We start from the raw sequence: 50,909 nt of genomic DNA, 5'->3' as shown, positions 1-50,909 counted from the left end.
CGGTCCCATTCCGAACCCGGAAGCTAAGCCCTCCAGCGCCGATGGTACTGCACTCGATAGGGTGTGGGAGAGTAGGACACCGCCGACAATACTCAACGGGAAACGCCCCACAGTCATAGACTGTGGGGCGTTTCTGCTATTCCAGGGCACCACACCACCCCTGAACGGAGAAATGCCCCGACGCCTGCAGCGCCGGGGCATTGTGCTGTCCGCACCCGTTTCGAAGACCGGCGGGGATCAGCCGCCGCGACGACGGAGCAGTTCGAAGCACAGCACCGATGCCGCGCTGGCGACGTTGAGCGACTCCACACCACCCCGCATCGGGATGGCGATCCGCTGCGCGATGCGGGTGCTCACCTCTTCGGACAGGCCGGCCGTCTCGCTGCCGAGCACGAACACGCCGCGCGCCCCGAAGTCCGCATCGAACACGCTCTCGGCCCCGTTGGCCTCCAACGCGTACAGCGGGTATCCGGCGTCGGTCAGCATTTCCGCGGCGTCGTCGGCGGTGGCGCAGCGCAGCACCGGGGCGTGGAACGCGACGCCCGCGGAGGCCTTGATGACCAGCGGATCGAGCCCGGCGACTCCCTTGTGCGGGACGACGATCCCGTCGATGCCCGCCGCGGTCGCGGTGCGCAGGATCATGCCGACGTTCGCGGGAGTGGTGAGCCCGTCCAGCAGCAGCACCTGCTGCGGCGCGGTGGCCGGGTCGTCGAGCGCGTCGGCCAGGGGGCGCATCTTGCGGGCCACCACATCGGCGAGCACGCCCTGGTCGTGGCGGCCGTTGCCGGCGAGCACCTTCACCCGGTGGGCGCTGGCGCGCTGCACCTTCACGGCGCGGTCGGCCGCGGCCTCCTTGATGTCGTTGATCGCCGGGCCGCCGATCCCCTCGGCGATGATCACCTTGTCCACGCGCAGGTCCAGGTCGGACAGCGCCTCCATGACCGGTTTGCGGCCGTAGACGGTAACGAAGCGATCTTTGGGTGAGGCAGTGCTGGTCACGGGGTTCAGTGTCACACGGGCTGCGGCGAGGGCTCTGAGCCGCCCGGTCGTGTGCCAGTATCGCGGTCATGCCCGATCGCCTCTCCGCCCTCGACGCCTCGTTCCTGTACCTGGAGGACCACACGACGCCGATGCACGTGGGCGGGGTGGCAGTGTTCCGCCGGCCCCGGAGCGGATTCGAGTACGACAACGTGCTGGCGATGATCGACCGCAGGCTGGCGCTGGTGCCGCGCTACCGGCAGAAGGTCCGGCAGATCCCGGGCAAGCTCGCCCGCCCGGTGTGGGTGGACGATCAGGACTTCGACATCACCTACCACGTGCGCCGGTCCGCGCTGCCGAAGCCGGGCACGGACGAGCAGCTGCACGACCTGGTGGCGCGGTTGATGTCGCGCAAGCTCGACCCGACGCGGCCGCTGTGGGAGCTGTACCTGGTGGAGGGCTTGTCGCGCAGCAGGGTCGCGGTGATCACGAAGACGCACCAGGCGATGGTCGACGGCGGCGGTGCCATCGACATCGGCCAGGTGATCTTCGACATGGCGGCGGCCCCGGACGGCCCGGAGGTCGAGGACCTCTGGATGCCGCGTCCGGAGCCCAGCCCCGCCCAGCTGGTGCTGGAGGCGGCCACGGAAGCCGTGCAGCGACCAGGGGCGGTCGTGGAGAACGCGCGCTCCGCGCTGGGCGACGCCACGGCGACGGTGCGGAAGGTGACGGGGGCGCTCGGCGGTCTCGCGTCGGCGGTGCGCGCCGCGGCGCTGCCCGCGCCCGGCGGACCGTTGAACGGGCCCACGTCCACGCAGCGCCGGTTCGCGGTGGCCAGCGCCCGACTCGACGACTTCCGCGCGATCCGGCAGACCCACGGCGGCACCGTCAACGACGTGGTGCTGGCGGTGGTCGCGGGGGCGCTGCGGAGCTGGTTGCTGTCCCGCGGCGAAGTGGTGTCGGGTTCGACGACGCTGCGCGCGATGGTGCCGGTGTCGGTGCGCGGCGACGTCGCCGGCGACGGGTCGGATCCGGTGTCCGCCTCGGCCACGAACCGGGTCGCGGCGTACCTGGTGGATCTGCCGGTGGGCGAGTCGAGCCCGGTGTTGCGGCTGCACCACATCAGCCATGCTTTGCGGGCGCACGCCGAGTCGGGTCAGTCCGTCGCGGCGGAGGCGCTGGTGGGGGTGTCGGGTTTCGCGCCGCCGACGCTGCACGCGTTGGGGGCGCGGGTGGCCAACGGGTTCTCGGACCGGTTGTTCAACGTGCTGGTGACGAACGTGCCCGGCCCGCAGGTCCCGCTGTTCGCGGCGGGCGCGAAGATGACGGAGATGTTCCCGGTGGTGCCGCTGGCGAAGAACCAGTCGTTGGCCATCGGGGTCACCTCCTACGACGGAGGGGTGTACTTCGGCCTGAACGGAGACCGGGACGCCATGTCCGACGTGGACGTGCTCGCGGCGATGATCGGGGAGTCAGTGGAAGAGATGATCGGGACGGTCGACGGATGAGGGTTTACCTGCCCGCCACGGTGCGCATGGCGCGCGGCCTGGTGGAGGACAAGCAGCTGCAGCCGCTCAGCGGTACCGGGTTCGCGTTGACCCCCGCGCTGCGGGAGTCCTACGCCACGGGGGACACCGAGGAGCTGGAGTACGCCGCGATGCGGGAGGCCGCGCGGGCGTCGCTGCGGCTGATCGCCTCGGAGCGAGCGGACGACGAGAAGGCGGAGCTGCGCCGCGTGGTGGTCTCCGTCGATGTGGAGGACGCGACGCTGCGCCCGGACTTGGACCACGCCGTGGTCCGGCTCTCCGGCCCGGTTCCGTGGAAGAAGGTCGCCGCGGTGCACGTGGATTCGCCGGAGGCGGAGGACGCGGTGCGGGCGGCGGCGGAAGTGATCGACTCGGCGGATCTCGGTGATCCGGACGCGGAGTTCGTGCTGGGCGAGGCCGAGGACCACGAGCTGTCCTGGTACGCCCCGCAAGAGGTGCCGTTCCTGCTGGAACTGATGTGACCCGTCGGCCGGGGCGCGCGAGTGCGCCCCGGCCCACGGCCCGCGCAGCGGAAGCTCAGCGGCTTCCTCGTCGCGGGATCGATCTCCCGGGTAGCAGAGACCTAACCGGTGAAATCGTTGCTCAGCCGGGGGGCTGCAGGCCCGGCATCTCGAAATCGCGGACCTGGGAGGCGTCGGGCTCGGTGACGTTCACCGGCTTGCCCCAGTCGGAGTAGGTCAGTGTGGTGCTCGATTCGCCGATCTGCGTGCCCATGACGTTCATCGGCGGCGTGATCTGCTCGACCTTCATCGGCCGTCCCTGCTCGTCGGCCCACACGGTCTGCTTGATCTCGGTGATGCCGCCCTTGAGCAGCATCTCGTAGCTCTGCTTGGCGAGGCCTTCGGAGGAGGCGATGACCTGGTTGAGGTCGGTGACGACCTCGTAGCGGTTCGCCTGCTTCCCGTCGACGGTGTCGGGTCCGGCCGCGGTGAACTGCGAACCTTCGGGCAGCAGCTTGCGGAAATCGGACGCCTCGGACAGCGCCGCCGTCTGCGCGCCGCCGACGGCCGCGGCCGGGCTGTCCTTGCCGATCCGCGCCCACGGCTTGGCCGGGTCGCCGCCGAGGGCGTTGACCTGCGGGTTGTTCATGTAGGTGTATTCGGGGGTCAGGACGATCTCCCCGGTGGTCCCCGTGCAGCTCATCGCGGACTTGGCGGCGTCGACGTCGCAGTCGGACTTGATGCCGCCGGAGCCGCCGAGGTCGGCCTCGATGCTCAGCTTGTACGAGTTGTTCTCCGACATGGTCTGCGAGGCCGCGGCGACCAGCGAGGTCAGGTCGTCGTAGACACCGCCCTGCTGGGCCCCGGATTCGCTGGACCCCGCCTCACCGGAACCGGCCTGGTCCTGGCCGAGGGCACAGCCCCCCAAAGTCGCGGTCAACGCGACGGTGCACACTGCGATGCTCGTGCGGCGCACGGTGTTCCTTCCCCCTGTGGATCAGTACCGGGAGGAAGCTAGCAGCACGCCTCACCCGGCGCGGGGGGTTCGGGAAAGTTCGTCAGCGCGGTGGTTGCGCCTGCGGCAACGGGCCGTCGGGGAACGCGCCCACTTCCTCGGTGGGCGGGGCGTCGACGTCGACGGGCGAGCCCCAGTCGCGGTAGGTGGAGGTCAGCGAGACCTGGCCTGCCTGCGCGACCTTCTGCGAGGCGGCGAACTTCACGGGCAGCCCCCGTTCGTCGATCCACAGCTCGTAGCCGATCTCGCCGCGCCCGGAGTCCACGGCTCGCTGCAACCGCGCGCGCTGCTCGGGCGCCGGTGCCGCCGCGGCGGCGGGGGAGGTGAGCACGCGCAGGCTGTAGCGGGTGGCGGGTGTGCCGTCGACCTGGTCCGGCGCGCTGCTCTCGATCTTGGTGGCGGATTCGACCCCGGCGAACGTCGCCCGCGGATCCGTCGAGTCCTGCACCTGGCCGAGCGCGGGCGCGAGCAGCTTCGAGGCGAAGTCGGTGCCGTCGGCACCCAGCCGCAGCCACGGTTTGCCCGGTTCCGGGCGCAGCAGCGGCGACTTGAGGTAGCCGACGTCGTCGATCACGGCGAGGTCGACGGGCTGCGGGGGTTGCCCGGCGGGCCTGGTCGTGCCCCGCAATGCCACGTCGGCGTGGTCGTCGGCGTAGCGGACGCGGCCCTCACCGGCGAGTTCGCCGGCGAAACCGAGGTCGCCGCGCACGGTGCTGAGCACGCTCCCGTGCTCGTCGATGCGCCGCAGCACGTCGTTGAGCAGCGGCTCGGCCGACGGCCGCAGGTCCGGCCGGGCCGCGGCGGGAGCGGAGGGCTGCGGCGCGGGTGCCGGGGCGCAGCCCGCCGAGCCGAACAGGCAGAGCAGACCGGCGGTCAGGGCCGCCGTGGTCGAGCGCGCCAGTGCGCTGTGCGTCGGGGCGGTGCGGATTCGGGCGCTGACTCGGGGCATGGTCGAGCCTCTCGTCGGGGGGACGGCGTCGCCGGTCCCGACGCTAGCAACGTTGCGCGCGGGGCACAGGCACCGTTCGCGTCGCCGAGGTTTCCGGCGGCTTTCGAAATTCCTCGGGATTCCCGTTCTGCGGCAACGCCTTCCCGGAACGCGTGCGCCGCGGGGGACGGGAGGTTTTCCCACCCGGCCGAGTGGGTCAGGCGTCGTCGCGGCCCGCGCGGGAGCGCAGCAGCCTGCGCAGCGAGTGCAGCTGCTCGACGCTGCCGCCTTCGGTCACGTAGGTGTCGAGGTTGCACTCCGGGTCGTCGCCCCCGCCCAGGTGCCCGCAGTTCGGCGGGCACTCCTCGGCGGCCTCGGCGAACCCGGTGAACGCGCTGATCAGGTCGTCGGCGGTGACGTGGGCGAGCCCGAACGAGCGGATGCCCGGCGTGTCCACCACCCAGCCACCACCGGGCAGCGGCAGCGCCACCGCGGAGGTCGAGGTGTGCCGCCCCTTGCCGACGCCGCTGACCACCCCGGTGGCGCGGTCCGCGTGCGGCACCAGCGTGTTCACCAGCGTCGACTTGCCCACTCCGGAGTGCCCGACCAGCGCGCAGACCCGGCCGCTGAGCTGTTCGAGCAGGTTCTCGTGCAGGGCGTGCATGTTGGTGACGACGATCGGCAGCCCCAGCGCCGAGTAGGTGTCGAGCACCTCGTCCGGGGCGGCCAGGTCGGACTTCGTCAAGCAGAGCACGGGCGTGAGCCCGCCCGCGTAGGCGGCGACGAGGCACCGATCGATGAGCCCGGTCCGCGGCGGCGGGTCGGCCAGCGCGGCGACGATGACGAGCCGTTCCGCGTTGGCGACCACGATCCGCTCGTACGGGTCGGTGTCGTCTGCGGTGCGGCGCAGCACGCTGGTGCGGTCGACGACGCGCACGATCCGAGCCAGCGTGTCCGGGCGGCCCGAGGTGTCCCCGACCAGCTCCACGGCGTCGCCCACCACCACCGGGGTGCGTCCCAGTTCGCGGGCGCGCATCGCGGTGACCAGGCGTTCCGGGTCGCCGTCGAGCGCGCAGGTCCACCGGCCGCGGTCGACGGCGACGACCATCGCGGCGGCGGCGTCGGCGTGCTCCGGCCGGAGCTTGCTGCGCGGTCGGCTGCCCCGCCCGGGGCGCACCCGCACATCGGATTCGTCCAGGTCTCGCCAGCCGCGGCGGCCCATCAGGCCACCGGCTCCAGCATCGACGCCCACATCCCCGGGAAGTCGGGGATCGTCTTGCCGGTCGTCGCGACGTCCTCCACTTCGACCCCGTGGACCCGCAGCCCGAGGATGGCGCCCGCCGTCGCCATCCGGTGGTCGGCGTAGGTGTGCCAGGTTCCGCCGTGCAGCGGCCGGGGGCGGACGAGCAGGCCGTCCGCGGTCTGCTCGACGTCGCCGCCGAGGCCGGTGATCTCCCGCTCCAGTGCCGCCAGCCGGTCCGTTTCGTGCCCGCGCAGGTGCGCGATGCCGCGCAGCCGCGACGGCCCGGTGGCCAGCGCGGCGAGCGCGGCCACCGTCGGGGTGAGCTCGCCGACGTCGTGCAGGTCGATGTCCACCGGTTCCAGCCGCGACGGCCCGGTGACGGTGAGCCCGGCGGGGGAGAGCGCGACCTCCGCGCCCATGGTGGTCAGGATGTCGCGAATTCCGTCGCCCGCCTGCGTCGTCGCCGCCGGCCAGCCGGGCACCGTCACCGCACCGGCGGTGGCCGCCGCCGCCGCGAGGAACGGCGTGGCGTTGGACAGGTCCGGTTCGATCTCGGTGTCCAGCGCGCGGATCGGGCCGGGGGAGACGTGCCAGGTGTTCGGCTGCGCGTCGTCGACGTCGACCCCGGCGGCGCGCAGCATCGCGACCGTCATGTCGATGTGCGGCAGCGACGGGACCGGCGGGCCCTCGTGCACCACGGTCACGCCCTGCTCGGAGCGCGCCGCCGACAGCAGCAGGCCCGAGACGAACTGGGACGACGCGGAGGCGTCGATGGTGACCCGGCCGCCCTTGAGCGTGCCGGTGCCGCGCAGCTCGAACGGCAGCGAATCACCGGTGATCTCGGTGCCCAGCGAGCGCAGCGCGTCCAGCACGGTGTCCAGCGGTCGCGTGCGCGCGTGCGGATCGCCGTCGAAGGACACGGGCCCGTCGGCGAGCGCCGCAACCGGCGGCACGAACCGCATCACGGTGCCCGCGAGGCCGCAGTCCACGGTGGCCGGGCCGCGCAGCGCGGCGGGCTCCACGAGCCACTCGCCGTCCGTTCCGTCGCGCACCTCGGTGCCCAGCGAGCGCAGCGCGGCGGCCATCAGCTCGGTGTCCCTGCTGCGCAGCGGCGCGCGCAGCGTGGAACGGCCGTCGGCGAGCGCGGCGAGCACCAGCGCCCGGTTCGTGATCGACTTCGAGCCGGGGACCGGGACCGTCGCGCGGACCGGACCTGCGGCGACCGGGGCTGGCCAGAGCTGCGTCATGCCCCAATGATCCCGCATTCGCCCCTGCTCAACTGGACGGGGCCGCCGCCCGAGGAGTTCGACGTCGTCGGTGGGTGCTGCAACGATGGGTACTCCGGCGCGGGACCGTTCCGCGGTGGCGGCGACAGCGGAGGTGACCAGGGCATGTGCGGCAGGTACGCCTCCACGAAGGATCCGGCGGCGCTGGCGGCGGAGTTCGCCGCCGCCGACGCCACCGGCGGCGAATCCCGCGGTGCCGACTACAACGTGGCGCCCACCAAGCAGGTGCCCGCCGTGGTGCGGCGCCACCCCAGGGGAGCCGACGGCGAACCGGACCCGCTGCGCAGCGAACGCGGTATCCGGCTGATGCGGTGGGGACTGGTGCCGAAGTGGGCGAAGGACCCGAAGGCCGGCAGCCGCATGATCAACGCGAAGGCGGAGACGGTCACGTCGAAGCCCGCGTTCCGCACCGCCGCGAAGTACCGCCGCTGCCTGCTGCCCGCCGACGGCTGGTACGAGTGGAAGCGCGACGGCGAGCGCAAGCAGCCCTACTTCATGACCTTCCCCGACGGTGCCAGCCTGGCCATGGCCGGGATCTGGGAGACCTGGCACGACCCGGCCGCACCCGAGGGCGCGCCGCCGCTGGTGACCTGCTCGGTGCTGACCACCGCGGCCATCGGGGCGCTCACCGAGGTGCACGACCGGATGCCGCTGGTGCTGCCCGCCGCGAGGTGGGACGACTGGCTCGACCCGGACCGCGCGGAGATCACCGGACTGCTCGGGCCGTCGCGGGAGGTCGTTGACGCCCTGGAGCTGCGGCCGGTCTCCTCGACGGTGAACAACGTGCGCAACAACGGGGCCGAGCTCATCGCGCGGCAGGACGACCAGGCCGGGCCGGTAGCGTTGGATCATGCTCAGGACGCGGGGTGAGGGCTGATGTGCGGTCGTTACGCGGTGCGGCGCGACCCGGCGGCGCTGGCCGCCGAGTTCGACGCGGTCGACCGCTCCGAGCGGCTGCTCGCGCCCGACTACAACGTCACGCCGACCAAGACGGTGCCGATCGTCGTCGAACGCGCCACCGGGACCGGCGTCGAACGCAGCGTGCGGCCGGTGCGCTGGGGGCTCGTGCCCACCTGGGCCAAGGACGCCACCAGCGGACCGCCGATGATCAACGCGCGGGCCGAGACGATCACGCAGAAGCCCGCCTACGCCGATTCCGCCGCGCGGCGGCGCTGCCTGATGCCCGCCACCGGCTGGTACGAGTGGAAGCCCGGTGACCGCCGCAGGCAGCCCTACCTGTGCGCGCACCGCGACGGCGCCAGCCTCGCCATGGCGGCCGTGTTCTCCGCCTGGTGGGCTCCCGACAGCACGTCGGCACCTCTGGTGACCTGCGCCGTTGTCACCACCGACGCGGTCGGTGAACTCGTGGGCGTGCACCACCGGATGCCGCTGGTGCTGCCGCGCGACGCGTGGGCGGACTGGCTCGATCCCGCGCGCACCGACGTGCGCGAACTGCTCGAACCGGACCCGGGGATGCTCGGTGAGCTCACGCTCAACACCGTGTCCAGCGATGTGAACAACATGCGCAACAACCGTCCTGACCTGCTGGAACCGGCCGATCCGCTGCCCGAACCCGCCGAACAAGGGGCGCTGTTCGACTCATGACGCGCGTTGAGCTCGACACTCCGCACGGGCCCGCACGGGCCGAACTGCACTGCGCCGAGGAGGGCCGTGCCGCGCTGCTGCTCGGCCACGGCGCCGGTGGTGGTGTCGCCGCGCCCGACCTGGTTGCGGTGACCCGCGCGGCCACCGACGCGGGCGTGCACGTCGCCCTGGTGGAGCAGCCCTACCGGGTCGCGGGGCGCAAGGCCCCGGCGCCGGCGCGCCAGCTCGACGCGGCGTGGCGGGCCGTCGCCGAAGACCTCGGCGAACGCTGGTTCGCGGACCTGCCGCTGCTGTTCGGCGGCCGGTCCTCCGGGGCCAGGGTCGCCTGCCGCACTGCGGAGGCCGGTGCCGCCGCCGCGGTGCTCTGCCTCGCGTTCCCGCTGCACCCGCCGGGCAAGCCGGAGAAGTCGCGGCTCGGCGAGCTCGACGCCGTCGAACCGCCCGTGCTGGTGGTCCAGGGCGAGCGGGACGCCTTCGGCAAGCCCGAGCCCGCGCACCGGCGCGAGGTGGTGCTCGTCGCAGGGGACCACTCGCTGAAGGCCGATGTGGACGCCGTGTCCCGCGCGGCGCAGGAGTGGCTCACCCGAGTCCTGCGCCTGCTGGACTGACCCGCCCCTGCGAGCAGGGGAACCTTCCTGTCATCGGTGCGAGGAAGGGAACCTCCCCGTCACTTCAGGAGGCGATGTCGGCGACGTGCGCGTCAAGCAGGCGGACCAGGTCGGCGGGGGCGAGTTCGATCTCCAGTCCGCGTCGCCCGGCGCTGCAGAAGATCGTGTCGAAGGCCTCCGCCGAGGCGTCCAGCACCACAGGCAGCCGCTTCTTCTGCCCGAGCGGTGAGATGCCGCCCGCGACGTATCCGGTGGCGCGCTCGGCGGCGCCCATGTCGGCCATCTTGGCCTTCTTGCCCCCGCACGCGGCGGCGAGCGATTTGAGGTCGAGCTGCCCGGTGACGGGAACCACGCCGACCGCCAAGGCGCCGTCGACGTCGGCGACGAGCGTCTTGAACACCCGTTCCGGCGGTTGCCCCAGCGCGTCGGCGGCCTCCAGCCCGTAGGACTCCGCTCGCGGATCGTGCTCGTACGCGTGCACCTGGTGGGTGACGCGCTGCCGGGTCAGCAGCGCGGTCGCCGGTGTGCCCTTGCCTGCCATGCCCCTGACTTTAGAAGCAGGAATATCGGCCGCACCCCCCACGTTGCACGGACCGTGACGGAGTTGACGAACACTTGCGTACTCGAACGGCAGCAGAACCTGCCCGAGCGCTCCGATGCAGGTGAGCGGGGCATCGGACGGGTATCCTCGAAGTGGGTCCATGCGCAGGACGGCATGGGTTCGTCGCCAGCAGCCACCTCTTCCTGGCGGCGGGAAAGGAACCCGGTGGCCAACACCCCGGACCAAGCCGGCACGGCGGACACCGCAGCGGCGGCCGTCGAGCAGGACCAGGTCGAGGAGACCGATCAGCAGCGCATGGCCCGTTTCGAGCGGGACGCGATGCCGCTGCTGGACCAGCTCTACGGTGCCGCGCTGCGGATGACCCGCAACGCGCCCGACGCCGAGGACCTCGTGCAGGAGACGTACTTGAAGGCCTACTCGGCGTTCAAGTCCTTCAAGCAGGGCACGAACCTGAAGGCGTGGCTGTACCGCATCCTCACCAACACCTACATCAACGGTTACCGCAAGCGGCAGCGCCAGCCGCAGCAGCAGCCGACCGATGAGATCGCCGACTGGCAGCTCGCGCAGGCCGAGAACCACACGTCGACCGGGTTGCGGTCGGCCGAGGTGGAGGCCTTGGACCGGCTGCCGGACTCGGACGTGAAGAACGCGCTGCAACAGCTCGCCGAAGAGTTCCGCATGGTCGTCTACTTGGCCGATGTGGAAGGCTTCGCGTACAAGGAGATCGCCGAGATCATGGGCACGCCCATCGGTACGGTGATGTCGCGCCTGCACCGCGGCCGTCGGCAGCTGCGCGACATGCTCACCGATGTGGCGCGTGACCGTGGTTTCCTCAGGGAGAAAAAGCAGGAGGTGAGCACCTCGTGACATGTGACGGGCATGACGAGGCGTCCTGCGAGGACGTGCTCGCCGAGGTGTGGCTGTTCCTGGACAACGAGTGCAACCAGATCCGCCGCGAAGCGCTGCAGGAGCACCTCGACGAATGCGGTAGCTGCCTGGAGCACTACGGCATCGAGGAGCATCTCAAGGAACTGCTGCACCGCAAGTGCGGCGGGGAGCACGCACCTTCGGATCTGAAGGAGCGGTTGCGCACGTCGATCCGCGACACGGTGCTGCGGCAGGCGGACGTGACCGTCGAACGCGGCCCGGAGGGCACGTCGGTCGAGGTGCGGGCCAAGAAGCGGACCTCACCCGCCGAGTAGCTCGGGCGCAATGACGAAGAGCCCCGGACCGATTGGTCCGGGGCTCTTGCCCGTGTGCGGCGCGCGGAGCGCGGCCGTCACGTCAGCTGCCGTTGGGGCGCTTGCCGTGGTTGGCCTTGTTCTTGCGCCGGTCCTTCTTCTTGCGGGAACGCTTTCCCATGTGGACCCCTCCCTCGCGTCGTCCCACCGCTGCGGCGCGCGGCCGCGGGCGGGGATTGTGGTCTCTTGCAGAGTTCTGGCTGTTTAGTCTCGCATGTGCACCACCTGGTGCCGTTGGGTGGCCCGGGACGTGGTTTCCTTGACGCGAGGGGCCCCGCAACGGGTCTGTCGCAAAGGGGAGACCGTGGCTGAGGAGATCCGCGCCGAGATGGTGGCCAACGTCCTGACCGTCTCGGTCGCCGAGGGCGACGCCGTCCACGACGGTGACGCGCTGGTCCTGCTCGAGTCGATGAAGATGGAGATCCCCGTACTGACCGAGGCCGCGGGCACGGTGAGTTCGGTGGCGGTGCGCGCCGGCGACGTCGTGCAGGAGGGCGACCTCATCGCGGTCGTCGATTCCTGACCGAAGGAGCGCATTGTCGACGCTGAGTGACCTGCTGGCCGAGCACACCGGTTTGTCCGGGGCCGCTGCCGACCACCTCCAACTGGTCGTGGCGGAATGGCAGTTGTTGTCGGACCTGTCGTTCGCCGACTTCCTGCTGTGGGTTCCGGTCGGCCCGGAAGGGGCCACCGAGGAGCGCTTCCTGTGCGTGGCGCAGGCGCGGCCGACCACGGCGCCCACCGCGCATCCGGAGGACGTGGTCTCCACCGAGGTCACCCCCGAAGAACATCCGCAGCTGCGGCGCGCGGCGCTGGAAGGGCGGATCTGCCGGGAAGAGGATCCGCGCTGGCACCTGGGGGTGCCGGTGCGCCGCGAGACGATCCCGGTGAAGCTGGAGCAGGAGATCGTCGCGGTGCTGAGCCGCGACACGAACCTGGCGGTGCCGCGGGTGCCGAGCCCGCTGGAGATCTCCTACCTGGGCAGTGCCGCCGACCTGTGCCAGATGGTCGCCGACGGCACGTTCCCCACCCCGGAGCCCGCTCCCGACGTGCACACGAGTCCGCGGGTCGGCGACGGTCTGGTCCGGGTGGACGCTTCGGGGACCGTGGTGTTCGCGAGTCCCAACGCGTTGTCGGCGTACCACCGGATGGGCCACGCCGCGGACCTGGTCGGGGTGCAGCTCGCGCCGCTGACCCGGTCGTTGCTGTCCGACCCGTTCGACGCGGACGAGGTGGCGCAGCGGGTGCGCCGCGCCGTCTCCGGTGAGCCGAGCATGCGGATGGAGGCGGAGGCGCGCGGCGCGACGGTGCTGTTCCGGGCGTTGCCGCTGCAGCCGCGCGGCCAGGTCGCGGGCGCGTTGGTGCTGGTCCGGGACGTCACCGAGGTCAAGCGCCGGGACCGGGCGTTGATGTCGAAGGACGCCACGATCCGCGAGATCCACCACCGGGTGAAGAACAACCTGCAGACGGTGGCGGCGCTGCTGCGGTTGCAGTCGCGGCGCACCGGGAACTCGGAGGCGCGGCTCGCGCTGGACGAGTCGGTGCGGCGGGTCACGTCGATCGCGCTGGTGCACGAGACGCTGTCGATGTCGGTGGACGAACGCGTCGACCTCGACGACGTCGTGGATCGGGTGATCCCGATGATGAGCGATGTCGCGGTGGCCGAGACCGGCGTGAAGGTGAGCCGGGAGGGCCGCTTCGGGGTGGTGTCCGCCGAGTTGGCGACGCCGCTGGTGATGGTGCTGACCGAGCTGGTGCAGAACGCGTTCGAGCACGCCTTCCCGGAAGGAACCGGGGGAGAGGTCGTCGTGCAGGCGGAGCGTTCGGCGCGCTGGCTGGACGTGGTCATCTCTGATGACGGTCAAGGCCTGCCGAAGGGTTTCTCCCTCGAGCGCGCCGAACGTCTCGGCCTGCAGATCGTGCGAACCCTCGTCGAGTCTGAGCTGCGGGGTTCGTTGAGCTTGCGCGGTCGGGGTCGGCAGCGCGGTACGGAAGCAGTGTTGCGCGTTCCGTTGAAGTACCGCCGCTGAAGCCCTGGCGCCGCAAGCGCGTCGATCGGGTCGGCAAGCCTTTACGGGGTGGCCTGCCTGGGGTCGGTCCGCTCGGTCAGTGCGCCTTGGGGGTGGCCGCTGGCCGGCATCGACGCTGATCGACCCCGGTTCTTGTCGGGGATGTGCTGTTGTTCGACGACCGCCGTGTCGGGTCGTCCGGGGGGTAGCGCGGGGTCGGCCGGAGTGCTTGTGGGCCGACCCACTACGCTGTCAGCAGGTCCGCTGCTCAGGCGTTGGTACGAGCCACCCGAGTGCGCGAGCTGCGACGCTTGAGGGCACGCCGCTCGTCCTCGCTCATGCCGCCCCAGACGCCGGCGTCCTGGCCGCTCTCCAGTGCCCACGCCAGGCACTCGGAGGCAACGGGACAACGCCGGCACACGGCTTTCGCCTCGGCGATCTGCAGCAGCGCAGGACCGCTGTTCCCGACGGGGAAGAACAGCTCCGGGTCCTCGTCACGGCAAACCGCATCGTGGCGCCAGTCCATGATTCCTTGCTCCTCGCTAGGCACGCACATGGCGCGCCGGTAGTTCGTTCGGGGTGTTTGTGAATGCTTTCACGGAGTCCGTGTGCTTGTGAATGCTTTCACGAACTGCCGTGATGTCAAGAGTTCGATCTCGTGCCGTGAGCCAACTCACCTGAAAGATCGACGGCTCTTGACCAGCGGTTTCGAATGATCGCTGGTCACGGACGGGGTCGTCGATCAGCGATCCTGGTCCGTTACGAGAAGGTTATACAGCGACCCGCAGCGCGTCCGGTACCGACACGAACTCGATCACCGAGCGCTCGCCAAGGTTGTCGCCGTCCACCTGCAGACGCAACGGCTCCTGACAGGCTACGTGGATGTAACCGACATCTGCACGTCGCAGCGCGTTTCTTCCGTGTGGTTTAGCTCTACCGCGGAGCATCTGCGCTATGTATCGCAACACAACGTAAGCATTCATGTCACTGAGCGAGAACACGCCCAGCCCGGTGTCGAACGTGGTGTCCGGGTTCATCCGCATCGGCCGCGAACCCAGGTACGTCCACGGGTCGGTGTTGGCCACGAACGCCGTGTGCAGACCGGTGGTGGGCGGCTCGTCGCCGATCCGCACGGTGATCTGCGGGGCCTGGCGCGACATGCGGAAGTAGCAGCTCAGGGCGGTGCGGGCGTAGAGCGCGGGGGTGACGTCGCGGCCCCGGCCGCGCAGCTGCTCGACCTCGGCGACCACGTCGGCGTCCCAGCCGACGCCGGCGTTGAAGGTGAACCAGCGGTCGTTGGCCTTGCCGAGCCCGACGAGTCTGCTGCTGTCCGCGGCGATGGCCTGCAGCAACCGGTGGGTGGCCTCGATCGGATCCTTGGGCAGGCCGAGGGCGCGGGCGAACACGTTCGCCGATCCGCCGGGCACCACGCCGAGCCTGGGCATCCGGTGCTCGGGCCGCGGCTCGCTGAGCATGCCGTTGACCACTTCGTTCACCGTGCCGTCGCCGCCGTGCGCGATGACCAGGTCGATGTCGTCGGCGACCGCGGCTCGGGCGGCGTCGGCGGCATGTCCCCGGTACCGGGTCTGCACGACCTCCAGTTTCACCACGTCGGCCAAGGCGTGGGCCAACACGTCCCGCCTGGCGGCGGTGGTCGAGGTCGCCTGCGGGTTGACGACAAGCACGGCGCGCACGACCTGCAGCCTAGGCGAGGTGGTCCCGCCGGTTCCTGCGGCCTCACCGCGCCGCGGCCCCGGCAGGGCGGTGCGGCGGTGGTCTCACCTGGATCGGATCTGGGTTCTCCTCCCGGCCGGAGGCACGGGACGGAGCGGGACGCCGTGATCCCCGTCGACGGGACCGGCGGCGGGCTGAGACACCGTGCGGGCGGCGCGTCGCGCTGCCGTCCCGCGTCGTGGTGCGCCTCGCCTGGCTCGGTCGTCGACCTGCGGCACCGGCTTCGCGAGGGCGCGCAACCCCGGAGCGCACCCGCGCGAGTCGCCGGCTCCGGCAGGGTGCGGAACGGATCGGTGGGACACCCCGTTGCCCACGATCGCCGCACCTGCCATGTGAGGATCTTCGCGCTCGTGCCCGGCCCGAGCCATGCGGCGTTCGGGCGGTATTACCCTGAAAAGTGCACACGCAGAGTCACGATCGGTGGTAGGGCCCGGTGTCCGGCGCCCGCCGCGAAATGTGACCTGCACCGCAGTCAGTCCGAGTCTGAAAGGCGATGCCGCCGTGCCGCCCTCCGCTCCTCCGCGCACCGTGCGCATCGCCGCCGCCCTCACGATCGCCGAGGCGGTGGCGGGTCTCGCCTTCGTCGTGGCGCTGCTGGTGCGCACCACCGCCACCGACCTCGGTGCGGTGAACACGCTGGACCGCACCGACACGTTCGCCGAGGCCGGGTACTTCGCGATCATCTCGCTGGCGGTGCTCGCCGCGGGCATCGGCATGTGGCAGGGCAGGCATTGGGCGCGCACGCCGGCGCTGCTGCTGCAGCTGATCCTGGTCGGGATCGCCTGGTACGCGATCGGGCCGTCGGAGCAGCCGCTGATCGGGTTCGCGATCGCGGTGCCGCCGGTGGCCGTGCTGTGGCTGATGTTCAACCGGCACGGCAGGCCGTGGTCGCTGTACGGGCGTCCCGGGCTCGGTGGCGGTCCCGGCGGGGACGGTTCCGGCGGGCGGTGACGCCGGCTTCCGGAGCCCGGCAGCCGGGCGCTGGTTCGGCTTGAGCGCCCTGGAGCCGCCGCACCGCGAGGATCTTTCCGCGGGAGCGGTTCCAGGGCGGCAGCGAACGGCTCAGGCGGACCCGAAGGTGCGCAGCGCGTCGCCGGTGAGGCGGTGCACCGTCCACTCGTCCATGCCGCCGGCACCGACGGACTCGTAGAACCGGATCGCGGGCGTGTTCCAGTCCAGCACCGACCACTCCAGCCGCGCGTAGCCGCGCGCCACGCACTCCTGCGCGAGCGTCCGCAGCAGCGCCTTGCCGAGCCCGGAGCCGCGCCGCTCGGGCAGCACGAACAGGTCCTCCAGGTAGATGCCGTGGCGGCCCTCCCACGTGGAGAAGTTCAGGAACCACAACGCGAAACCGGCGATCTCGCCGTCGTCCTCGGCCACGTGCCCGAACAGCGCGGGGGACTCGCCGAACAGCGCCCGGTGCAGGTCCGGCTCGGTGAGGTGGCATTCGTCGGGGGCCTTCTCGTACTCGGCGAGCGCGTGCACGAGCCGCACGACGGCGGGGACATCGGCTTCGGCGACCCGGCGGATGGCTTGCTGCGGCATGGTCTTCCTTCGTGATCAGCCCGCGGCGGCGGGCAGGTTGGAGCGTTCGAGCTGCGGGACGCCGCGTTCGTGGCCGAGCACGGTGATCCCGGCGGGGTCGAGGGCGAAGCGCACGCCTTCGGTGACGGGCAGTCCGAGCCAGCGCGCGATGAGCGCCCGGCCGAAGTGCCCGTGCCCGGCCAAAAGCACGTCCCCGCGGCCGAGTTCGGCGGTGACGCGGGCCAGCAGCGCGTCCGCGCGGGCCGTGACGTCGGCCGCGGATTCGCCACCGGGGCTGGGGTGGGTCCACACCGTCCACTCGGGCACGTGTTCGCGGATCTGCGGTGTGGTGCGGCCTTCGTAGTCGCCGTAGTCCCACTCGGCGAGCAGCGGTTCGACCTCCGGGGTGAACCCGGCGAGTTCGGCGGTGCGCCGCGCGCGGTCGCGCGGGCTGGCGAGGGCCGTCAGCGGTGCGGTGCCGCGCAGGTCGGCGAGGGTTCGGCCGGCGGCGGCTGCAAGTCGCTCGCCGCGCGGGGTGAGCGGGATGTCGGTGCGCCCCGTGTGCTTGCCGCTGCTGGACCATTCGGTCTCGCCGTGCCGCAGCAGGAAGACCTTGTGCTCTCCGGATTCCGCCACGTCCGAAGTCTAGGCGGGGTCGTGCGCGGTGCGTTGCGGCGGCCGGGCGGCGCTCGGGCGGGGGCGGCGCGGCGGGTTGTGCGGTTTTCCTTGGTCAGGGGTCTGCTTCGGTGTTCGCGGCAGGGGGAGCGGCCGTCGTTGCGGGTGGCATCGCGAACACGGTGGGTGAACGACGTTCACTTTATTTTGCAGCGTTTACGTAAACAGGGTTCACAACGCTGTGTGCACGATGCATCATCCCGCGTCATGAGTCTCTCGCGCCGACGCATGCTCGGCCTCACCGCGCTGCAGGCGGCTGCCGCCCTCGGCCTCACCACCGTGTCCACCCGCGGCGCGTCCGCCGCCGAACGGCCCTACGTGCCCGCCGTCGTCATCGGCTCCGGGTACGGCGCCGCCACCACCGCGCTGCGGCTCGGTTCGGCGGGCGTGCCGACGCTGATGCTCGAAATGGGCCGGTTGTGGGACACCGCGGGCGCCGACGGCAAGATCTTCCCCGACATGATCCAGCCGGATCACCGCAGCATGTGGTTCCGCACCCGCACCGAGGCGCCGCTGGCGAGCATCCTGTGGCTGGACCTGGTGAACCGCGACATCAAGCCGTACGCGGGCGTGCTGGACCGGATGCACTTCGACGAGATGGACGTCTACGTCGGCCGCGGCGTCGGCGGCGGCTCGCTGGTCAACGGCGGCATGGCCGTCACGCCCGAGCGGGACTACTTCGAGGAGATCCTGCCGCGCGTCGACGCCGAACAGATGTACCGGCGCTACTTCCCGCTGGCGAACCGGATGCTCGGCGTGAACTCCGTGGACCGGGACTGGTTCGAGCAGTGCGACTCCTACGGCTACGCGCGGCTGTCGCGCGCGCACGCCGACCGCGCCGGGTTGGGCACGACCTTCGTGCCCAACGTCTACGACTTCGACTACCTCCAGCGCGAAGAGGCCGGTGAGGTCCCGAAGTCCGCGCTGGGCTCGGAAGTGATCTACGGCAACAACTACGGCAAGCGCAGCCTCGACAAGAGCTACATCCCCGCCGCCATCGGCACCGGCAACGTCACGCTGCAGACCCTCACCCGGGTCCGCTCGTTCCGGCAGGAAGCGGACGGGACCTACGTGCTGACCACCGAGCGCATCGACGAGCTGGGCGAAGTGCGCGGCGTCGGCGAGGTCGCCTGCAAGCACCTGTTCCTCGGCGCGGGCAGCCTCGGCTCCACCGAACTGCTGCTGCGCGCTCGCGAGACCGGGGCGCTGCCGGAGCTCTCCGGGGAGCTCGGCGAGCAGTGGGGGCCCAACGGCAACGTGATGCTGGGCCGGGCGAACCACCCGTGGGACACCACCGGGCTGGTGCAGTCCGGGATGCCCGCGCTGGGCATCGACAACCGCGCCGACCCGGTGAACCCGGTGTTCGCCGAGATCGCGCCGGTGCCCGCGGGCATCGAGACCTGGGCGAGCCTGTACCTGGCGATCACCCGCACCCGGGAGCGCGGGCGCATCGAGTACGACGCGGCCACCGACTCGGCGCGGCTGCGGTGGCAGGAGTCGCAGGGGCAGCCGGGGATCGACCAGGCGAAGGCCGTGTTCGACCGGATCAACCGGGCCAACGGCACCTCCTACCGGCACGACCTGTTCGGCGACGCGCGCGCCTTCGAGAACCGGTTCACCTACCACCCGCTGGGCGGCAACGTCCTGGGTCGCGTGACCGACGACTTCGGGCGGGTGCGGGGGTATTCGAACCTGTACGTCACCGACGGATCGCTGATCCCCGGCTCGACCGGGGTGAACCCGTTCGTCACGATCACGGCGTTGGCCGAGCGCAACATCGAGCGGGTGCTCGCCGAGGACTTCTGATCGTCGCGTCCTGGGATCCGCCCGGGCGGATCCCAGGACGGTCGCGTCAGCTCACCGCGTCGCGCAGTTCGGCGTAGCGGCGCAGGCAGGCCTGGTAGTCGGGCAGCAGGCCGGCGTCGGCGGCTTCGGCCAGCGTCGGCGCGACGCGGTCCTTGTCGGACAGGACCGGCTCGCCGCCGAGGTGCTCCGCCCACGGCAGGCCGAGCTCCGGGTCGAGCGGGCTGATGCCGTGCTCGGCGGACGGCGTGAACGGGGTGGAGCACAGGTAGGTCATCACCGTGTCGTCCTCCAACGCGACGAACGCGTGCCCGAGCCCTTCGGCGAGGTAGAGCGCGCGGTACTCGGTGGAGTCCAGCCGCAGCGCCGTCCAGCGCCCGAACGTCGGCGAGCCGACCCGGACGTCGACCACCACGTCGATCATCGAACCCCGCGGGCAGTAGACGTACTTGCCCTGCCCCGGCGGCACGTCCGCGAAGTGCACGCCCCGGATCACGTCGCGCGCCGAGACGCTGTGGTTGGTCTGCGCCAGCCGCAGCGGGTGGCCGACGGCCTCGACGAACGCCGCTTCCTGGAACGGCGCCGCGAACAGCCCGCGGTGATCGGGGAAGGATTTCGGCGTGAACTCGTGCACGCCGTGGATGTCGAAGGAGCGAACCTGCACGATCAGCAGCCTAGGAGCCGGGGTGCGGGGCCGGTGACGGTGGCCCCGTGGCGCGGGTGACGGTCCGGCGGAAAATCCGGAAATCTTGCGTCGTTGAAAACTGCTCGCCGGAAAGTGCCGTTGTTACGCCGACCTGCTCGATCAAGTCTGTGACCCTGGTCGCTGACAGCGCGGGACCCGTGCTGGCAGACTGTTCGGACCGCAGCGTCCACCGGTTCGTTTTTCCGCACCAGGGAATTCGACGCCGGTCGTCCCGACGCCCGTCGCAGTTCCGGTACCGCCCGGAAGCCTGACGAGCGCGTCGCCGGGTGGCAGGTCGCCACCCTTTCGCTCCGGAGACCGGGATCGCCCGGTTTTCGCAGGCCATGGCAACAGGAGGGACGCCGTGACCACTGTGAACGATCACACTTCCGCTTCCGCGAACGGAACGGAACTCACCGACGACGAGATCTTCCGCGCGCACGAAGGCGGCAAGCTCGGAGTCGACGTGACCGCGCCGCTGGACAGCGCGCGTGACCTGTCGATCGCCTACACGCCCGGCGTGGCCAAGGTCAGCCGCGCCATCGCCGCCGACGAGACGCTCGCCGACCGCTACACCTGGACGCAGAACCTGGTGGCCGTGGTCAGCGACGGCACCGCCGTGCTCGGCCTCGGCGACATCGGCCCGCGCGCCTCGCTGCCGGTGATGGAGGGCAAGTCCGCGCTGTTCAAGACGTTCGCCGGGCTGAACTCGATCCCGCTGGTGCTCGACACCACCGACGTCGACGAGATCGTCGAGACGATGGTGCGGCTGCGCCCGTCGTTCGGCGCGGTGAACCTGGAGGACGTGGCGGCCCCGCGCTGCTTCGAACTCGAACGCCGCCTGATCGAGGCGCTGGACTGCCCCGTCATGCACGACGACCAGCACGGCACGGCCGTGGTCGTGCTGGCCGCGCTGCGCAACGCCGCCAAGATCGTGGGCCGGCCGATGGACTCGATGCGCGTGGTCATCTCCGGCGCGGGCGCGGCCGGGGTGGCCTGCGCGAAGATCCTGCACACCGCCGGGGTCGGCGAGATCGTCGTGCTCGACTCGCGCGGCGTCGTGCACGAGGGGCGCGACAACCTCACACCGATCAAGGAAGAGCTGCTCGGCTACACCAACCCGCGGGGGATCACCGGCGGGCTGGAGTCCGCGCTCGACGGCGCGGACGTGCTCATCGGTGTTTCCGCCGGTCAGATCCCGGAGGAGCTCGTCGCCACCATGGCCGACGACGCGATCGTGTTCGCGCTGTCGAACCCGGACCCCGAGGTGCACCCGGAGGTCGCGGGCAGGCACGCGGCGGTCGTGGCCACCGGGCGCAGCGACTTCCCGAACCAGATCAACAACGTGCTGGCGTTCCCCGGCATCTTCAAGGGCGCGCTGCAGGAGAATTCCCGGATGATCACCGACCGGATGAAGGTCGCCGCGGCCGAGGCCATCGCAGAGGTCGTCGCCGAGGAGCTCGCCGCCGACAAGATCGTGCCGAGCCCGCTGGACCCGCGGGTCGCACCCGCCGTGATCAGCGCCGTCGCCGCCGCCGCGCGGGCGGACGGGGTCGCCACCGCGTGAGCGGCCGGCTCGCCGCGCGGGCAGCTTGCAGCATTCGGACCACTGGGGCGCACCGTTCGCGGTGCGCCCCAGTGGTCTGTTCGCCGGGGCCCGTTCGCAGCGATCGCGTCACGAGGGCCGGTGCGCGCCGTCACACGTGCGGGTGGCTTCGACCGAAGGCCCACCAGCGGTTCGCATCCGAGCCGCTGCCGGTAAGGTCAGGACCGGAACTCGCTGTGGTGCCGATCACGTGCGGGATGGTCGGTCTTCGGTCGTGTGCCCGGCAAACGTGGCCGCTACGCAGGAGGGGTGCTGGTGACCGATCGGTACGACGGGACGTCCGCTTCCAGGGCGCGAAAAGCGGTGGACGCGGCAGGAGCCGGTGACGCGGGCACGATCGACGAGATCGCCGAATTACCGGACGCCCCCGCGATCCTGAGCTCAGCGGACGGCACGATCGTGCAGGTCACCGAGCAGGCGATCCGGATGGCAGGGGTCGTCGACGCGGCCGACCTGCTCGGCGCGCGGCTCGCGGAACTCGTGGTCCGCGACGGGCCGGTGTCCCGGCTGCGCGGCGCCGAGGACGTGGCGGTGCGGGTGCTGACCTGGCCGCACCCGAACGATGACGCGCTGCGCGTGACCGTGCTGACCGACGTGCGCGACCTGCTGCCGGACAACGGGAGCCGGGTCGGCGTGGAGGTCGTCGACGAACGCGCCCGGCTGATCGACGCGCAGCGCATCGCGAAGGTCGGCAGCTGGAGCGTCTACCCGGAGACCGGGCAGATGTACCACAGCCCGGTGCTCAAGGAGCTCTTCTACGCCAGCGGCACCGAGGACGTCTTCGACGGCGTGAACATGGTCGTGGCGGTGCGCCCGGACGACCAGCCGAAAGCCGACGACTTCGGGGTGCGGCTGCGCTCCGCGCCGGTGGGCAAGCTGGTCGAGGTCGAACTGCACGACCACACCGACCGGGTCTTCCTGTGCACCGGGCGCGTCGAACGCGACGCCGCCGACCGCATCGAACGCATCGAAGGCACCGTGCAGGACGTCACCGAGCAGCGGCTGCTGGAGCGGCAGTTGCGCGACGAGCGCCGCAAGCTGCACGACGCGCAGCGCGCCGCCCGCCTCGGCACCTGGGAATGGGACGCCACGACCGGCGCCACCCAGCTGTCCGAGATGATGCGCGAGATCTGCGGGCACCTGCCCGGAGATCCCACGACCTACGACGGCTACATCGAGGGCGTGCACCCCGAGGACCGCACCCGGGTCGATCAAGCGTGGCGAGGACTCGCGCGGCGGTTCGAGCCGGTCGAGATCGAACACCGCTTCATCCGGCGCGACGGCGCCGTGCGCACCCTGCGCGCGCACGGCGCGGCGATCCGCGACCCCGACGGCAGGCTGGTGCTGGTGGGCACCGCGCAGGACGTCACCGAGCAGCGCACCGCGCTGACCCGGATGGAGCGGTCCTCGCAGCGGTTCACCGACCTGGTGGCGGTCACCCCCGTCGGCATCGGCCTGTTCGACCAGGACGAGCACCTGGTGGACGCCAACGACGCGCTCTGCGACCTGCTCGGCTACCGGCTGGAGCAGTTGCGCGGCATGAGCGCCCGGCAGATGACGCACCCCGACGAGCGGGATTCGGGGCTGCGCGCGGCCTCCGACGAGAGCGCCTCGTCGCGCTCGGGACGCCGGAAGGTGCCGCAGCGGCTGCTGATCCGCTCCGACGGCGAACCGGTGTACTGCGAGCTGCACGTGGCGCTGTCCGTGCAGGACGACGGCACCCGGTTCTGGCTGGTGGTGTTCCAGGACATCACCGAACGCCGCCGCGCCGCGGAAGCGCTGCGCTACCAGGCCACCCACGACGACCTCACCGGGCTGCCGAACCGCGCTGCGGTGAAGCAGCTGCTGGGGCAGCTGCTCGGCCGCGCCGACTCCGCGGGGGTCGCGGTGCTGTTCTGCGACATCGACAACTTCAAGCGGGTAAACGATTCACTGGGCCACGACGCGGGCGACGAACTGCTGGTCGCGCTTGCCCGAAGACTGGAAGGCGGCCTGCCCGAAGGGTGCACGGCGGCCCGGTTGTCCGGCGACGAATTCCTCATCATCTGCTCCGACATCAGCGCCGTCGGCGGGCTCGACTCGCTCGCCACGCGGGTCGCGGGCCTGCTGCGCACGGCGGTGCCGGTGCACGGCCAGCTGATCCGCGTGTCGGCGTCGATCGGGGCCGCGGTGCCCAGCGGCGGCGGCTCCGGCGGGGAGGACCTGCTGCGGTTCGCCGACGCCGCGATGTTCGAGGCGAAGCGGCGCGGCGCGGGCAAGGTGTCGTTGGCCAGCCCCGCGCTCATGGCGTCCGCCGACCGGCAGCTGCACCTGGAGGGGCAGCTGCGGGAAGCGTTGAACAACGACGGCCTGACCCTGCACTACCAGCCCGTGGTCGCCTCCGACGGCACGGTGCTCACCGCCGAAGCCCTGGTGCGCTGGCCGCACCCCGACCGCGGGCTGCTGAGCCCCGACGCGTTCCTGCCGGTCGCCGAGCAGGGCGACCTGCTGCGCGAACTGGACCGCTGGGTGCTGCGCACCGCGCTGCGGGAAGCGTCGACGTGGCCGACCCCGAACGGGCGCCAAGTGGGCATCGCGGTGAACCTCGCCGGTCTGGTGCCGGGCGGCGCCGACTTCGTCGACGTCGTCGCCGACACCGTCGCCGAATGCGGGCTCGACTGGAACCGGGTGATCCTGGAACTCGTCGAGACAGCGCTGGTCGACCTGCCCTCACGCACCAGGCAGGCGATGGGAGAACTGGTGGCGCGCGGCGTGCGGTTCGCCGTCGACGACTTCGGCACCGGGTACTCGTCGCTGGCCCGGCTCAAGGACCTGCCCGCGCAGATCATCAAGGTGGACCGGAGGTTCGTGGCCGGCGTCGGCGGCGATCCGTCGGACTTCGCGGTGGCGCAGGCCGTGGTCGGCATGGCGCGCGCCATGGGCCGGTTGTGCGTGGCGGAAGGCGTCGAGACCGCGACCCAGTTCCACGTGCTCTCCGGAGTGGGCGTTGACGCCTACCAGGGCTGGCTGTTCTCCCGGCCCATGCCGTCACGCGAATTCCGCGCGCTGCTGGAAACCGGACCACTTCCGCTGCTTAACGATCGGTGAGGGTGCCGGGCTCTTTTTGCTTTGGGGGTCGGGTGGCGGAACCTCAGTGCCTTCCTCGCTGCGGGATCTTTTTCCCAAGTGGCTCCGCCACGAGGGAAAAAGCTGTCCTCGCGAGGAAGCCACTGAGAACCCGCGGGTCGTCACCTTTTGGACGTGGGCTATGTGCTTCGCACATACAGGCACGGCTTCGCCGCAAGGCGGGCTTGCTTCGCCGCCCTAGGCACGGCTACGCCGCCAGGCACGGCCTTCGGTCGTCGAGCGGGCTTGCTTTGGCGCCTGAAGTACGGCTTCGCGCCCCTGCTCGGCTTCGTCGGTCGGGGTGTTCGGGTGGGGAAGGGGTGCTCCCGGATCGTGGGATCTTGCTGTTGAGTACGGGTAAAAAGATCACGCAGGCGTTGCGGATCATCGCAAGATTCCGGCGTTCGGGTTAGGGTCGGCCAGGTTTGCGGCGGTCGGCAAGTGACTGTCGGTGATCCGAGGGGGCTCGGTTGATCGAGTTCCGGTCCGTGCGCAAGGAATACCCTGGTGGCGCGGTGGCCGTCGACGACGTGGACCTGAAGGTCGAGGCGGGCACGATCACCGTGCTCGTCGGGCCCTCCGGCTGCGGCAAGACCACCTTGCTGCGCATGGTCAACCGCATGATCGACCCGAGCGCAGGCACCGTGCTCGTGGACGGCCGCGACGTGCGCGAAGCCGACCCGGCGCTGCTGCGCCGCGGCATCGGCTACGTCATCCAGCAGGCCGGGCTGTTCCCGCACCGCACCGTGGTCGACAACATCGCCACCGTGCCCCGGCTGTACCGCGCCTCCCGCCGCGACACGCGGCGGCGCGCGCAGGAACTGCTGGACCTGGTGGGGCTGCCCGCGACGCTCGCCGACCGCTACCCGGCGCAGCTCTCCGGTGGTCAGCAGCAGCGCGTCGGCGTGGCGCGGGCGCTGGCCGCGGACCCGCCGGTGCTGCTGATGGACGAACCGTTCAGCGCCGTCGACCCGGTGGTGCGCGAAGGGCTGCAGGACGAACTGCTGCGGTTGCAAGGCGAACTCGGCAAGACCGTCCTGTTCGTCACCCACGACATCGACGAAGCGGTGAAGCTGGGCGAGAAGGTCGCGGTGCTGCGCACCGGCGGGCACGTCGCGCAGTACGCGGCCCCGGACGAGCTGCTCGCCCGCCCCGCCGACGACTTCGTCACCTCGTTCATCGGCCGCGACCGCGGCTACCGGCGGCTGTCCTTCGTGGACAGCGACGGCATCGAACCCGGCGAGGTCGACACGATCGCGCTCGGCGAACGCAGCACCGCCACCGGCTGGGTGCTGGTGCTCGACGGCGACCGCAGGCCGCGCGGCTGGCTGCCGCCCGGTGCCGCGCCCGACGGACCCGTCACCGAAGACGGCCTGGTCGCGGGCGGGTCGCTGTACACGCGGGGCACGGCGCTGCGCGGGGCGCTCGACGCGGCGCTGTCGGCGCCGTCGGGACTCGGCGTCGTCGTCGACGAGCACGGCGGCTACGTCGGCGTCGTCGGCGCGCGGCACGTGCTCGACGTCATCGAGGGCGGCCGCGGGGAGCGGCCGTGATCGACGAGCTCACGCACTACTTCTCCAGCCCCAGCAACCGCGAAGTGGTGCTGGAGTCGCTGGGTCAGCACATCTACCTGGCGCTGGTGCCGCTGGTGCTGGGCGCGCTGCTCGCCGTTCCCGCGGGACGGTTCGCGCAGCGGGTGCCGAAGGTGCGGGGAGTGCTGCTGGGCTCGGCGAACATCCTCTACACCATCCCGTCGCTGGCCCTGTTCGTGATCATCCCGGCGCTGATCGGTACCGGTGCGACGGCGTCGATCAACGTGGTCATCGCCCTGACGATCTACAACGCGGCGCTGCTGGCCCGCCCGGTGATGGAAGGGCTCGACTCGGTGCCCGAGCACATCGTCACCGCCGCCACCGCGCTCGGATACCGGTCGCGGCGCCGGTTCTTCGCCGTCGAAGTGCCGCTGGCGCTGCCGGTGCTGAGCACCTCGCTGCGCGTCGCCTCGGTCAGCAACGTGAGCCTCGTCAGCGTCGGTGCGCTCATCGGCATCGGCGGGCTGGGCCGGTTGTTCACCGACGGGTTCCAGCGCGACTACCTGACCCCGATCCTCATCGGGGTGGTGCTGACACTGCTGCTGGCGATGGCGGGCGACCTGCTGATCGTGGCGCTGCGCAGGCTGTGCACCCCGTGGCAGCGGGCGACCTCGGGGGGGACGCTGACATGATCATCACGGAGCTGCTGGGCTGGCTGTCCGACCCGGACAACTGGTTCTCCTCCACCGGCCTGCTCGTGCAGACCCTGTGGCACCTGTACTACTGCGTGCTCTCGGTGCTGGTCGCCTCGATCATCGCGATGCCCATCGGGCTGTGGATCGGGCACACCGGGCGCGGCGGCGCCACGGTCGTCGTGCTGAGCAACTCGATGCGCGCGCTGCCGACGCTGGGCCTGGTGACGCTGTTCGTGCTGCTCGCGGGCATCGGCGAAGCGCCCACCCTCGCCGGCCTGGTGATCCTGGCGATCCCCGCCGTGCTCTCCGGTGCTTACGCGGGCGTGCAGAGCGTGCCGAAGGACGTGCGCGACGCGGCGAAGGGCATGGGCATGACGCCGCTGCAGCAGCTGTGGCAGGTGGAACTGCCGAACGCGGCGCCGCTGCTGTTCGGCGGGGTGCGCACCGCGATGCTGCAGGTGGTCGCCACCGCCTCCGTCGCCGCGTACGTGGGCCTCGGCGGGCTGGGCAGCATCCTGCTCGAAGGCATCAAGACGTACTCCTACGGCCAGACCCTCGCGGCGGCGCTGTTCATCGCGCTGCTCGCCGTGCTGCTCGACGCGCTGCTGAGCAGGCTGTCGCGGATCCTCACTCCGCGGGGCATCCGGGTGGGGCGCCCGGCGGCCGCCGCGGGCGGCGCGTGAAGCCCGGAACTCGTCACTGAGATGGAAAAGAGAACTGCCGTGAAGCGATGGGGTGCGCTGGCCTTGGCCGGCTTGGCGTTGGCCGGACTGACCGGCTGCGGCGGAGACCCGTTCCAAGCGGGGGACGGCACGGATGGATCGCTGGTGGTCGGCTCCGCCGACTTCACCGAGAGCGAACTGATCATGAACATCTACGCCGAGGCGCTGCGCGGCACCGGAGCCGAGGTGGAGACCAAACCGCGCATCGGCTCGCGGGAGACCTACGTCAACGCGGTCGCCCAAGGCGAGCTCTCGCTCATCCCGGACTACACCGGGAACCTGCTGCAGTACGTCGACGAGCAGGACCCGGCGACGGAGTCGCAACAGGTCTACGCCGCGCTGGAGCAGAAGCTGCCGCCGGGGCTCGACGTGCTGGAGCAGGCCCCGGCGGAGGACTCCGACGTGCTCACGGTGACGAAGGCGACCGCGGGCACCGGGATCCGCTCGCTGACCGACCTCGGGCCGCGCTGCGGCGAGTTCGTGCTCGGCGCCCCCGCCGAGTGGAAGACCCGCTGGGAGAAGCGCATCGCCGAGGTCTACGGCTGCGAGTTCCGCGAGATCCGCAACCTCGAAGCGGGCACCGTCACGGTGGACGCGCTGACCGGCGACACCGTGCAGGTCGCGAACCTGTTCACCACGTCCTCGCAGATCAGCACGAACGACCTGGTGCAGTTGGACGACCCGCAGGACATGTTCCCGGCGCAGCACGTGGTGCCGCTGGCGGGCGAAGGCAAGCTCACCCCGGCGCAGACCGACGTCGTGAACCGGGCGTCGCGGGCGTTGACAACGGAGAAGCTCACCGAGCTCAACCGGCGCCTGGAGGTCGACAAGGCCAACCCGACCGACGTCGCGAGGGAGTTCATCGCCGAAGCGGGCCTGTGATCCCGCTCGGTCGAGCCGCACCGGTGGCCGCGTCCCGCGAGGGCGCGGCCACCGGTGCATTCGAAGATCGGATTCTTCGGTGCGGGAAATCTGATTCCCTTTCGGGAGCGCCCGCTGTCGCCGCATCGTGCGAGCAACCGGTCCACGCAGCGTGACACGTGCAACCAAGGGGTCATTCGCGACCCACTTTGGCGCTACTGGAGCTGCTGTAGTGGCGGATCGGTGCGATGGTTTTCTGGCCGATCACCGAGAGGTTCGTTCCGCGGACTTCGCCGGGAATCGGTTGAATCCGATTCAGCAACAACGAGGGGAAACTCGCATGCGTACTTCTACTCGCCTCCTTGGTGCGACCGTCGCCGCCGTGGCCCTGCTCGGCGCCGGATCCACCGCGGCGTTCGCCGGCGGGCACGACGACCCGGAGATCACCAGCGAGTCCGGCGACGGCGGCAACGGTGGCAGTGGCGGCATCGGCCTCAACCTGATCTGCGGCATCGGCGTTCTGGGCTCGGGCTCGTGCGACGCAGCCAACGGCGGCAGCGGTGGCGACTCCGACTCCGAGACCGGCGTCGGCAACACCGAGGGCTGACAGCCCGAACTTTCCGCCGCGGGAAAGAAGTGCCCGGCCCCCTTCCTGGAGGGGGCCGGGCACATCGCTGTGCGCATCCATTTCACGGGAGGGAGATCGGCGAGGTGGAGCCGACGAATCAGCGGCGAATGAATTCGGATTATTCAGGAATGCGTCGGGGTGTCATCGCGAACTCCCCGGTCTTCTCCCAGTCATCGAGCCGCGGATCGACGCAGCGTGAAAATGGCACCAACGGGGCATTCGAAACCCACTTTAGCGCTACCCGAGCTGCTGGAGTCCGGTATCGGTGCGATGGTTCTTTCGCCGATCACCGAGAGGTTCGTTCCGCGGACTTCGCCGGGAATCGGTTGAATCCGATTCAGCAACAACGAGGGGAAACTCGCATGCGCACTTCTACTCGCCTCCTTGGTGCGACCGCCGTCGCCGTGGCCCTGCTCGGCGCCGGATCCACCGCGGCGTTCGCCGGCGGAGACGACGACAAGCCGTCGATCACCAGCGAGTCCGGTGACGGCGGTTCCGGCGGTTCCGGGGGCACCGGCCTCAACCTGCTCTGCGGCATCGGCATTCTGGGTGAGGGCACGTGCACCGCCGCCGACGGTGGCAACGGTGGTGACTCCGACTCCGAGACCGGTGTCGGCAACGAGGGCTGACAGCCCGAACTTTCCGCCGCGGGAAAGAAGTGCCCGGTCCCCCTTTTCGAAGGGGGCCGGGCACATCGCTGCGCGCGCCCTTCCCGGACGACGGGCGCCGGTGACACCGCGAGTTCGTGATTCGACCGGCGAATTCAGCGGCGCCCGCCGATTCGACCGCTCAGATCGTCGGCGGCCCGGCGCACCTCCGCGGCCAGGTGCGGCCAGGTCGAACCGCAGTCCGCACGGCCGCCCGGCTCGCACACGTGGCGGAACGTGAGGCTGATCGCCGCCGACGGCCACTGGTCCGGGCCGAACACGGGGCAGGCCACCGAGGCGAACTCGCCGGTCACGTGCCCGTCCTCCACCGCCCAGCCCAGGCGGCGCTCCGCGGCCAGGGTGCGCCGCAGTTCCGGCAACGTGCGCGGGCCGCGCCCCGTGCGGCGCGCGAACCCGGCCGGGAACGACGCGCGCACCTGCGCGGCGGGCAGGTGCGCCAGCATCGCCCGCCCCGACGCGGTCAGGTGCGCGGGCAGCCGCACCCCGACGTCGGTGACCAGCGTCTGCGGACGCGACGGACGTTCCTTGATCAGGTACAGCAGTTCGCCGCCGTGCAGCACGCCGAGGTGCGCCGTGCAATCCACCTCGTCGACGAGCCTGCGCAGCACCGGGCCCGCGAGGCGCTCCAGCGGATCGTGGCGCAGGTAGGCGGAACCGAGCTCGAACGCCGCCACGCCCAGCGCGTACCGGCGCTCCTCGGGCAGCCGCACCGCGAAACCGGCGGCGGTGAGCTCCGCGAGCAGGTGGTAGGTCGTCGAACGCGGCAGGTCCAGCTCGCGGGCCAAGGTCGCCGCCGACACCGGTCCGGCCCGGCCGCCCATCGCCGTCAAGATCGCCAGCCCGCGCCGCAGCGCGGGTACCTCGCTGCTGTCTCCCATGCCGCACCCCGCTGTCTGGTATCTCAGACAGAACCACTCTAACCGGGCTTCTGCGCCGCGCCGCGCACGTGTGGCATGGAGGAATGCAACAGGCTCAGGTGCACAAGATCGAGTCGGGGGCGCTGACGGGGCGGCAGGTCGTCGACATCGCCCGCGGCGGGGCGACGGTGGAACTGGACGCGGCCACCGAACGCGACATCGACGCCACCCGCAAGCACATCGACGCGCTCGCCGCCGCCGAACAACCCACCTACGGGGTCTCCACCGGATTCGGCGCGCTCGCGGTGCGCCACATCCCCGCGGAGCGGCGCGCGGCGCTGCAGCAGTCGTTCGTGCGCTCGCACGCGGCGGGCGCGGGCTCCGCCGTCGAACCCGAAGTGGTGCGCGCCCTGATGCTGCTGCGGCTGCGCACGATCTCCACCGGGCGCACCGGCGCCCGCCTCGACACCGCCCGCGCGCTCGCCGCGATGCTCAACGCCGGGATCGTGCCCGTCGTGCACGAATACGGATCGCTGGGCTGCTCCGGCGACCTGGCACCGCTGGCCGCCGTCGCGCTCGCCCTCACCGGTGAAGGCGACGTCCTCGACCCGGCGGGTTCGACGCGCCCCGCCGCGCAAGCCCTCGCCGACGCGGGCATCGAACCGATCGTGCTCGCCGAGAAGGAAGGGCTGTCGCTGACCAACGGCACCGACGGCATGCTCGGCATGCTGGTGCTGGCCCTGCACGACCTGACCGGCCTGCTGGAGATCGCCGACCTCACCGCGGCGATGAGCGTGGAAGCGCTGCTGGGCACCGACCGCGTCTTCGCCGCCGACCTGCAGGCGCTGCGCCCGCACCCCGGCCAGGCACGGTCGGCGGCCCGGATCCACCGGCTGCTGGCCGGATCCGGCATCGTCGCCAGCCACCGCGGCCCCGACTGCACCCGGGTGCAGGACGCGTACTCGCTGCGCTGCGCCCCGCAGGTGCACGGATCGGCGGGCGACACGGTCGCGTTCGCCGAGATGGTGGCCGAACGGGAACTCGCCGCGGCCATCGACAACCCCGTGGTGCTCGACGACGGCCGCGTCGAATCCAACGGCAACTTCCACGGCGCACCGCTGGCGCACGCCCTGGACTACCTGGCGATCCCGCTGGCCGACGTGGCGAGCATGGCCGAGCGCCGCACCGACCGGATGCTCGACGTGGCGCGCTCGCACGGGCTGCCCGCGTTCCTCGCCGACGACCCCGGCGTGGACTCCGGGCACATGATCGCGCACTACACCCAGGCCGGGGTCGTCGCCGAGCTCAAGCGCCTCGCCGCGCCCGCCTCCGTGGACTCCATCCCCACCAGCGCGATGCAGGAGGACCACGTGTCGATGGGCTGGGCGGCGGCCCGCAAGCTGCGCCGCGCCGTGGACGGGCTGCGCACCGTGCTCGCGGTGGAACTGCTCACCGCGGCCCGCGCCCTCGACCTGCGCGCCCCGCTCACGCCCGCGCCCGCCACCGGCGCGGTGCGGGACCTGCTGCGCACCCGCGTCGCCGGACCGGGCCCCGACGCCCACCTGGCGCCGCAGATCGCCGAAACCGAGGCGCTGCTGCGCTCCGGTGCCGTGAACTCCACCGTGCAAGACCACCTGGGAGGCCAGTCATGAGTGCCGGAGCCCGTCCCGTGCGCGCCGCGCGCGGCACCACGTTGACCGCACGTTCCTGGAGCACCGAGGCCCCGCTGCGGATGCTGCAGAACAACCTCGACCCGGAGGTCGCCGAGCGGCCCGAAGACCTCGTCGTCTACGGCGGCACCGGCCGCGCCGCCCGCAACTGGGCCAGCTACGACGCCATCGTCGCCGAACTGACCGCCCTCGCCGAGGACGAGACGTTGCTGGTGCAGTCCGGCAAACCCGTCGGCGTGCTGCGCACCCACGAGTGGGCGCCGCGAGTGCTGCTGGCGAACTCGAACCTGGTGGGCAACTGGGCGAGCTGGCCCGAATACCGCAAGCTCGACGCGCTCGGACTCATGATGTACGGGCAGATGACCGCCGGATCGTGGATCTACATCGGCACCCAGGGCATCCTGCAGGGCACCTACGAGACGTTCGGCGCCGTCGCCGCGAAGCGCTTCGGCGGGACCCTCGCGGGCACCCTGACGCTGACCGCCGGGCTCGGCGGCATGGGCGGCGCCCAGCCGCTGGCGGTGACCATGAACGAAGGTGCCGCGCTCGTCGTCGAGTGCGACCCGGAGCGGGCGCGGCGGCGCGTGCGCCACGGCTACCTCGACGTGCTCGCCGAGAACCTCGACGAGGCGATCGAACAGGCCGTCGCGGCGAAGCAGCAGCGGCGGGCCGTGTCGATCGGCGTCATCGGCAACGCCTGCGAAGTGCTGCCCGAACTGCTGCGCCGCGGCCTGCCCGCCGACATCGTCACCGACCAGACCTCCGCGCACGACCCGCTGTCGTACCTGCCGCGCGGCGTGGACGTCGAGGACTGGGCGGACTACGCGGACAAGAAGCCCGACGAGTTCACCGCGCGCGCCCGCGACTCCATCGCCGAGCACGTCGAAGCCATGGTCGGATTCCTCGACGCCGGCGCCGAAGTCTTCGACTACGGCAACTCGCTGCGCGGCGAGGCCGCCGAAGCGGGCTACGCGCGGGCCTTCGACTACCCGGGCTTCGTGCCCGCCTACCTGCGCCCGCTGTTCTGCGAGGGCAAAGGACCGTTCCGGTGGGCGGCGCTGTCGGGCGACCCGAAGGACATCGCGGTGACCGACCGGGCGATCCTCGAGGAGTTCGGCGAGGACGAGCACCTGGCCCGCTGGATCCGGATGGCAGGGGAGAAGGTGTCCTTCCAAGGGCTGCCGTCGCGGATCTGCTGGCTCGGCTACGGCGAACGGCACCGCGCGGGCCTGCGGTTCAACGAGCTCGTCGCCTCCGGCGAGGTGTCGGCGCCGCTGGTGCTGGGGCGCGACCACCTCGACAGCGGCTCGGTCGCCTCGCCGTACCGGGAGACCGAGGGGATGGCCGACGGTTCCGACGCGGTGGCGGACTGGCCGCTGCTCAACGCGCTGGTCAACACCTCCTCCGGGGCCACCTGGGTGTCGGTGCACCAGGGCGGGGGAGTCGGCATGGGGCGGTCGCTGCACGCCGGGCAGGTCACGGTCGCCGACGGCACCGAACTGGCCGCGGCCAAGCTGGAGCGGGTGCTCACCAACGACCCCGGCACCGGGGTGCTGCGCCACGCCGACGCCGGCTACGACCGGGCCCGCACCGTCGCCGCGGAGCGCGGCCTGCGCATTCCGACCTGACGGGCGGAACCCCCTCGTTGTGGGGACGTTCTTCCCGGCTCACGACGGGATCGCCGCCCGCGCGAGGGAACGGCCGGTTCGCCACGAAGCCCGGCGGTCGCGGCCACCGGACGGGGCACCTGCCCCGAGCAGGACGACAACAGCAGGCGGTCGACGGTAGGGGACCTTTCAGAATGATCTTTCGATCGGTGTCTTGTCAGCTGCGGAGCCGCTGAGCAGTGACCGGCTTGAGCAAGGTGACCACCGGCGGGTTCTCAGCGGCTTCCTCGCGAGGACAGCGATTTCGCTGTGTACGGACATGCATGAGAAATCGCGATCACACCGGCAGAGGGCAGCGAGGAAGCCGCTGAGGTTCCGCTGAGCGACCAGCTACGCAGGTCATTCTGAAAGGACTTCTTAGTCGTGCGGGAGGAGAACCGATGAGCACCAGTGCGCTGCTGGCGCAGATCGACCGAGTGGGGCGGGACCGGCGACGCGGCGGCTACTCGCGGCACGTGTTCGACCGCGGTGAGCGGGAACTGCGCGAGTGGTTCACCGAGCAGGCGCGGGCGCGCGGACTCGACGTGCACACCGACCGCAACGCGAACCTGTGGGCGTGGTGGGGTGAACCGGGCGATCAGGCCATCGTGACCGGCAGCCACCTCGACTCGGTGCCGGGTGGTGGCGCGTTCGACGGCCCGCTCGGTGTCGCCGCCGCGCTCAGCGCCGTGGAATCGTTGCGCGCCACCGGATTCCAGCCCCGGCGCCCCATCGCGATCGTGGTGTTCGCCGAGGAGGAAGGCGGCCGGTTCGGGGTGCCGTGCCTCGGATCGCGGCTGCTCAGCGGGACGATCACGCGGGACGCGGCGAACGCGCTGCGCGACCCGGACGGCGTCACCTTCGCCGAAGCGCTGCGCGGCGCGGGCGGAGACCCGGAGCACGCGGGCGCGGACGAGGCGGCGCTGCGGCGCATCGGGCGCTTCGTGGAACTGCACGTGGAACAGGGCCGGGGCCTGGTGGACCTGGACCGGCCGGTGGCCGTCGCCTCCTCGATCCTCGCCCACGGCCGGTGGCGATTCCGCTTCCGCGGCCAGGGAAACCACGCCGGAGCCACGTTGCTCGCCGACCGCCGCGACCCGATGCTGCCCGCGGCCCGCGCGGTGCTCGCCGCCAGGGAGACCGCCGCCGCGCACGACCAGGCCCGCGCCACCGTGGGCAGGCTCGTGCCCAACCCGGGCGGCACCAACGTCATCGCGTCCACAGTGGACATGTGGCTGGACGCGCGGGCGCCCGCGGCCGACGCCACCCGGTCGCTCGTCGCGGAACTGTCCGAGCGGGCCGCGGAATTCGCCCACGACGAAGGGTGCGAACTAGAGGTGACCGAGGAGTCCTACAGCGGCACCGTGCACTTCGACCCGGCGTTGCGCGACGAGCTGTGCGCCTCGCTCGGCGATGCGCCCGCGCTGGCCACCGGAGCCGGGCACGACGCGGGCGTGCTCTCCGCGCAGGTGCCCGCCTCGATGCTGTTCGTCCGCAATCCCACCGGAATCAGCCACGCGCCCGACGAACACGCCGAACCCGGCGACTGCGACGCGGGCGGCTCCGCGCTGGCCGACGTGCTCCGGAGGTGGGCCGCATGAAGTACTGGTGCGAACACGCCTGGCTGGACGACGGCCCCCGAACCGGGGTGCTCGTGGAGACCGACGGCACCGCCATCACCGCCGTGACCACCGCGGAGACGCCGCCACCCGGCGCGACCCGGCTGCCCGGACTCGTGCTGCCCGGCCTCGCCAACGCGCACTCCCACGCCTTCCACCGCGCGCTGCGCGGCAGGGCCACCGGCGGCGGCACCTTCTGGACCTGGCGCGAGCAGATGTACGCCGTCGCGGGCGCGCTCGACCCCGACACCTACCGGCGGCTCGCCACCGCCGTCTACACCGAGATGGCGCTGGCCGGCATCACCTGCGTCGGCGAGTTCCACTACCTGCACCACCCGCCGGGCGGCGGACGCTACGACGACCCGAACGAGATGAGCGCGGCGCTCGCCCAAGCCGCCCACGACGCCGGAATCCGCCTCACCCTGCTCGACACGTGCTACCTGACCAGCGGATTCGACACCCCGGTCGAAGGAGTGCAGCAGCGGTTCTCCGACGGGGACGCGCGGGCCTGGGCCGACCGGGCCGACCGGTTCACCGTCGACTGCGCGCGAGTGCGGCTCGGCGCCGCGGTGCACTCGGTGCGCGCGGTGCCCGCCGAGCAGATCGCCGACGTCGCCGCCTGGGCGCACCGCTACGGCACGCCGCTGCACGTCCACCTCTCCGAACAGCGCAAGGAGAACGAGGCGTGCCTCGCCGCGCACGGCCGCACCCCGGCTCGACTGCTCGCCGACGCGGGAGCGCTCGGCGCGAACACCACCGCCGTGCACGCCACCCACCTCACCGACGACGACCTCCGGCTGCTCGGCGGCAGCGGCACCGGAACCTGCCTGTGCCCCACGACCGAAGCCGACCTCGGCGACGGCATCGGCCCCGCCCTCCAACTGGACGCCGCGGGCAGCCCGCTGTCGCTCGGCAGCGACGGGCACTCCACCATCGACGTGCTCGCCGAAGCCCACGCCGTCGAAGCCGGGCAGCGGCTGAACACCGAACGGCGCGGGCACTTCGGCGCCGAACGGCTGCTGGAGATGGCGACCACCACCGGGCACCGCGCACTCGGCTGGCTCGACGCCGGACGCATCGCCCCCGGACACCGCGCGGACCTCGTCGCCGTCGCGCTCGACGGCCCGCGGCTCGCGGCCGTGCCCCTCGAAGCGGTGCCCGCGGTGGCCCGCGCCGACGACGTCCGGCACGTCATCGCGAACGGCCGCGGCATCGTCCGCGACGGCGAGCACGAACACGTCCCCGACCCCGGACGACGACTCCGGCGGCTCGTCGACGAACTCCTGTGACGGCACCGACGATCGCGTGCACCAAGCAAGATCAAGCGTTGAGGACGGGTGAGCGATGACATCCACTGCTATCACCGGGATCGGTGAGCTGACGACGAACGACGACGAACTCGGCGACCTCACCGACGCCGCACTCGTCCTCGACGGCGATCGGATCGTCTGGGCCGGACCGGCCGCGGCGGCGCCCGCCGCAGACCACGCCATCGACGTCGCAGGACGGGCCGTGCTGCCAGGCTGGGTCGACAGCCACACCCACCTGCTGTTCGCAGGCGACCGCACCGCAGAATTCACCGCCCGCATGAACGGCGAGCCCTACGCCGCCGGCGGCATCGCCGTCACCGTCGACGCCACCCGCGCCGCCGCCGACGACGAGCTCACCGCGACCCTTCGCCGCCACGTCGCCGAAGCCACCGCGCACGGCACCACCTGCCTGGAGACGAAAACCGGCTACGGGCTCACCGTCGCCGACGAACTCCGCGCAGCCCGGATCGCCGCCGCCGAAGTCGACGAGGTCACCTTCCTCGGCGCGCACCTCGTGCCACCCGGCCAAGACGCCGACGACTACGTCGACCTGGTCAGCGGCGACATGCTCGACGCCGTCGCCGACCACGTCGGCTGGTGCGACGTGTTCTGCGAACGCGGCGCGTTCGACGCCGAGCAATCCCGGCGGGTGCTGCGCGCCGCGGCCGACCGCGGACTCGGCCTGCGCGTGCACGGCAACCAGCTCGGGCCCGGCCCCGGAGTGCGGCTCGCGGTGGAACTCGGCGCCGCCAGCGTCGACCACTGCACGCACCTCGAACCCGACGACATCGCCGCCCTCGCCGGATCCGGCACCGTCGCCACCCTGCTGCCCGCGTGCGACCTCTCCACCCGGCAACCGCTGCCGCCCGCCCGGGAACTGCTCGACGCCGGCGCCACCGTGGCGCTCGCCTCCAACTGCAACCCCGGCTCCTCCTACACGTCGTCCATGGCGTTCTGCGTCACGACCGCCGTGCTGCAGATGCGGATGACCGTGCCCGAAGCGATCCGCGCCGCCACCCTCGGCGGCGCGCGGGCGCTGCGGCGCGACACCGGCGACGGGGCCGTCGGCGTGCTGCGCCCCGGCGCGCGCGCCGACGTGCACGTGCTCGACGCGCCGAGCACCTCCTGGCTGGCCTACCGGCCGGGCGTCCCCCTCACCCACGCCGTGTGGCGAGCAGGCACCCGCACGCGGTGACCCCCGGGGCACGGCGAGGAAGGGAACCTTCCTGTCACGGAGGCGAGGAAGGGAACCTTCCTGTCACGGAGGCGAGGAAGGGAACCTTTCTGTCACGGAGGCGAGGAAGGGAACCTTTCTGTCACCGGCGCGAGGAAGGTCGCCTTTCTGTCACTGCTGCGGCGAAGGGAACCTTCCTGTCACCGGGGAGAGAAGATCGCCTCCTCGGAAAACCCGCACGGTGTCTCGCCGTCGCGCGGAGGCGAGGAAGGGAACCTTTCTGCCACCCGTGACAGGAAGGTTCCCTTCCTCGCATCGAGGATCGAGGGAGTCGCTGGGGTCGGTGCGGCGGGGGAGTGGTCAGTCCTCGTCGGTGTCGTCGCGGGCCAGGAAGGTCGCGAGGCGCTCCGTGGCGTCCTCGAAAGCCGGGTTGAGGTCGACGAAGACCCGCATCCGGTCGGCGAGCCAAGCCAAGGTCACCTCGTCATCACCGCGACGCTCCTCGAGCTCTTCGATGCCACGGTCGGTGAAGTACACCGCTTCCTCCTCCATGCGTTCGCCGACGGCCCACGCCGCCGGACCCTGACAGCAAGGGAACTTTACTGTCACCGATGACAGGAAGGTTCCCTTCCTCCCACCACCCCTGAACGCGAAAGCGGGCCGCCGGTTCCCGGAGGAACCGACGGCCCGCGATCTACGACGAGATCAGTTGAAGGCGTTCTGCACGACCTCGGCCTGCTCGACGTCGTGGACGGCCTTCAGGCCGGTGGCCGGGGCGGCCATCGGGCGCCGCGACACGCGCTTGAGGCCCTGCAGCCGCTCTGGGAACAGCTCCGGCAGCGCCAGGCCGAGGAACGGCCACGGACCCTGGTTCGCCGGCTCCTCCTGCGCCCACCGGACGTCGGTGGCGTTGGGGTAGCGCTCCAGCACCGCGCCGAGCTTGCGGTGCGGCAGCGGGTACAGCTGCTCCAGCCGCACCACGGCCGTGTCGGTGTGGCCCTGCTTCTCCTTCTCGGCGGCCAGCTCGTAGTAGAGCTTGCCGGAGCAGAACACGATCCGGCGCACCGCCGACGGGTCCGGCTGCGACGGGTCGTCGATGACCGAGGTGAACTTGCCCTCGGTGAAGTCGGCGACCGAGCTCGTCGCGGCCTTCATCCGCAGCATCGACTTCGGTGTGAAGACGATCAGCGGACGGTGGATGCCGTCGAGCGAGTGCCTGCGCAGCAGGTGGAAGTGGTTCGCCGGGGTCGACGGCAGCGCCACCGTCATGGAGCCCTCGGCGCACAGCTGCAGCCAACGCTCGATGCGCGCCGAGCTGTGGTCCGGGCCCTGGCCCTCGTGGCCGTGCGGCAGCAGCAGCACCACGTCGGAGCGCTGGCCCCACTTGGCCTCACCGGACGAGATGAACTCGTCGATGATCGACTGGGCGCCGTTGAAGAAGTCGCCGAACTGCGCCTCCCACGCCACGAGGGCGTCGGGGTTGGCGACGGAGTAGCCGTACTCGAAGCCCATCGCGGCGAACTCGGAAAGCGCCGAGTCGTAGGCGAGGAACTTCGCCTGGTCCTCGGCGAGGTTCAGCAGCGGGGTGTACTCCGACCCGGTCTTGCGGTCGATGAGCACGGAGTGCCGCTGGCCGAACGTGCCGCGCCGGCTGTCCTGCCCGGTCAGCCGCACCGGGCGGCCTTCCATGGCGAGCGAGCCGAACGCGAGCAGTTCGCCGAAGCCCCAGTCGATCTCGCCTTCGCGGGCCATCTTCGCGCGGCGTTCCAGCACCGGCTTGACCCGCGAGTGCGGGGTGAAGCCCTCGGGCAGGTTCACGTGCGCGTCGGCGATGTGCTCCAGCGTCTCCGGGGAGATCGCGGTGATCAGCTTCGTCGGCACGACCTGCTCGGACTCCACCGACGGGCTCGGCTCCGGCGGGTGCTTCTCCAGCTCGCGGACCTCGTTGAAGACGTGCTCGAGCTGGCTGGCGTAGTCCTTGAGCGCCTTCTCGGCCTCTTCGACGGTGATGTCACCGCGGCCGATCAGGGACTCGGTGTAGGTCTTGCGGACGCTGCGCATCTTGTCGATGGCGTCGTACATCGCGGGCTGCGTCATCGACGGGTCGTCGCCCTCGTTGTGCCCGCGGCGGCGGTAGCACACCATGTCGATCACGACGTCCTTGCCGAACCGCTGGCGGTACTCCACGGCCAGCTTCGCGACCCAGACGCACGCCTCGGGGTCGTCGCCGTTGACGTGGAAGACCGGCGAACCGATCATCTTCGCCACGTCGGTGGAGTACTTGCTCGACCGCGAGTGCTCCGGGGCGGTGGTGTAGCCGACCTGGTTGTTCACGATCACGTGCACGGTGCCGCCGGTGCGGTAACCGCGCAGCAGCGACAGGTTCAGCGTCTCGGCGACCACGCCCTGCCCGGCGAACGCGGCGTCGCCGTGCATCAGCACCGGCAGCACCGTGAAGCCTTCCTGGCCCTTGTCCAGGATGTCCTGCTTGGCGCGGACGATGCCTTCCAGCACCGGGTCCACGGCCTCCAGGTGGGAGGGGTTCGAGGTCAGCGACACCTTGGTCTCGCCGTCGCCGAACATGCGGAAGTACTTGCCCTCCGCGCCCAAGTGGTACTTGACGTCACCGGACCCGTGCGCCTGGCCCGGGTCCAGGTTGCCCTCGAACTCGCGGAAGATCTGCGAGATCGGCTTGCCGACGATGTTGGCCAGCACGTTGAGGCGACCGCGGTGCGGCATGCCGATGACGACCTCGTCGAGGTCGGCCGCGGCCGACGAGTCGAGCACCGCGTCCAGCAGCGGCACGACCGTCTCGGCGCCCTCCAGCGAGAAGCGCTTCTGCCCGACGTACTTGGTCTGCAGGAACGTCTCGAACGCCTCGGCGGCGTTGAGCTTCGAGAGGATGTACTTCTGCTCGGACTGCTCCGGCTTCTCGTGCGGCTTCTCGACCCGGTTCTGCAGCCAGTCGCGCTCGTCGGGTTCGAGGATGTGCATGTACTCGACGCCGACGGTGCGGCAGTACGAGTCGCGCAGCACGCCGAGCACGTCGCGCAGCGTCATGCGCTCCTTGCCCGCGAAGCCGCCGACGGCGAACTCCCGGTCCAGGTCCCACAGCGTGAGGCTGTGCGAGAGGACGTCGAGGTCCTCGTGCCTGCGCTGCCGGTAGTTCAGCGGGTCGATGTCGGCCATCAGGTGACCGCGGGTGCGGTAGGCGTCGATCAGCTCCAGGACGCGCGCGGTCTTGTCGACGGCGCCTTCCGGGATGTCCTGGGTCCAGCGGATCGGCTCGTACGGGATGCGCAGCGACGAGAAGATGTCGTCGAAGAACCCGTCCTCGCCCAGCAGCAGCTGGTGCACCTTGCGCAGGAAGTCGCCGGACTCCGCGCCCTGGATGACCCGGTGGTCGTAGGTGGAGGTCAGCGTGACGATCTTGCTGATGCCCATCTCGACCAGGGCCCGCTCGGAGGCGCCCTGGAACTCCGCCGGGTAGTCCATCGCCCCGACGCCGATGATCGCGGACTGGCCCTTGGTCAGCCGCGGCACCGAGTGGTTCGTGCCCGACGGGCCCGGGTTGGTCAGCGAGAACGTGGTGCCGGAGAAGTCGTCCGCGGTCAGCCCACCGGTGCGGGCCTTGCGGATGATCTCCTCGTAGGCCTGCCAGAACTGCTGGAAGGTCATCTCTTCGCAGCCCTTGATGGAGGCCACGACGAGGTTGCGCGACCCGTCCTTGCCGGGCTGGTCGATCGCGAGACCGAGGTTCACGTGCTCCGGGGTGATCGCCGCGGGCTTGCCCTTGGCGTCCTCCCCGTAGTGGCGGTTCATGTTCGGGAAGTCCCGCATCGCCCGCACCAGCGCGTAGCCGATGAGGTGGGTGAACGAGACCTTGCCGCCCTTGTTCCGCTTCAGGTGATTGTTGATCACGATGCGGTTGTCGAACAGCAGCTTCGCCGGCACCGCGCGCACGCTCGTGGCGGTCGGCACCGTCAGCGACTGCTCCATGTTCTTGGCGATCGCCGCGGACGCGCCGCGCAGCGGCTTAGCCTCCTCGCCGGTGCCCGAGCTCTTCACCGGAGCGGCCTTCGCGGCCTGCTGCGGTGAGGGCTTCGGCTCGGCCGCCTTGGCCGGCTTCGGCGCGGCCTGCGCGGCGGCGGCCGGGCGAGCCTGCCCGTTGCCCTCGCTGCGCGTGGCCGTCGCAGTCGTAGTTCCCGACACCGTCGTCGTCGCGGTCGACCCGGCTCCGGACGCGGCTGCGGAGTTGTCAGCGGCTACCGAAACCGAGGTCGCCTGCCCCGGCTTGTAGTCGGCGAAGAACTCGTGCCACGCGGAGTCCACCGACGCGGGATCTTGGAGGTACTGCTCGTACATCTCCTCGATCAACCACTCGTTGGGGCCGAACTGTGACGCAGGGCTGCTGCTGGACACGGCTGGCGTTCGCCTCGATCCATCTGCTCGTGATGTACACACTCAAGTACCAGGCTAGCGGTCCGATTAGTGCGATTGGCACACAGTGCGGACCTGGTGGTGAGGAGCTCGGTCACAGGATCGATCAGGAAGGTTCCCCACCAGGCAAACCTGACCCGTTCGGGTGTCGTTGACGATCACCGGTACCCCGTACTATGCGCCGACTCCCCACCGGTGTGCCCGGTGGCTCTCCGGCCTGTCTGTCGCGCACGAGCACTACAACGTTTCGGTGACAAGCCGTGTTCCCGCCTTGCGGGACGGCCGAGTCCGCAGGTCGGGAACCGGTGACACCGCGTGTCCGCAATGACCTGTTCGGTGAGGTGCCGATCAGGGGGAGGTGTGGACCGGATCGTGCGCTGCGTCACCACCCACCACGTCCTCCTCGGTGTAGTGATCACCAGCCCGCCACAGCCGCGCGTAGTGGCCGTCGAGCCCGATCAGCTCCGAATGCGTGCCGTCCTCCACGATCCGGCCGCCGTCGATCACGACGATCCGGTCCGCCCGGGCCGCCGTGCCCAGCCGGTGCGCCACCACGAACGTGGTCCGCCGGGAGGCCGCCCGGTCACTCGCCGAGACCACCAGTGACTCCGTGGCCGGATCCAGCGCCGCCGTCGCCTCGTCCAGCAGCAGCAGATCCGGCCGGACCAGCTCCGCGCGAGCCAGCGCCACCAGCTGGCGCTGACCCGCCGAGAGCTCCCGCCCGCGCTCACCGACCTGCTGGCGGAAACCGCGGTGCAACATCGCGATGCCCGGCAGAGCGCCCACGTCGCGCGCCGCCCGCTCCACGTCGGCGTCCGTCGCCGACGGCCTGCCGTAAGAGATGTTCGACGCGACATCACCGGCGAACAGGTAGCCCTCCTGCGGCACCACCGCCAAGCGGTGGTGGTAGCCGGTGAGCTCGTAGTCCCGCACGTCCACCCCGTCGACCAGCACCGCGCCGCCGGTGGCGTCGTAGAACCGGGCCAGCAGCTTCACCAGCGTCGACTTGCCCGCACCCGTCGGCCCCACCAGCGCCACCGTGGTGCCCGGATCGACCTTCAACGACACGTCGCGCAACGCGGGCCGCTCGGTGCCCGGATAGCGGAACGACACCGAACGCAGCTCGACCTCACCGGCGAACCGGTCCGGCACCACCACCGGCTCCGCCGCCTGCGGCACCGACGTGGGAGTGCGCAGCAGGTCACCGATGCGGCGCAACCCGACCCGAGCCTGCTGGTAGGCGTCGAACACGCCCGACAACTGCTGCACCGGGGAGAAGAACATGCCCAGGTACAGCAAGAACGCCACCAGCACCCCGGCCGACATCTCACCGGCCGCCACCCGCGTCGCGCCCACGCCCAGCACCACCGCCTGCGCCAGCTCCGAGAGCAGCGCCGTGAACGGGAAGTACGTGGCGATGTAGCGCTGCGCGCGCAGCCGCGACCGCCGGTACGCGTCGCTGCGCTGCGCGAACAACTTCGCCGAGTACCGCTCGCGGCGGTGCGCCTGCGCCACCCGCAGCCCCGACACGTTCTCCTGCAGGTCCGCGTTCACCGTGCTGACCCGTTCGCGGGCCTCCGCGTACGCGGTCGACGACACCCGGCGGAAGATCACCGTGGCGACGATCAGCGGCGGCAGCACCGACAACGCCACCAGTGCCAGCGACAGGTCCGTGACCAGCAGCGCGACCGCGATGCCGACGATCGTGAACAGGCTCACCACCGCCGTGGCCAGGCCCGTCTGCAAGAACGAGGACAACGCGTCCACGTCGGTGGTCATCCGCGTCATGATCCGGCCCGCGAGCTCGCGCTCGTAGTAGTCCAGCCCGAGCCGCTGCAGGTGCGCGTAGCTGCGCACCCGCAGCAAGTACAGCAACGTCTCACCCGTGCGGGCCGTCACCACCGTCTGCACCTTGATCACCAGCCAGCTGACCAGCACGATCACCCCGGCGATCGCCGTGACCAGCCACAACGTCCCGGCGTGGCCCGCGTCGACACCGCCGTCCACGCCGTGGCGCACCAGCGAGGGCAACGCGACCGAGCCCAGCGCGTCCGCCGCCACCAGCAGCACCGTCAGCGCCAGCCCCCAGCGGATCGGCCGCAGCAACCGGGCCAGCCGGAACCCCGGATCGGGTGCCGTCGCATCCACCCCCGGCAACCGGGGCGCGTCCCCGGCCGCGGGCAACCGGCGCAGGCCCGCCGCCAGCTCCGGGGTCAGCGGAGTGGCGGTGCCCCCGCCGTCCCCGCGCGTGCCGCGCACGCCACCCGGCGTCACCACCGCCTGCGGTTCCCGTTCCGGCACGTCCTCCGGCCACCACGCCGGAGTCGGCGCGGACTCGGCCGCGTCCGGTTCGCCCGCGCTCGCCGTGTCGATCGACTCGCCCGGCCCCGCCAGCAACGAGCGGAACAACCCGCACCGCCGCTCCAGCTCGTCCTGCGTGCCCACGTCGACGACCCGGCCCGCGTCGAGCACCGCGATCCGGTCCGCCAACGCCAGCGTCGAACGGCGGTGCGCGATCAACAACGTCGTGCGCTGCGCCGTCACCGACCGCAACGTGTCGTGGATGGCGGCCTCCGTGGCCGGATCCACCGCCGACGTCGCATCGTCGAGCACCAGGATCCGCGGATCCGACAGCAACGCCCGCGCCAACGCCACCCGCTGCCGCTGCCCGCCGGACAACGTCAAACCGCGCTCGCCGACCGCCGTCTCGTACCCGTCGGGCAACGCCGAGATGAAGCCGTGCGCCTCCGCCGCCCGCGCCGCCGCGACCACCTCCGCCTCCGACGCGTCCGGCCGCCCGTAGGCGATGTTGCCGCGGATCGTGTCCGAGAACAGGAACGCCTCCTCGAACACCACCCCCACCGCCGAGCGCAGCGACTCCAGCCGCACATCGCGCACGTCGTGATCCGGCTCGGCGTCGGCGGGCCCGATCCGCACCGAACCCTGCTGCACGTCGTAGAAGCGCGGCAGCAGCAACGACACCGTCGACTTGCCCGAACCCGCCGGACCCACCAGCGCCACCGTCTCGCCCGGCTCCACCCGCAACGACACGTCCCGCAGCACCTGCTGGTCGCGCGTGTAGCCGAACCCCGCGCCGTCCAGCCGCACCCGCAGCGGAGCCTCCGGCAGGTCCACCGCCCCCGGCCGGTCGCGCACGTCCGGACGCGAATCGATCAGATCCGTGATCCGCTCCATGCCCGCGCGGGTCAACTGGCCCTGCACCAGCACGCTCGCCATCATCCGAGCCGGGCCGCCCAGCATCGCCACGTACGCGGCGAACGCCACGAACGTGCCCAAGCCGACCTGGCCCTGCATCGCCATCCAGCCGCCGAGCCCCAGCACCCCGACCTGCCCCGCCGCGGGCAGCACCGACAAGCTCGCCTGCGGGAACGAGGTCATCCGAGCCGTGCGCAGCCGCTCCGCGAACAACCGGCGAGCACCCGACTCCAGCCGGGAGACCTCACGGGCCTCCTGCCCGAAGCCCTTCACCACCCGGACCCCGGCCACCGTCTCCTCGACCTGCTGCGCGATGTCCGCCGCCCGCTGCTGAGCCGACCACGTCGCCGGGAACAACCGCTTCTTGCTGCGCGCCGACACCATCCCGATCAGCGGCACCACCACCAGGATGACCAACGTCAACATCGGCGACAGCCACAGCATCGCGGCCAGCGCGAACACCATCAGCACCACCGTGCCCGCCGCCAGCGGCACCATCGACAGCAACGCGTTCACCAGCTGCAGATCGCTGATCGCACGCGACGCCACCTGGCCGGTGCGCAGCGCGTCCTGCTTGCCGCCGTCGAGCCGCTGCACCGAACCGAACACCGCGCGCCGCAGGTCGTGCTGCACGTCCAGCGCCAACCGGCCCGCCGAGTAGCGGCGCACGAACGCAGCGCCGAACCGGAACACCCCCAGCCCCGCCAACGCCGCGGCCAGCCACCACAGGCGGCTCGTGTCGCCTCCCAGCGCGTCGTCCACCGCCGTCTTCGTGATCAGCGGGACCAGCGCCTCCAACCCCACCGCCGCCACCGACGCGCCCAACGCCAGCAGCACGGCGATCGGATGCCGCCAGCAGGCGGCGGCCAAGCGGCGGATCCAACCGGGCCGGGAACATTCGCTGTCGGAGTCGCTCACCGATCCAGATTAGGTCCCACCCCCGACGCTCCGAGCCGATCAGCGACGTGCACCACCCCGCCCGACCGAGCGAGGAAGGGAACCTTCCTGTCACGGGTGCGAGGAAGGGAACCTTTCTGTCACGGGTGCGAGGAAGGGAACCTTTCTGTCACGGGTGCGAGGAAGGGAACCTTCCTGTCATCGAGCGCGAGCGGCGCGGCTCCACGGCCCCGAACGCGAAGAAGGGGACCTTCCTGCCACCGGTGGCAGGAAGGTCCCCTTCCGCTGCGGGCGCTGCGAGGCGCCTTAGGTGATGTCGCGGCGCTTGCTGAAGTACCAGCCGCCGAGGATGAACACCGCCGCGTACCCGGCGAAGGTCAGCAGGCTCAGCCACCACGGGTGCCCGTAGGACCCGCCGAACACGAAGTGCAGCAGCTCGAACAACTCCTGCGGCACGTACTGCTCGTTGGCGCCGGCGGTCGCGCTGATGAAGATCGGCACGGCGAGGTTGCCGACGATCCCGCTGCCCGCCGCGCCCGGCAGGTACGAGCTGACGCTCGAGGCGTCGGAGCCGATCAGGAACAGGTCCACGACGAACTCGAACACGAACTTGTAGACCAGCAGCACGATGATCACGATGACCGGATTGGCCACGACGGCGCCGAAGCCGACGCCGAGCAGTGTCCACAGCACCATCGCCAGCAGCCCGGCCGCGCACACGATGAGCCAGTCGGCGCCCTCGCCGAAACCGTCGAGCCCGGCGCCCGCCAAGGCCCCGAGGCTCGCGAACAGCACGTTGGCCAGCCCGTAGAGCAGCCCGAGGTTCGTGTAGGTGATCAGCTTCGCGCCGAGGACCGCGCCGCGCGGATTGCCGGTGAGGTACGTCGTGGTGATGCTCTTGTTCCGGTACTCGCCGGCGAACGCCAGCGCACCCATCAGGCCCGCGAAGATCGTGCTGAAGTTCGTCGACATCGACATCGTCAGCAGGCCCAGCGGCAACGGCCGCCCGAGTTCCTGCTCGATCGACGAGATGGCGCCGAAACCGCTGCCCAGCCAGCTCGCGCCGAAGCTGAGCACGACCACCGGAATGAGCAGCGCCCACCACAGGTTGGTGGTGAAGATCTTCCGGAACTCGGATTTGACCAGGCCGTCCATCAGGCTCCACCTCCGAATCCGCCGTGCTGCTCGTACGGGTTGGCCCCGCCACCGGGAGGCCCCCAACCGCCAGGGCCGGGAGGCTGCGGCCCACCCGAGGGCGGGAACCGGCCGCCGACGTACTGGCCGCTGGTGAGCTGGAAGAACAGCCGCTCCAAGTCGACCTGCTCCTCCTGCATGCCGTAGACCGCGACCCCGGCCTGCAAGGCCAGCTCGGCGACCGACCGCGAGTCGGATCCGGTCACGGCGATCCGGCCGTCCGGCACGAGCTCCACCGCGAGCCCCGCGGCCTGCAACCCGTTCACCAGGGCGGTGGGGTCACCGGCCTGCACGAGCACCCGGGAGCGCTGCTGCGCGCGCAACTGGTCGAGGTCGCCGTTGTAGACGCACTGGCCGCGGCTGACGATCACCACGTGGTCGACGGTGTGCTCCATCTCGCGCAGCAGGTGGCTGGAGACCAGCACGGTGCGCCCGGACGCTGCGAAGGACTTGAGGAAGCCGCGCAGCCACGCGATGCCTTCGGGGTCGAGCCCGTTGGCCGGTTCGTCGAGGATCAGCACCTGCGGGTCGCCGAGCAGCGCCGTCGCCAGCGCCAGGCGCTGCCGCATGCCCAGCGAGAACCCACCGGCTCCGCGGTCGGCGGCGTTGCTCAGCCCGACGAGGTCCAGCGCGTGGTCGACCTGCTGGTCGGGCACGTTCATCGCCGCCGAGTAGCAGCGCAGGTGGTTGCGGGCGGTGCGGGACGGGTGGAAGCTCTGCGCCTCCAGCACCGCGCCCACCACCGTGGCGGGGTTGCGCAGCCGGTGGAAGGGGACGCCGTTGACGGTGGCCGCTCCCGACGTCGGGTTCACCAGTCCCAGCACCATGCGCAACGTGGTCGTCTTGCCGGATCCGTTCGGGCCGAGGAACCCGGTGACCACACCGGGATGCACGGCGAAGCTGAGATCGCGGACCGCGCTGACCGGCCCGAAGTTCTTGCTCAGGTTCTGCACCAGGATCCGGCCACTGCCGTCGTGCACACGCTCCTCCATCGTCGCTCGGCCCCGCCGGGGTCCGCTACGGCGACCACGGACGATCACGCTGCGGCGCGGGGCCGTCCCATCCTGCCTGACCGGCTCGCGCCGGTGAGGAGGAGTGCGGAAATCTCAGCCGAGACCGTGCTGCGGCCACGCGATCGGCCGTTCCGGCACCGGTGCCGGGGAAGGTGCGTGATCGGGTTCCGCCCGCTCGTCGAAGCGGTGGTGGCGGCGGGCAGGCGCGACGGGCCCGTCGTGGGCCGGATGCGGAGCCCGTGTCGCCGGTTCGTCGTCGCGTCCTGTCGGCGGGGGAGCGCCGCGGTCGCCGATGAGCCTGCGGTGCACCAGCAGCCACGACTCGCAGGGCCAGCTGCGGCTGCGCACCGCGCCGGAACAGGCCGGGCACGCGCCGTCGGAGTCCGGGTGGTGCGCGTTGAGCAGCGCGCGCAACCCGTCGGTGAGGCGGTGCAGTTCGGATCTGGCCACGGGTAACAGCGCTTCGGTGCCGCCGTCGGTCGCCACCCGCTCCAGGCGGGCCAGCCGATCCAGCACCGCTTCCCGCATCCTCGCGTCGTCCAACGGGTCTCCCAACGTCGTTCGGGGACCGCGCCAGGACCGGTGCGGGAACGCGGGCGGCGGATCGAGGCCCGCGACGAGGACCGCCACCGATCTTCGCGGCTTCGCGCATACCCATCGGCAGCCCGCCGGACGAACTGCACCGAACTCACCTGGTCGAGTGGGTGCCGGGGCCGAAGTAGCGGCCGAGACCGGTCACGCTGCGCACGTCGGGAATCAGGCCTTCGTGTCCTACACTGGAAATCGGCAGCCCGCTCCCGGTGACCCCCAGGCCGGTCGAGCGGGCTGCCCTACGTTCGATCGGGTCCGGTTCCCCTCGCCGAGTGAATTTCGCCGGGTGTGCTCGCGCGGTCGCTCGTTCGGTGCAGCGATCCGGATCTAGACCAGCACCGCGCCCGGGCTCGTGCTCGGCACGCCGTGCGCCCGCGCCACCGCATCGCTCACCAGCAGGCCGCCGTGCGTGTTCAACCCCGCCGCGAGCGCCGGATCCGACCGGCACGCCTCCCGCCAACCGTGATCGGCGATGCGCAGCACGTACGGCAAGGTCACGTTCGTCAAGGCGTGCGTCGAGGTGTTCGGCACCGCCCCGGGCATGTTCGCCACGCAGTAGAACACCGACTCGTGCACCCGGTACGTCGGATCGTCGTGCGTCGTGGGGCGCGAATCGGCGAAGCACCCGCCCTGATCGATCGCGATGTCCACCAGCACGCTGCCCGGTTTCAGCTGCGCCACCAACTCGTTCGACACCAGCTTCGGCGCTTTCGCACCGGGGATCAGGACCGCGCCGATCACCAGGTCCGCCGAACGCACCGCCGTCTCCACCGCGTACCGGTTCGAGGTCACCGTGCGGATGGTGCCGCGGTAATCGCGGTCGATCTCCCGCAGCTTGTCCACGTTGGTGTCCAGCAGTTCCACGTCCGAGCCCATGCCCAGCGCGACGCTCGCCGCGTTCAACCCCGCCACACCACCGCCGATGACCACCACGCGCGCCGGCGGCACCCCCGGAACACCACCGGGAAGCACCCCGCGGCCCCCGTGCGGGCGCAGCAGCGCGTACGCGCCCACCTGCGGAGCCAGCCGCCCGGCGACCTCGCTCATCGGTGCCAGCAGCGGCAGCCCGCCGGTCGCGGTCTGCACCGTTTCGTAGGCGAGCCCCGTGACCTCGGCGCGCAACAGCTCGTTCGTCAGCTCCGCCGAGGCCGCCAGGTGCAGGTAGGTGAACAGGACCTGGCCCGGCCGCAGGCGCGGGAACTCCTCCCGGATCGGCTCCTTCACCTTCAACACGAGATCGCCCGCCGCCCACACGTCCTCGGCGGTGCCGACGATCGTCGCGCCCGCCGCGACGTACTCCTCGTCGGGGATCGACGAGCCGACCCCGGCGCTCGCCTCCACGAACACCTCGTGCCCGTGCACCCGCAACTCGTGCACCCCCGCCGGGGTGCAGGCCACCCGGTACTCGTGGTTCTTGATCTCCCTCGGCACTGCGACCTTCACCCGGTACACCTCCCCGTCGCCCGGAGCCCCTCCCGCATCATCCGCCCACACCCCGCTCCCCGCGCCCCTGCACGCCTGCCGAGGGTGCGAGGAAGGGAACCTTCCTGTCACCGGTGACAGGAAGGCGACCGAAAACTCG

44 protein-coding genes and 1 rRNA gene are annotated in these 50,909 nt (G+C 71.2%); 25 read left to right on the top strand and 20 right to left on the bottom strand.

Annotated elements, in window-relative coordinates; translation table 11 throughout:
• A 5S ribosomal RNA gene (gene rrf / locus ACWD38_RS21375) occupies nucleotides 1-88 on the top strand; the annotation flags it as partial.
• 149 nt (nucleotides 89-237) lie between these two features.
• Here the strand turns inward: rrf and ACWD38_RS21370 are convergent.
• Nucleotides 238-999, bottom strand: a complete 762-nt coding sequence (locus ACWD38_RS21370; protein WP_184482279.1) for a TrmH family RNA methyltransferase — start codon at nucleotides 997-999, stop codon at nucleotides 238-240.
• Between the two features lie 68 nt (nucleotides 1,000-1,067).
• Between ACWD38_RS21370 and ACWD38_RS21365 the strand changes: the two genes are divergently transcribed.
• Both ACWD38_RS21365 and ACWD38_RS21360 read left to right on the top strand, forming a co-directional pair.
• Nucleotides 1,068-2,486, top strand: coding sequence for a WS/DGAT/MGAT family O-acyltransferase (locus tag ACWD38_RS21365; RefSeq protein ID WP_450124749.1), 1,419 nt, complete (start codon nucleotides 1,068-1,070; stop codon nucleotides 2,484-2,486).
• Complete coding sequence (locus ACWD38_RS21360) at nucleotides 2,483-2,986, top strand: DUF6912 family protein (protein ID WP_184482275.1); 504 nt, start codon at nucleotides 2,483-2,485, stop codon at nucleotides 2,984-2,986. The genes ACWD38_RS21365 and ACWD38_RS21360 overlap by 4 nt, the downstream gene beginning before the upstream one ends.
• Before the next feature lie 121 nt (nucleotides 2,987-3,107).
• Here ACWD38_RS21360 and ACWD38_RS21355 read toward each other — a convergent pair whose 3' ends face one another.
• The 4 genes from ACWD38_RS21355 to aroA all read right to left on the bottom strand — a co-directional run bounded on the left by ACWD38_RS21355 (nucleotide 3,108) and on the right by aroA (nucleotide 7,398).
• Nucleotides 3,108-3,941 carry a hypothetical protein gene (locus ACWD38_RS21355; protein WP_450124748.1) on the bottom strand — a complete coding sequence of 278 codons (834 nt, stop codon included), beginning with the start codon at nucleotides 3,939-3,941 and terminating at the stop codon, nucleotides 3,108-3,110.
• Between the two features lie 82 nt (nucleotides 3,942-4,023).
• On the bottom strand, nucleotides 4,024-4,929 hold the full coding sequence (locus tag ACWD38_RS21350; protein WP_450124747.1) for a hypothetical protein: 906 nt from the start codon (nucleotides 4,927-4,929) through the stop codon (nucleotides 4,024-4,026).
• Nucleotides 4,930-5,125: 196 nt separating this feature from the next.
• Nucleotides 5,126-6,130, bottom strand: coding sequence for a ribosome small subunit-dependent GTPase A (gene rsgA / locus ACWD38_RS21345; protein ID WP_450124746.1), 1,005 nt, complete (start codon nucleotides 6,128-6,130; stop codon nucleotides 5,126-5,128).
• Nucleotides 6,130-7,398 (bottom strand): 3-phosphoshikimate 1-carboxyvinyltransferase, encoded by a 1,269-nt coding sequence (gene aroA, locus ACWD38_RS21340; protein ID WP_450124745.1) that lies wholly within the window; start codon nucleotides 7,396-7,398, stop codon nucleotides 6,130-6,132. Before aroA ends, rsgA begins: the two co-directional genes overlap by 1 nt.
• A 144-nt stretch (nucleotides 7,399-7,542) precedes the next feature.
• Here aroA and ACWD38_RS21335 point away from each other — a divergent pair, with 144 nt between their 5' ends.
• Genes ACWD38_RS21335 through ACWD38_RS21325 form a run of 3 tightly spaced genes read left to right on the top strand, consistent with a single transcriptional unit; the run spans nucleotide 7,543 to nucleotide 9,650 of the window.
• A complete protein-coding gene (locus ACWD38_RS21335; protein ID WP_184485718.1) occupies nucleotides 7,543-8,307 on the top strand; it encodes an SOS response-associated peptidase in 765 nt (254 codons plus the stop codon).
• A gap of 6 nt (nucleotides 8,308-8,313) precedes the next feature.
• Nucleotides 8,314-9,042 carry an SOS response-associated peptidase gene (locus ACWD38_RS21330; protein WP_184482269.1) on the top strand — a complete coding sequence of 243 codons (729 nt, stop codon included), beginning with the start codon at nucleotides 8,314-8,316 and terminating at the stop codon, nucleotides 9,040-9,042.
• Nucleotides 9,039-9,650, top strand: coding sequence for an alpha/beta hydrolase family protein (locus ACWD38_RS21325; RefSeq protein WP_450124744.1), 612 nt, complete (start codon nucleotides 9,039-9,041; stop codon nucleotides 9,648-9,650). The genes ACWD38_RS21330 and ACWD38_RS21325 overlap by 4 nt, the downstream gene beginning before the upstream one ends.
• 64 nt (nucleotides 9,651-9,714) lie before the next feature.
• Here ACWD38_RS21325 and ybaK read toward each other — a convergent pair whose 3' ends face one another.
• Nucleotides 9,715-10,191, bottom strand: coding sequence for a Cys-tRNA(Pro) deacylase (ybaK, locus tag ACWD38_RS21320; RefSeq protein WP_184482264.1), 477 nt, complete (start codon nucleotides 10,189-10,191; stop codon nucleotides 9,715-9,717).
• A 225-nt stretch (nucleotides 10,192-10,416) separates the two neighbouring features.
• Here ybaK and ACWD38_RS21315 point away from each other — a divergent pair, with 225 nt between their 5' ends.
• Nucleotides 10,417-11,079 carry a sigma-70 family RNA polymerase sigma factor gene (locus tag ACWD38_RS21315; RefSeq protein ID WP_184482262.1) on the top strand — a complete coding sequence of 221 codons (663 nt, stop codon included), beginning with the start codon at nucleotides 10,417-10,419 and terminating at the stop codon, nucleotides 11,077-11,079.
• Entirely contained in the window at nucleotides 11,076-11,414 is a 339-nt protein-coding gene (rsrA, locus tag ACWD38_RS21310; RefSeq protein WP_184482260.1) for a mycothiol system anti-sigma-R factor, read from the top strand. Before ACWD38_RS21315 ends, rsrA begins: the two co-directional genes overlap by 4 nt.
• A gap of 82 nt (nucleotides 11,415-11,496) precedes the next feature.
• Here the strand turns inward: rsrA and ACWD38_RS21305 are convergent, their stop codons facing one another.
• Complete coding sequence (locus tag ACWD38_RS21305; RefSeq protein WP_373690061.1) at nucleotides 11,497-11,574, bottom strand: 50S ribosomal protein bL37; 78 nt, start codon at nucleotides 11,572-11,574, stop codon at nucleotides 11,497-11,499.
• 183 nt (nucleotides 11,575-11,757) lie between these two features.
• Between ACWD38_RS21305 and ACWD38_RS21300 the strand changes: the two genes are divergently transcribed.
• Nucleotides 11,758-11,976: a biotin/lipoyl-binding carrier protein gene (locus ACWD38_RS21300; RefSeq protein WP_343071572.1), complete on the top strand. Its 219-nt coding sequence runs from the start codon at nucleotides 11,758-11,760 to the stop codon at nucleotides 11,974-11,976.
• A gap of 13 nt (nucleotides 11,977-11,989) precedes the next feature.
• The gene (locus ACWD38_RS21295) at nucleotides 11,990-13,483 is read left to right on the top strand and encodes a PAS domain-containing sensor histidine kinase (protein ID WP_184482256.1); all 1,494 of its coding nucleotides are present in this window, start codon (nucleotides 11,990-11,992) and stop codon (nucleotides 13,481-13,483) included.
• A gap of 247 nt (nucleotides 13,484-13,730) precedes the next feature.
• Here the strand turns inward: ACWD38_RS21295 and ACWD38_RS21290 are convergent, their stop codons facing one another.
• On the bottom strand, nucleotides 13,731-13,988 hold the full coding sequence (locus ACWD38_RS21290) for a WhiB family transcriptional regulator (RefSeq protein WP_184482254.1): 258 nt from the start codon (nucleotides 13,986-13,988) through the stop codon (nucleotides 13,731-13,733).
• A 244-nt stretch (nucleotides 13,989-14,232) separates the two neighbouring features.
• A complete protein-coding gene (locus ACWD38_RS21285; protein ID WP_184482252.1) occupies nucleotides 14,233-15,156 on the bottom strand; it encodes a diacylglycerol kinase family protein in 924 nt (307 codons plus the stop codon).
• A gap of 541 nt (nucleotides 15,157-15,697) precedes the next feature.
• Between ACWD38_RS21285 and ACWD38_RS21280 the strand changes: the two genes are divergently transcribed.
• Nucleotides 15,698-16,147: a hypothetical protein gene (locus tag ACWD38_RS21280; RefSeq protein WP_184482250.1), complete on the top strand. Its 450-nt coding sequence runs from the start codon at nucleotides 15,698-15,700 to the stop codon at nucleotides 16,145-16,147.
• Between the two features lie 111 nt (nucleotides 16,148-16,258).
• On the opposite strand, the gene ACWD38_RS21275 is transcribed toward ACWD38_RS21280, so the two are convergent.
• Together ACWD38_RS21275 and ACWD38_RS21270 are read right to left on the bottom strand one after the other, a co-directional pair.
• Entirely contained in the window at nucleotides 16,259-16,741 is a 483-nt protein-coding gene (locus ACWD38_RS21275; protein WP_184482248.1) for a GNAT family N-acetyltransferase, read from the bottom strand.
• Nucleotides 16,742-16,756: 15 nt separating this feature from the next.
• On the bottom strand, nucleotides 16,757-17,356 hold the full coding sequence (locus ACWD38_RS21270) for an acid phosphatase (protein WP_450124743.1): 600 nt from the start codon (nucleotides 17,354-17,356) through the stop codon (nucleotides 16,757-16,759).
• 246 nt (nucleotides 17,357-17,602) lie between these two features.
• Here ACWD38_RS21270 and ACWD38_RS21265 point away from each other — a divergent pair, with 246 nt between their 5' ends.
• Entirely contained in the window at nucleotides 17,603-19,201 is a 1,599-nt protein-coding gene (locus ACWD38_RS21265; RefSeq protein ID WP_450124742.1) for a GMC oxidoreductase, read from the top strand.
• A gap of 46 nt (nucleotides 19,202-19,247) precedes the next feature.
• Here the strand turns inward: ACWD38_RS21265 and ACWD38_RS21260 are convergent, their stop codons facing one another.
• Nucleotides 19,248-19,862, bottom strand: a complete 615-nt coding sequence (locus tag ACWD38_RS21260; RefSeq protein WP_450124741.1) for a dTDP-4-dehydrorhamnose 3,5-epimerase family protein — start codon at nucleotides 19,860-19,862, stop codon at nucleotides 19,248-19,250.
• Between the two features lie 385 nt (nucleotides 19,863-20,247).
• Here ACWD38_RS21260 and ACWD38_RS21255 point away from each other — a divergent pair, with 385 nt between their 5' ends.
• The 8 genes from ACWD38_RS21255 to ACWD38_RS21220 all read left to right on the top strand — a co-directional run bounded on the left by ACWD38_RS21255 (nucleotide 20,248) and on the right by ACWD38_RS21220 (nucleotide 29,661).
• Entirely contained in the window at nucleotides 20,248-21,450 is a 1,203-nt protein-coding gene (locus ACWD38_RS21255; protein ID WP_184482240.1) for an NADP-dependent malic enzyme, read from the top strand.
• Nucleotides 21,451-21,738: 288 nt separating this feature from the next.
• Nucleotides 21,739-24,576: a sensor domain-containing protein gene (locus tag ACWD38_RS21250; RefSeq protein ID WP_450124740.1), complete on the top strand. Its 2,838-nt coding sequence runs from the start codon at nucleotides 21,739-21,741 to the stop codon at nucleotides 24,574-24,576.
• Nucleotides 24,577-25,064: 488 nt separating this feature from the next.
• Nucleotides 25,065-26,147, top strand: coding sequence for an ABC transporter ATP-binding protein (locus ACWD38_RS21245; RefSeq protein ID WP_184482238.1), 1,083 nt, complete (start codon nucleotides 25,065-25,067; stop codon nucleotides 26,145-26,147).
• Nucleotides 26,144-26,818, top strand: coding sequence for an ABC transporter permease (locus ACWD38_RS21240; protein ID WP_450124739.1), 675 nt, complete (start codon nucleotides 26,144-26,146; stop codon nucleotides 26,816-26,818). Before ACWD38_RS21245 ends, ACWD38_RS21240 begins: the two co-directional genes overlap by 4 nt.
• Complete coding sequence (locus tag ACWD38_RS21235; RefSeq protein WP_184482236.1) at nucleotides 26,815-27,504, top strand: ABC transporter permease; 690 nt, start codon at nucleotides 26,815-26,817, stop codon at nucleotides 27,502-27,504. Before ACWD38_RS21240 ends, ACWD38_RS21235 begins: the two co-directional genes overlap by 4 nt.
• 39 nt (nucleotides 27,505-27,543) lie before the next feature.
• On the top strand, nucleotides 27,544-28,425 hold the full coding sequence (locus ACWD38_RS21230; protein ID WP_343071568.1) for an ABC transporter substrate-binding protein: 882 nt from the start codon (nucleotides 27,544-27,546) through the stop codon (nucleotides 28,423-28,425).
• 319 nt (nucleotides 28,426-28,744) lie between these two features.
• Nucleotides 28,745-29,011 (top strand): hypothetical protein, encoded by a 267-nt coding sequence (locus tag ACWD38_RS21225; RefSeq protein WP_184482232.1) that lies wholly within the window; start codon nucleotides 28,745-28,747, stop codon nucleotides 29,009-29,011.
• Nucleotides 29,012-29,394: 383 nt separating this feature from the next.
• A complete protein-coding gene (locus ACWD38_RS21220; RefSeq protein ID WP_184482230.1) occupies nucleotides 29,395-29,661 on the top strand; it encodes a hypothetical protein in 267 nt (88 codons plus the stop codon).
• Nucleotides 29,662-29,795: 134 nt separating this feature from the next.
• Here ACWD38_RS21220 and ACWD38_RS21215 read toward each other — a convergent pair whose 3' ends face one another.
• Nucleotides 29,796-30,578 carry an IclR family transcriptional regulator gene (locus ACWD38_RS21215; RefSeq protein WP_184482228.1) on the bottom strand — a complete coding sequence of 261 codons (783 nt, stop codon included), beginning with the start codon at nucleotides 30,576-30,578 and terminating at the stop codon, nucleotides 29,796-29,798.
• Between the two features lie 83 nt (nucleotides 30,579-30,661).
• Between ACWD38_RS21215 and hutH the strand changes: the two genes are divergently transcribed.
• The 5 genes from hutH (at nucleotide 30,662) to hutI (ending at nucleotide 37,997) form a co-directional block, all read left to right on the top strand.
• Nucleotides 30,662-32,209: a histidine ammonia-lyase gene (gene hutH / locus ACWD38_RS21210; RefSeq protein WP_450124738.1), complete on the top strand. Its 1,548-nt coding sequence runs from the start codon at nucleotides 30,662-30,664 to the stop codon at nucleotides 32,207-32,209.
• Nucleotides 32,206-33,855, top strand: coding sequence for a urocanate hydratase (gene hutU / locus ACWD38_RS21205; protein WP_184482224.1), 1,650 nt, complete (start codon nucleotides 32,206-32,208; stop codon nucleotides 33,853-33,855). The genes hutH and hutU overlap by 4 nt, the downstream gene beginning before the upstream one ends.
• 419 nt (nucleotides 33,856-34,274) lie before the next feature.
• Nucleotides 34,275-35,474, top strand: coding sequence for an allantoate amidohydrolase (locus ACWD38_RS21200; RefSeq protein WP_450124737.1), 1,200 nt, complete (start codon nucleotides 34,275-34,277; stop codon nucleotides 35,472-35,474).
• Complete coding sequence (locus ACWD38_RS21195) at nucleotides 35,471-36,781, top strand: formimidoylglutamate deiminase (RefSeq protein WP_184482220.1); 1,311 nt, start codon at nucleotides 35,471-35,473, stop codon at nucleotides 36,779-36,781. The genes ACWD38_RS21200 and ACWD38_RS21195 overlap by 4 nt, the downstream gene beginning before the upstream one ends.
• A 55-nt stretch (nucleotides 36,782-36,836) precedes the next feature.
• Complete coding sequence (gene hutI, locus ACWD38_RS21190) at nucleotides 36,837-37,997, top strand: imidazolonepropionase (protein ID WP_184482218.1); 1,161 nt, start codon at nucleotides 36,837-36,839, stop codon at nucleotides 37,995-37,997.
• A 339-nt stretch (nucleotides 37,998-38,336) separates the two neighbouring features.
• Here the strand turns inward: hutI and ACWD38_RS21185 are convergent, their stop codons facing one another.
• The 7 genes from ACWD38_RS21185 to ald form a co-directional block, all read right to left on the bottom strand.
• Nucleotides 38,337-38,513 (bottom strand): DUF6104 family protein, encoded by a 177-nt coding sequence (locus ACWD38_RS21185; RefSeq protein ID WP_184482216.1) that lies wholly within the window; start codon nucleotides 38,511-38,513, stop codon nucleotides 38,337-38,339.
• A 168-nt stretch (nucleotides 38,514-38,681) separates the two neighbouring features.
• On the bottom strand, nucleotides 38,682-42,398 hold the full coding sequence (locus tag ACWD38_RS21180; protein WP_184482214.1) for a multifunctional oxoglutarate decarboxylase/oxoglutarate dehydrogenase thiamine pyrophosphate-binding subunit/dihydrolipoyllysine-residue succinyltransferase subunit: 3,717 nt from the start codon (nucleotides 42,396-42,398) through the stop codon (nucleotides 38,682-38,684).
• Nucleotides 42,399-42,764: 366 nt separating this feature from the next.
• Nucleotides 42,765-46,550: an ABC transporter transmembrane domain-containing protein gene (locus ACWD38_RS21175; protein WP_184482212.1), complete on the bottom strand. Its 3,786-nt coding sequence runs from the start codon at nucleotides 46,548-46,550 to the stop codon at nucleotides 42,765-42,767.
• Nucleotides 46,551-46,835: 285 nt separating this feature from the next.
• Nucleotides 46,836-47,684, bottom strand: a complete 849-nt coding sequence (locus ACWD38_RS21170) for an ABC transporter permease (RefSeq protein WP_184482210.1) — start codon at nucleotides 47,682-47,684, stop codon at nucleotides 46,836-46,838.
• Nucleotides 47,684-48,703 (bottom strand): ATP-binding cassette domain-containing protein, encoded by a 1,020-nt coding sequence (locus ACWD38_RS21165; protein ID WP_184482208.1) that lies wholly within the window; start codon nucleotides 48,701-48,703, stop codon nucleotides 47,684-47,686. The genes ACWD38_RS21170 and ACWD38_RS21165 overlap by 1 nt, the downstream gene beginning before the upstream one ends.
• 126 nt (nucleotides 48,704-48,829) lie before the next feature.
• Nucleotides 48,830-49,279, bottom strand: coding sequence for a hypothetical protein (locus ACWD38_RS21160; RefSeq protein ID WP_184482206.1), 450 nt, complete (start codon nucleotides 49,277-49,279; stop codon nucleotides 48,830-48,832).
• Between the two features lie 375 nt (nucleotides 49,280-49,654).
• Nucleotides 49,655-50,770: an alanine dehydrogenase gene (gene ald, locus ACWD38_RS21155; protein ID WP_184482204.1), complete on the bottom strand. Its 1,116-nt coding sequence runs from the start codon at nucleotides 50,768-50,770 to the stop codon at nucleotides 49,655-49,657.
• Nucleotides 50,771-50,909: the final 139 nt, after the last annotated feature.

This window comes from Saccharopolyspora sp. NPDC002578 (assembly GCF_053592695.1).
The sequence above is the reverse complement of the archived record's forward strand: the minus strand, read 5'-3'. Positions and strand labels throughout refer to the sequence as shown.

Excerpts from the sequence above, each read along its gene's own strand:
- ACWD38_RS21365 (WP_450124749.1), top strand. The coding sequence starts at position 1,068 with ATGCCCGATCGCCTCTCCGCCCTCGACGCCTCGTTCCTGTACCTGGAG.
- ACWD38_RS21360 (WP_184482275.1), top strand. The coding sequence starts at position 2,483 with ATGAGGGTTTACCTGCCCGCCACGGTGCGCATGGCGCGCGGCCTGGTG.
- ACWD38_RS21350 (WP_450124747.1), bottom strand. The coding sequence starts at position 4,929 with ATGCCCCGAGTCAGCGCCCGAATCCGCACCGCCCCGACGCACAGCGCA.
- rsgA (WP_450124746.1), bottom strand. The coding sequence starts at position 6,130 with ATGGGCCGCCGCGGCTGGCGAGACCTGGACGAATCCGATGTGCGGGTG.
- aroA (WP_450124745.1), bottom strand. The coding sequence starts at position 7,398 with ATGACGCAGCTCTGGCCAGCCCCGGTCGCCGCAGGTCCGGTCCGCGCG.
- ACWD38_RS21335 (WP_184485718.1), top strand. The coding sequence starts at position 7,543 with ATGTGCGGCAGGTACGCCTCCACGAAGGATCCGGCGGCGCTGGCGGCG.
- ACWD38_RS21330 (WP_184482269.1), top strand. The coding sequence starts at position 8,314 with ATGTGCGGTCGTTACGCGGTGCGGCGCGACCCGGCGGCGCTGGCCGCC.
- ACWD38_RS21325 (WP_450124744.1), top strand. The coding sequence starts at position 9,039 with ATGACGCGCGTTGAGCTCGACACTCCGCACGGGCCCGCACGGGCCGAA.
- ybaK (WP_184482264.1), bottom strand. The coding sequence starts at position 10,191 with ATGGCAGGCAAGGGCACACCGGCGACCGCGCTGCTGACCCGGCAGCGC.
- ACWD38_RS21305 (WP_373690061.1), bottom strand. The coding sequence starts at position 11,574 with ATGGGAAAGCGTTCCCGCAAGAAGAAGGACCGGCGCAAGAACAAGGCC.
- ACWD38_RS21290 (WP_184482254.1), bottom strand. The coding sequence starts at position 13,988 with ATGGACTGGCGCCACGATGCGGTTTGCCGTGACGAGGACCCGGAGCTG.
- ACWD38_RS21275 (WP_184482248.1), bottom strand. The coding sequence starts at position 16,741 with ATGCCGCAGCAAGCCATCCGCCGGGTCGCCGAAGCCGATGTCCCCGCC.
- ACWD38_RS21265 (WP_450124742.1), top strand. The coding sequence starts at position 17,603 with ATGAGTCTCTCGCGCCGACGCATGCTCGGCCTCACCGCGCTGCAGGCG.
- ACWD38_RS21235 (WP_184482236.1), top strand. The coding sequence starts at position 26,815 with ATGATCATCACGGAGCTGCTGGGCTGGCTGTCCGACCCGGACAACTGG.
- ACWD38_RS21225 (WP_184482232.1), top strand. The coding sequence starts at position 28,745 with ATGCGTACTTCTACTCGCCTCCTTGGTGCGACCGTCGCCGCCGTGGCC.
- ACWD38_RS21220 (WP_184482230.1), top strand. The coding sequence starts at position 29,395 with ATGCGCACTTCTACTCGCCTCCTTGGTGCGACCGCCGTCGCCGTGGCC.
- ACWD38_RS21215 (WP_184482228.1), bottom strand. The coding sequence starts at position 30,578 with ATGGGAGACAGCAGCGAGGTACCCGCGCTGCGGCGCGGGCTGGCGATC.
- hutH (WP_450124738.1), top strand. The coding sequence starts at position 30,662 with ATGCAACAGGCTCAGGTGCACAAGATCGAGTCGGGGGCGCTGACGGGG.
- hutU (WP_184482224.1), top strand. The coding sequence starts at position 32,206 with ATGAGTGCCGGAGCCCGTCCCGTGCGCGCCGCGCGCGGCACCACGTTG.
- ACWD38_RS21200 (WP_450124737.1), top strand. The coding sequence starts at position 34,275 with ATGAGCACCAGTGCGCTGCTGGCGCAGATCGACCGAGTGGGGCGGGAC.
- ACWD38_RS21195 (WP_184482220.1), top strand. The coding sequence starts at position 35,471 with ATGAAGTACTGGTGCGAACACGCCTGGCTGGACGACGGCCCCCGAACC.
- hutI (WP_184482218.1), top strand. The coding sequence starts at position 36,837 with ATGACATCCACTGCTATCACCGGGATCGGTGAGCTGACGACGAACGAC.
- ACWD38_RS21170 (WP_184482210.1), bottom strand. The coding sequence starts at position 47,684 with ATGGACGGCCTGGTCAAATCCGAGTTCCGGAAGATCTTCACCACCAAC.